Raw genomic sequence first — 55,042 nt, forward strand, 5'->3', positions numbered from 1 at the left:
GTACGTCTCGGTACGGTCGGTCAGCGAGTTGAGCGTCACCGCTTGGTTCCCGTTCGAAAGCGTGCCGGTCATCACGGACGCATCGAACCAAATGGTGGTTGTCTCCTCGGCGGCGACCTTCGAGTTCGTCACGTCGGGTTGGCAGACACGCATACCGCCGTCGCAGTCCCCGTTATCGACAAGCGCGATGCGCCCGTCGAACGATGAGAACACGACGACGCGGCCCGTCCCGTTGTCATAGAACTCGGGCTTCTCGACAATCCACTGCCCGGGGCGAATCTGCCGCCACTTGTCCACGTCCTCGGCGTCCTCGCTTCGCGAGTCGGGCCGCTGGTCGTTCGGTGTGGGCGTGACCGTCGTGGTCCCCCCGGGCGCGCCGAACCAGTCAGGTTTGTCTGCCCCTGATGACCACTCTCGCCACTCAACAACACGGTCTGCCTGCTCGCTAGAAAGCGATGAGAGGTTGAACTCGTACAGCGCATCCTCCTGTTGTTTCGTTAGTTCGTCCGGCGTCTGGTTGAGCCATCCGAGAACGTCCTGTGCGGTCGTATGAGCCGTGAGACACTCCAGATAGCTATCAGACTCTGGATTACACTCCGATAGCTCCGTAGCGTCCTCCTGCGCCACCGCTGGAGAGGTAACACCAACGAGGACGAGAAGGATGGCTATCAGCAATACACGCTTCATACCAAATGTCTGAAAGAATGCTCCTAAAGGAGTATCGCGAAAACGGGGCGGGACGCCGATTCAGAGCGGTTTGAGCGCGCCGATGAGGTTAATCACCACGAGCAGGCCGCCGATGATGACGACGAGACCCACGATGACCAGCACGGCCCCGGAGTCGCCGCCGAGGTCGGGCAGAGTGACGGCGTAGTTGTTGTTCACCGTCTTCGAGATGTTCTGCCGGTTATCGTACGTCTCCGTGACCTGCTCCTGCATATGGTCGGCGTCACGGGTCGCGAAGTCCGAGGACTGGAGCTTAGTCGAGTTGACAGTCTCGTTCTCGCTTACGTCCCGCATCTCGGTGACGGTGAACGTCCCGTTTAGCCGGGAGCGTTCAACACCCGTCCCCGTGCTCTCGTAGAACCAGACGTTTCCGTTGAGGTCAGACGTGTTGTACGTGCCGGTCTCAATGGTATCGTTCGCGAACACTCCACGCTCGGTTGCGAGGGCTCCGGTCAGCGACTGACTCGTGTTCGTCCCGGCGGGCGTATACTGGATGTCGAAATTCGTCTGGGCGTTCGTAGCGTACCCTCGTTCCGCCGCGACGAGGAGCGGGTAGGCCATATCGCCCGTCTCGTCGTAATCCGTAATCGACGTACGGACGAGTTCGGCGGGTGACTTCACTTCTGCCAGCGAAATCTCTCCGGGGTCGTAGTTGGCGTAGATGTCGTCCGCGAGCGGCCCAATCTGGTTGAGCGTAGACTGGCGATTCGACGCGAGGACTTCATAGGACTGTTTGAAGTCGGACCCACTCAGCATGATGGCGGTATCGGTGTCGTTGTACGGCGTGTTGATTTCGAGAGTCTTGTACCGTCCTACGCTCTCGCTGGCTGGAGCAAATTGACCGTCGTAATAGGTGAACGAATGGTACTGCTCGCCGCCAACGTACCCACCACTCGTGTCGAAGTAAGCCGTCTCGATGTGAGTGACGTTGATTTGCTCGCCATCCCATAGAGTGACGTTCGTCGTTTCAAACGAGTACTCGCTACGGCAGTCGTGGCAAGACAGCGGATAGTTCACGAGGATACCGTGCCCGAGGCCGGACGAGTTGTTGATGCCGTGAATGATGGACTCAGCTTGCTTGGCATTCGCGGCCTGCATCGACCAGAGTCCCTTTTGCTGGGTTGCGTAGAACTCGTTCACCCGGTCGTGAGCCGCACGCTTCGCCTCAGCCTTCGAGGAGCCGTTGTTGAGTTCCTTGATGATGGTGTACTTGGCTTCTGCGAGGCCGATACCGTACGACTGATTGCTGTGTGAGGTGGCCTCGATAGTCTGCCGACGCCAGTTATCCTCCATCGCCTCGCCTTGGACGTAGTAATCGTAATGGACCTGTTCAGCGGTGCGGCCAGTCGTATCGATGTATTCGTATCGGACCTCACACCACGGGATAATCCCGAAAATCGCACCACGGTCACAATCCCCGACGAGAACGTTATCTCCGTCCTCTGCCGCCGCTGTCCCGGCGAACAGCGCAGGAGCGATGGCCGACGTGAGGACCATCGCGATAATCGATACTGCCACGAGTCTGCTGTTGCTACTCATCAATCATCAAATAAATAATAGGTTCTAAAGGAGTTCCGTCGCCCCTACTCGAATACCATCGCCGCGAATGCCATGAGCAGGGTGGCGAGGAGGATGGCGAGCGCGCCGCCGATAATCTGTCCGAGGGACAGGTCGTCGAGGAAGCTGGAGCCGCCGTCGTCGATGATGACGACGCCGCCCTCCTCGTCCGCGAAGTCAACGGAGACGGTCTTGTCGCTCCCATCAACGACGAACTCGCCGGACTTGTCCGACTGACCGTCAGCGGAGACAGTGAACGAGTAGTTGCCGTCCTCCAGCGTCGCGACCGCGCTCCCGTTAGCGTCGGTCGAGAGGTTCGCGACCTCCGTATCGTTCTCGTCTGTGACGACGACCGAGGCGTCCGCGACCGACGTGCTGTTGTTCGAGACGTTGAACGTCACGTCGAACGCCGCCGGTTCCTCGGTCGTGGTCGTCGTGTTGTCCGAGCCGTCGGTCGGCGTCGAAGTCGTCTGTTCCTCGACCGTCACGGTCGCAGTATCCGTGTCACTCGCGCCGTGCTCGTCGGTCACCGTGAGCGAGACTGTGTAGGTGCCTGCCGTATCGTACGTGTGCTCGGGCTGGCTCCTCGTGGAGTCCACGGTCCCGTCACCGTCGAGGTCCCACTCGTAGGAGAGCGAGTCGCCATCGGGGTCGTCGGAGCCACTGGCAGACCGCATGAGGTCTGTCCCCACGGAGACAGTCGAGTCCGACCCAGCGTCAGCGACTGGTGGTGTGTTGCTGGTGAGGAGGTCAACCGAGTGGACGGTAATAGACGTGGACGAGGATGGACTCTCGTAGCTGGTGAGTCCTACGGCATTACCATTCGATGTGACGGGAGAGGACAGCTCCACGGTCACAGTCCCACTTGACGAGTTACCCATGTCACTCTGAGTGATGTTGTGCGTCTCAGCGAGAGATTCGCTATCAAATACATCGATGGCCAGCGTCTCGTCTGAATCTAATCCACTAACGTTAACGCGAACAGCCGTCAGCGACTGCTCTTGGGATAACGTAGCGTTCGTAATCTCAGTGGCCGCATCGACCCCCAGTAAGAGGTCTCCAGAAGCGGTGACTGACGAGTTCCCGTGCGTCAGAACGTCGGCTCTATCAAAGTCGTCGATAGAGAGAATAGTCGCAAAAGCTCCCGATGCTCCGGCAGTACCGACGATGAGCATCAGAATCAGGCTGATAGATGCGAGTTTCTCTATGGTAATTCCCTTCATCGGAATCACCGTTCGTTGACGAGACCGTAGGCGATGAACATCGGGACGGCGAACACCGCTCCGACGAGCGGTTCACCGAGGACAAACTCCTGAACCGGCGAGACGAAAAACGTCCCAAACGGAACGAGCGAGAAGAGTCCGAGACCCACCTTATCGAGCCTGTCTAGACGCTTGCGCGACCGGACGAAGATGTACCCCGCACCGAACGAAGAGTACGTCCCGAGCATCGCGATGGGGAGGCCGGGAACCTCCTTGATAGTCCCACCGAGACTAATATCACCGATGAGGAGAGTTACGGCGAAGACGCCGAACGATACGAGCACTGAGAGGACATATGCTCCCGTAATGAAGGGAAGGTAGTCCTTCGGTCGGAATTGTGCCATTACATCATATATCTGATAAATATGGTGCTAAAGGTGTTCTGCGAATCCACTTATCGCGACCGGATTGCGTCCTCGGCCACGTCGCGCCACTCGTCCACGCCCTCGCCCCACGCGAACAACTCGTCCACGTCGTCTTCGAGGTCGTCGATGCGACCTCCGTCTCTCCGGAGAAGTTCTTCGAGGACGTTCACCCGCTCGCGGAGTTCGTCGCGCTCCTTCTGGGCGGCGCGCAACTCAGTTTCGTGGTCTCGGATTTCCTCCGGTGTCCGGTCAACGTCGATGTCGCGCAGGAGACCACGCTCGATTTCTCGCCGGGCATCGCCCGTCAGGTGGGCGACCTTCGGCGGGTCTCGGTTCCCGTGACCCACGTCCGCCCGGGTGATGTCGATGAGGCCGCACTCTTCGAGCACACCGTATCGAGTGTGCGTCTTCGAGGGGGAGAGCCCCGTCCTCAACCGGATTTCTGAGGTGGTCGCTTCGCCGCCGTAGTAGTCCACCGCCGCGAGGAACCTGCGAGCGTCTCGGTCGAGCCGATTCTCCAGTTCGATTCGATTCATATTTTATATAACTGACACGGTTGCAAAGGAGTGTCGTGCCAGACCATTCTGAGACGGTCTCCGCGCGCCGAGGGTCGCGAGGCGGTCTAATACGGTCGAGAGTGGATTGCCGACACCTCTACGAGAGCCTCGGAGCCATACTGTTGCTCGGACCCAAAATAAGCCCTCCAGTGCGCTCAGACAGCCCGACCTTCTCTCAACAGGTGTGAGTCCCCTCCTCGAAGAGGAGGATGGAAAACAGAGGCGGTTGCGCGCCGATTCTCACTCCGACTCCTCGGGGAGCCGGGGGAGCGGGTCACCACCCGGGCAATTCACGCTGTCATAGGCGTCGGCGTAGTGCCGGACAGCATCCGCGAGATTCTGAGGAGTCCGATACCCAGCTTCGACGGTGCGGATTAGGTTGTTGCCGGAGAGCCACTGGAAGTCACTCCACTCCATCCCGAGCGCCTTGGCGTCTGCCCACGTCCAGACCTCATCCTCGTGAGGAAGCGACCCGGCGAGCGTCCAGACCCGCTTCGTCCGAATCTGGGCCGACGCCGACGGGCTCAGTTGCGTGACGCTCATTCCGAATCCCCCGGGCGCGCCGGAAACTCGAACGGGTCATCGCCGTCTCGGCTACTCTCCCAGTCCTCGTTGGGCCGCGCTGGGAAACACACCGAGTCGTCGTCCCCGAACAGCATCTCGCGCTCCCGCTGGTTGATGCGGAGGATGCGCGCGGCCATCTCGTGCGTCCAGCCTGCCGCCTCAAACGGGCACTCACTCATCGTTCCACCGGGCAACAACCCGCTCCCAGTAGTCAGCCTCGCACGGCCCGGGGCAGACCCACTCGTCACCCGAAACACGGACCAATTCGCACTTGAAGTACTTGCAGGCACACATCGGGCAGATGTGGAAGCCTTCCTCAGCATCAGCCGCTTCCTCGGATGCCCGGCGCGCCCAGATACGGAAGTCGCTATTGAGATTCTCACGAGCGTCCTCGAACTGTGCAGGCGGCCATCGAGACGCCCGAATGAATCCGTTGCCTGCAATCCTGCAGTGGTCGGCGTAGTTGGTCTTCCAATTCATCTTCGTCGAGTTGTCTCCACACGACATATCATATATTTGGTAAGAGCAGTACAAAGGTGCTTCCTCGACCCACTGTTCAGCGCGACGCGAGAACGTCCCGCCAGATGGAAGACTGAATCCACTCCGTCTTCGACGGCTCATCATCCTCGTCAATGATGCCGAACCAAAGATGGGGTCGCCCCGCGACGTTGGTCGGCATCATCCCGAATGATTGCTCCCCGGTCATCAGGTGACACCGTGGTAGTGGAATGTCGTCTGCGAGTCATCATCAGGAGTGAAGTCCCTCGGCGGGTGCTCCTCGCGAAGTTTTTCGAGGTGACGGTCGCACGCCCGGCAAATCGCCTTGACATCCTGCGAGTCCGTCCAGAGGTCGTCCCCACACCAGAAGCACGGGTTATGCCACCTATCCCATGCGAACTCGGAGTATCGCCCCATCATCGGTGGCCACCTTCCTCTCGGACGAGTTTGAGAAGCGGCAGGAGCGTCTCAACGTCACTCAGATGCTCACGCGGGACTCGCGGTCTATCCTCGCGGAAGCCCGTTGCGTGTTCGCGAACAGTCTGCTGATTCGCCCACTTCGTGACTACGAGGTCGTGGCCGTGAGGCGTCTTCTCGGCCTCAACCATCAGGAACAGGTCGGCGTCGGGGTCGTCCACGTCGTCAAACCGGAGAAGCATATCGGGCTCACGAAACGTCCAGAGGCGTCGGAGCTTCACCTCAACGGCGAGTCCTTCGACTTCGAGGTCGTGCGCCTGTTCCTCGTCGTCGTCAACGATTCGCGCATCGAAGCCGAGCGCACGGAAGAACTGTTCGGCGGCGACCTCGGCCCGCACACCCAGAAAGACGTGTGCCCGCCACTCGTCGTCCGTCCGGTCGAGGTCACCGTCGTTCGCATAGCGTTCGGCGGCGACCTCGGCCCGCGCCTTCGCCCGGGCGATTTGCTCGCCCGTCGGCGTGGCTCGGGTTCGGTCGCGGTCTATTCTGCTCCGTCGAGTGGTTCCACACGCACTCATAACAGTTTGTTGTCACTATCTCCGCAAAGGTGCTCGGTCGAATCGACGGAACCCCTATGGGACGATTCGCGCAAGTAGCAGATAGCCGCGCGCCCGGTGGCAACCTCCACACGCACTTGAAGTCAGTTCTGACCGGGCGCGCGGCGTTTCTCTACTCCTTACTGGGAAGTTTACTTCCAATCAGGTCACGAGCACTCGATGAGTGTGAAGAAAGACGGTCGCGGATTGACCTGTCCTCGTCATCCTCGCGAAGAACATCCAGTGCTCGTTCCTGCTGAGAGGCGAGGCCGTTTGCCTGTGATTTTAACCGCCCTCCGTACTGTGAAACGTCCGACTCCTGCTCAGCAGATTCAAGGGCTTGGGTGATGCTCTCGACTGTTTGCTGGATTTTGTGGATGCGTTTGTAGTACTCGATTATCTCTTCGATGTCCTCAACAGTTAGTCGGCCAATCTTGTCGAGGTTTGCGTCATAAACGTCCGTAGAGAGGTCAATCGTGGAGAGTTCATTCAACGTGTTAGCTGGACCTTGTGCGAACATGTGGGCTCCCCAATCGAGGATGCCATCCATAACCCCGTCTGGTACTGCTTCCAGAGCCCCCTCATCCCCTGCCTGTTGGAACATCCGTTCTACCTCGTCACCGATGACATCTTTACGCTCGTCGCGACCGCCGAGGTCTTGGATTTGTTCAGCTAACCTCTCTATCACGCGCACATCCATCGAATCCACCTCGGCAATCAACGCCTGTCGAAGGCGGCGCTCCTCTCCCTCAACCTGCTTGTTGTGGAGCCAGTACGTACTGGCGATACTGGCCGTCGCCCCAATCACGGCACCAAAGAGAGTCGCTATCGCAGGCCAGAGTGAGGAGTTCTCAGGCAACATCAAGTATCACTGAACCAGCTAGCCAAGATTCCGCTCACCACGTATAAGTACCTCATTTGGTTCGTTCTGGGAGCCGTCGGTTGTAGCTATTTCAATCTGGGCAGGTTAACACACGACGTACACACGATTAGACTGACTACTCCGTCCAATCCATTGTGCGAACAGAGGCGAGTGCCGCGTTTAGTGGTTCCGGAGCGTCGGTCCATCGCCGGTCCGTTGTCGGTGCGTCGACGCTCGATATCGCCTCACCGGCCGACGCTCCGACCATCGCCCACGACGGTCTCGCTCGCACTACCGTCTCCAGATTACGACGATGCGTGCGCTTATACCGAGCTTCGAACACCACTCTCACGGTGAACTCGCGTGGCGAGATTTCTGGTGTGTTACGGAACCGGTGAGGGACAGACCGCGAAGGTCGCAGACAGAATCGTGGAACGTCTCGACGAACGAGGACACGACGCGAGAGCGGTGAACGCCGGAAAGAGCCCCGGTGACCTCTCGGTGGCGACGTTCGACGCGGTTCTGGTCGGCGCGTCGATACACGTCGGCAAACACCAACCAGCTATCTCCGAGTTCGTCGAGACGAACCGCGACGTGCTGGCGACGAAACCGACAGGGTTCTTTCAACTGTCGCTGGCCTCGGCCGACGAAACGGGTGAATCAGAGGCCGCAGGGTACGTCGAATCGTTCATCTCCGAGACCGACTGGCATCCCGACCGAATCGGCCTGTTCGGCGGCGCGCTCCGGTACTCGAAGTACGGGTTTCTCAAGCGGATACTGATGAAGCAGATAGCCAAACGTAGACTTCCGGGCGTCGACACCTCACACGACGTGGAGTTCACCGACTGGGCGGAAGTCGACGCGTTCACCGCCGACTTTGCGGCGTTCGCCGAGGGGCGACTCGGCGTCGTCCCGCCGACTTCCGGTGTCGGCGACGCGGAGGACGCAGACGCCGTGGACGCGACTGCCGATACCGACGCCGACCGGGAGACGCCCAGCGAGTGACCGAACCCGAGCAGTACCGACGCCGACCGCAGCGGACGGACCGCTTTTGCATCTCCCTGCCGTATGCACACATATGGCAAGTTCCCGGTCGGTCGAGATGAGCGACGAAGCGCGCGACGAGTTCCTCGGCAACGGGGGAACGGGAGTCGTGTCGTTCAACGCCGTCGAGGCGAACGGCCCACCATACTCCAGACCCGTCTCGTACGGGTACGATGCGACGGACGCGACGTTTTTCTTCAGACTGGCGTTCGCTCCCGAGAGCGAGAAACACGACGTCGTCGGGTCGAGTGCGCCCGTCACGTTCGTCGTCCACAGCCACGCCGACGAGGGGTGGCAAAGCGTCATCGCCTCCGGTCGACTGGAGAAAGTGACGGAGGCGGCTATCGACTCCGATGTCGTGCAGGCGATTCGCCGCGTCCACATCCCGCTGGTCGACGTGTTCGAGCGACACCCGCGCGAACTGGAGTTCGAGTTCTATCGCCTCGTCACGGACTCGGTGAGCGCCAGAAAAGAAGCACAGACGGAGGACTGAACGACCGACGCCGGTGAGTTATCGGCCCCCACGCTCGTCTCCCGCGTCTCGGCTGTCGGGGTCGTCGCTGGCGGCGTTGTCGTCGTCTCCTCTCGTCATCGTCTCTCCGTTGGCCGTCGTGTCGCTGTCGTCACCGTCGTCGCCTTCGCCGCGTTTCCGAGCCACGATGTCGGTGATGCGGGTCCCGTCGACCGATTCGACGGTCAGCGTGTAGCCGTCGACGACCACTTGGTCACCGTGCTTCGGCGCGCGGCCGAGTTCGCTCAACACCAGTCCGCCGATGGTGTCGAACTCGTCGCTCTCGAAGTGGGTGCCGAGCGTCTCGTTGACCTCGTCGATAGTGACGCGTCCGTCGAGGGCGTAGCCGTCGCCGTCGCCGTTGGGTTCGATGGCCGCCTCGGGCGCTTTCGGGTCGAACTCGTCGCGGATGTCGCCGACGAGTTCCTCGATGACGTCCTCGATGGTGACGATGCCCTCGAAACTCCCCCACTCGTCGATGACGACGGCCATCTGGACCTTTCGGGTTCGGAACTCCGCGAGTATGTCGTCGATATCGCGGTCTTCGGGGACGACGACCACGTCACGGGCGATGTCGCGGGCGCGAAGTCGGTCGACCTCCGCCGCGCCGCCTTCGACCGCTCGGAACACGTCTTTGACGTGGACGAAGCCGACGACCTGTCCGGGGTCGTCGTCCTCGACGACGGGGTAGCGGGTGTAACGCTCGTTGGCTACCGTCGAACGGAGTTCGTTCAGCGGCGTCCCCGCACGCAGGGTCAACACGTCCGGACGCGGTGTCATAATCTCGCGTGCGACGGTGTCGCCGAGGTCGAACACCGCCTCTATCATCTCGACTTCGTCCATCTCCACGTCGCCGTGTCTGCCCGACTGCGTGACGATGGTCAGAATCTCCTCTTCGCTGTGGGTCTCGTCGTGCTCCGACGCCGGCGAGACGCCGGCGAGTCGGGTGAAGAAGTTCGCCGTCCCGTTGAAGACGATGATGCCGGGGACGAACAGGTAGTAGAACAGTTTCATCGGCGCGGCGACGAGCAGTGCGATTCGTTCGGCTTCTTGAATCCCGAGCGTCTTCGGGGCGAGTTCGCCGAAGACGACGTGCAGGAACGTGATGATACCGAACCCGACACCGAACGTGACGAGATGAAGCGTTCCCGCCGGGAGAATCGGTTCCAACACCGGGTCGAGAAGCGCCGCGACCGCCGGTTCGCCAATCCACCCGAGTCCCAGCGAGGCGATGGTGATGCCGAGCTGGCTGACCGCGAGGTAGTCGTCGAGGTTGTCGGTGGCCTCTTGGACGATGGTCGCCGACCGGCCGCCCCGTTCGACGAGGGCGTCGACCTGCGTCGAGCGTATCTTCACGAAGGCGAACTCGGCGGCGACGAAGAAGCCGTTGAGCACCACCAGAAACAGCGCCAGCAGAACTCGTCCGAGCGAGAGAACGACGTCTACCATCGTTTCCCTCGGGATGTGAGTCGGTAGGCCGCAGCGGAGGGCGTCCGACGTACCTGCTCGAAACCGGTGACCGGTCCGACGGGTTCGGCGAAGTCAGACATACCAAATGATACCGTATCACAAACGAAAACAGTGCCGCTTGGCCCAGTAGCGCCTCGCTCCCGTCGTCGTCGCGGACACGAATCGCGCGACCGACCGACGGGTACGGCCGTTTCCGCCACCCAAATCGTTTACCCAGCGCCTTTCAAATCGCCTGCTACGAAAATGACGAATCTCGCGTTCGACTCGCCGCGGCCGGACGTCTGCCGCCGATGACCGGCGAAGCACGCCACGCCGAAACCGACACCGGCCCGCTCGACGGTGTGACCGTTCTCGACGCCTCCCGGGTGCTCGTCGGGCCGTTCTGCACGATGCAGTTGGGAGACCTCGGCGCGGACGTCATCAAGATAGAGCGCCCCGGAAGCGGCGACCAGACGCGCGGGTGGCACCCGCCGACGTACGGCGACTCCGAGGAGAGCGCCTACTACCTGAGCGTCAACCGCAACAAACGCTCGCTGACACTCGACCTCGGGAGCGAGGAGGGTCGCGACGTGTTCCGAACCCTCGCCGGCGAAGCGGACGTCGTCGTCTCGAACTTCCGTGTCGGGAAGATGGCCGACTGGGGTCTCGACTACCAAACCCTGAGAGAAGAGAACCCCGGCCTCGTCTACTGCGCGCTCTCGGGCTACGGCGAGTGGGGTCCCGACCGCGACCGCCCAGCGTACGACCTCATCATGCAGGCGGAGGGTGGCCTCATGAGCATCACCGGCGAGGAAGACGGCGCGCCCGTACGCGTCGGCGTCGCCATCGCCGACATCGGCGCGGGGATGTACGCGACGCAGGCGATTCTCGCCGCGTTGTTCGAGCGCGAACTCGGCGACGGCACCGGCCAGAAAGTGGACATCTCGCTGCTCGACGGTCAGGTAGCCTGGATGAGCTACATGGCCTCGTACTACTTCGCGACGGACGTCCCGCCGGGGCGGATGGGGAGCAAACACCCGACCATCGCCCCGTACCAGGCGTTTCCCACCGACGACGGCTACGTCGTCGTCGCGGTTCCCTCACCCAATCTCTGGGCGACGTTCTGTGCGGCTATCGACCGCGAGGACCTCGTCGACGACGAGCGCTTCGCCGACAACGCCGCACGGGTCGACCACCGCGACGAACTCGACGCGATACTCGAAGCGGAGTTCGAGGCGTACAGTACCGAGGAACTGCTCGCGCTGTTCGACGAGTTCGGCGTCCCCGCCAGCGACGTAAAGAACATCGAAGACGTCTTCGAGAACCCGCAAGTTCGCGCACGGGGGATGCGACAGTCGGTCACGCATCCGACCGCCGGTGAGGTGGATATGGCCGGCAGTCCGATGCACCTCTCGAAAACGCCCGCGTCCATCCGTCAGCACCCGCCGTTGCTCGGCGAACACACCGTGGAGGTTCTCCGCGAGTTCGGCTACTCCGACGAGGAGATACTCCGGTTCGACGACGACGGCGTCGTCTGAGAACGCTGTCGGTCGGTCGCGAGATTGCGGGTCGAACCACCTGCCGTGTCACTGGCTCACGCACTGTGGCAACCCTTTTTCGCATACCGTGTGACGACCGACCATGTTTCCCGAGACGGTCGAAACCGAGCGCCTCCGACTGGAGCGACTCGGTCCCGACAGCGTCGGCGTACACGAGTTCTACGAGGTCATGTCGTCGGTGGAGATGGACGAGGTGACGCGTCACCACACACAGACGCGCCACGAGACGCCGAAAGAGAGCGCCGACTATCTGAGCGAAAAAGCCGAACAGTGGCGAAATGGCGATGCCGCGCAGTACGTCGTCCGGCCCCGTGAAGGCGAAGACGGCGCAGGCGAGTTCGCCGGCGTCACCGGCCTCCAGTTTCAGTGGGACAGACGGACCGCCATCATGGGTCTGTGGCTCCGTCCGCAGTTCTGGGGTCGTGGGTACTCCGGCGAGCGTGCGGCGGCACTGCTGCACGTCGCGTTCGAGCAACTGGACCTCGAACTCGCCTCGCCGGCGCACACGCCGGAGAACGAACAGTCCAAGCGCGCCATCGAGAAGTACGTCGAGAGATTCGGCGGCCGCTACGAAGGTGTTCTCAGAAACTGGGTACCCGCGGAGATGACGACGACAGGCGAGGTGTGGGACCTCCACCGCTACACCATCTCTCAGGAGGAGTGGCGCGCGGCCGTCGACGACGAGAGCGTCGAGACGCCGGAGGTGCGCGTCGGCGATGCGTAGTGACCTCTTTCCGACGCGAATCGAGACGGAGCGTCTCCGACTCGAACCCCGGACACCGGAGTACGTCGACGTACACGAACTGTACCGAATCTGCTCGTCGTCGTCACCGGAGATGGACGAAGTCACTCGGTATCTGCCGTGGTCGCCACACGAGACGCCTAAGGAGACGTACGACTTCCTGCGCCGAGGCGTGGCCCATCGTGAGAACCACGACACCGCTGGCTACGTCGTCCGCCCGCGCGAGAACGAAGACGGCGCGGGCGACATCGCCGGGTTCGGCGGCCTGAACCTCCAGTGGGACAGACGGAGTGCCGGACTCGGCTTCTGGCTCCGGCCTCGGTTTTGGGGTCGCGGCTACTCCGGCGAGCGGGCGGCGGCGTTGCTCGAACTCGCCTTCGAGCATCTGGACCTCGAACTCGTTCGCGTCGCCCACGACCCGGAGAACGGGAAGTCGAAGCGCGCCATCGAAAAGTACGTCGAGAGATTCGGCGGCCAGTGCGACGGCACGTTCCGCAACGCAGCGGCCGGGATGGACGGCAGCGTCGTCGACCAGACGCACTACACGATAACCCAAGAACAGTGGCGAGAGGCGACCGACGGGGAGCGAACGGCGAGGATACGGTGGGCCGACGAGTAGTCCGAGTTCCCCGAATAGCCCCGATTACTCCGCCCGCGGCAACGACCCGGCGACGACGTTGCCGCCTTTCAGCACTGCCTCGGGGTTGTTGAGCAACGTTACGTCTTCGGTGGGGTCGCCGTCGACGACCAACAGGTCGGCGTAGGTTCCGGGTTCGAGCGTTCCCGACCCCTCAAGTCCGACGGCGGCGGCGGCCGTCTCGGTCATCGCCCGAATCGCCTCGGCTTCGGTCATGCCGTACTCGGCCATAAACGAGATTTCCGCGGCGTTTGCGCCGTGGGCGTTGAACGGCGTTCCGGCGTCGGTGCCGCCGGCGATTCGAACTCCCGCTTCGGCGGCCCGGCGGAACGACTCGATGTGACGCTCGTACACGTCGCGCGTCTTCCTCGCGCTCTCCTCGGTCGCTATCTCGGTGTTGCGGATGATGTGGTACGGTGCGGAGAGCGTCGGCACGAGCGTTACGTCCGCTTCGACGAGCATCTCGACGGCCTCGTCGTCCAGAAACGTCCCGTGTTCGACGGTGTCGACGCCCGCTTCGACGGCGGCCTTTACCCCTTCTCCGCCGTGGGCGTGCGTCGCCGTGTGGACGCCGCGGCGGTGTGCTTCGTCGACGAGAGCGTGCAGTTCCTCGTCGGTCATCGCCACGGCGTTGGGGTCGCTGCCGGGCGTCGTCACCCCGCCGGTGGTCATGAACTTGATGAACTCCGCACCTTGCTTGACCTGCTCGCGGACCGCCTTTCGCGCGTCGTCGGGGCCGTCGATTTCCCTGCCGAGATGGTGGCCGTGGCCGCCGGTGATTGTGATGGAGCGACAGTTGGCGACCATCCGCGGACCCGGTATATCGCCCTGTTCGACGGCGCGCTTTACCGCCGGGTCGACGTCACGCGCGCCCATCACACGAACGGCGGTCACCCCCGATTCGAGCGTTTCGCGGGCGTTTCGCGCCTCCACCAACGCGAGTTCCGCGTCGCTCATCCCGACGACGTCCTCGACGCTCCGTTCGCCCGACAGCGAGAAGTGGACGTGGGCGTCGACGAGGCCCGGAAGGACCGTGCGACCCGGCAGTGAGACGACCGGTTCGTCGCTCTCGGCGTCCTCGACGTCGTCCGCAACGTCGCCGACAGCGAGTATTTCGCCCGTCTCCTCGTCGACGCGAATCGACCCCGAACGGGTCTCTCCGCGGTCGAACAACAGCACGTCTCGAAGAATCATCGTCACACCGTTGCGTCGGCGACGGCTTGAACGTGTCTTTCTGCGGTGTGTGTCCGCATTCGACATATTTTGGCGGGATATCAGGTGGCCAGAAAACATTTTTTGGACGCCCAGTTTCGGGAGGATATGACAGAAACGAACAGCGGCCGGGTCGGTGCGCTGACCGCCGCCGGGGGCGCGTTCCTCGGAGCCGTCGCCTACGTCTTCGGCTACGCGACGACGTACGCGCTCACGAGTTCCGAGATTCAGAACTCCGGCGCACAGCAACTTCTGGAACTGTTCACCGGTGAGTCGGCGACGTGGAAAGCCGTCGGCTGGGTGTTCTACAACGCCCACTTCGTCGACACCGAGATTCCCGGTCTGTTCGGCGCGTCGCGCGCAATCAACTTCGTCGCGGAAGTCGAGGCGTTCCCCACGCTGCTGTACGTGCTGCCGCCGGTGATTCTGCTCGTGTCCGGTGTCGTCGTCGCGCGGTCGGCCGGTGTCACGGACGCGATGGACGGCGCGAAGGCCGGCGCGTCGGTGCTTCTCGGCTACTCCCTCCTCGCCGTTGCTGGCACCACGATGTTCTCGATTCCCGTCGGACAGTCGGCGACGGCCGAACCGGACTTCGTCGCCGCCGTTCTCGTCGCCGGTGTCGTCTACCCGGCCGTCTTCGGGACGCTCGGTGGGGTCGCCGCCAGTCTCGTTCAGAGTTCTCGGGCGACCATCTCCCCCCAGTGAGTGAAGCCGTATCGTTCGTAGAACGCCTGTGCGCGGTCGTTCTCCCGGTCGACGTCGAGCACCATCCGGTCGAGCGGGAGCTCCTGCGCTCGCGCGGCGTCGAGTGCCGCCTCCAGTAGGTCGTCGGCGACACCGCTGCCGCGGTGGTCGGGCGCGAGGTACAACTCGTTGAGCACTGCGGCGTCCCAAATCATCGACAGCGACGCCGGGAGGACGAACGCGTAGCCGACGAGTTCTCCCTCGTCGTTCTCGGCGACCTGAACCGTTCGCTCGTCCTCGTCGACGCAGCGGCCGACCCACTCTCGGTACTGCTCACGGTACGTGTCGGTGAGTTTCGCCTCGTACGTCTCTCGTTTGTCGTCGCCGCCCGTTCCGTCGCCGATACCGAGTTCGAAAGCGCGTTTCAACGTCCACAGGTCGTCGTACTCGTCTGTCGCGTAGGGTCGTATCTCCATGCCGCCGAATCGACCGGCGGTGGTATCAGTGGTTCGGAGGCGGCGGATTCGTCCCTTTAGCGCTCCCGCGTGTTCTCACGCAGGCGCGCACCCACCACGATGACGCTCACGAGGACCAACATCAACTGCGTACCCGAGGAGACGACCGGAAACACGCGTTCGACGTTCTCGGGTTCGGACCCGGCCGAGGGGTCGACGCCGGTCCGGTAGTGACGCGTCTCCGTCGTCGCCCGCGGTTCTTCGGGCGCGAACTCCACGAACGTCTGGACGATTCCACGCTGGTTCGAGAGGTTGAGGTAGCCGTTTACCGAGTAGAAGCCGTCGTACAGCGGGTAGAAGGCGTTGACGCCGTTCGTAAAGAGGTCCGGAAAGATACCCCCGAAGGTGAGCGAGGCCAGCGCGGCCCACCCGAGACGGACGCCGCGAGCGCCGAACCGCTCGCGGAGGCGAGAGCGACCGACGCGAGTGTCGTAGAGCAGTACTGCACCCACAGCAGTCGGAAGCAAGAGCGTGTGAAGCAGCGAGCGGTGCGCCCCGGTGAGAACGAACCCGAAGAACGTGTCCACGTCGGGTATCGCGGCAGCGACGAGGACGATTGCGAGCGCCCGACGGTCGAACTCGTCGCCGAGGAGGGCGACGCCGACGAGCGCACCGACGGCGAGGTGGACGACAGTCGATGGCACGTCCGGAGGTAGCAGAGCGAGCGTATGTACGTTACGCCGCCGCAGTCGGCGCTTCACGCGCCGGAGAGATTCGCCGCGTCGTTCGACATCGTCATTCGTCGAACCCTCCTTTCGATACTCTTTTGCCCGGCGGCCGACCCACACCGCGTATGTGGCAGTCCGTCCGCGGAGGGCTTCGCCGATGACCGAGACGCCTAGAGAGGACCTCGCACGACGCATCGCCGGCGAGGTGACGCTCAGCGACGAACCGGGGGCGACGCTCCGGAAGTGGCGCACCGACTTCGACGTCTCCCAAACTGAGCTGGCGGCGCAACTTGAGGTGTCCTCGTCGGTCATCTCCGACTACGAGAGCGGCCGCCGCGAGAGTCCGGGTATCGGCGTCATCCGGCGGATGGTCGACTCGCTTCTCGACATCGACGAACAGCGCGGCGGCGGCCGGATTCGACAGTACGCCCGCGTGCTCTCGGCGGGGTTCGAAAGTGACATCGTCCACGACCTCCGCGAGTACTCGACGACGATTCCGCTGGACCGCCTCTACGAGGCGATGGACGCGACGGAACTCGTCCGCGGCGACGAGGACACCGTCAGCGGTCACACCGTCATCGACAGCATCCAAGCCATCACACGCCTCTCGTCGGACGAGTTCTACCGACTCTACGGGCAGAGCACGAACCGGGCGCTCGTCTTCACCGGCGTGACGCGCGGGGAGTCGCCGCTGGTGGCGATGCGCGTCGTGAATCCGACGCCGAACGCCGTCGTCCTCCACGGCGTCGAAAAGGAGGACCTCTGGGAACACGCCCCCGCACTGGCGCGCATCGACGGCTTCTCGCTGGCCGTCTCGAATCGAGAGTTGGACGAGATGCTCGACGACCTCCGCGAGTTGCCGTAACCGGTCTGTCTCCCGCTCGCGGTTTCCCTGAATACCTACCTTCGAGGCGTCGTCTCCGCCGAACTGGTGTCGATGTGATGAACAGCCTCCGGTGAGAGCAAGCGACCGCTCGGGAGTTCGACCCAGCCGTTTGCGAGCACGCGAATCCGACCCTCGTACAGCATCTTCTCCTGTTCGAAGTCGCCGTAGACGACGGCGTCTTGGTACTCTCGCTCGAACAGGTCGGAGAACATCTCCCACAGCGAAGCGGTCGGGACCATACAGCGATGTCACGCTGACTGACAAAAAGCGTAGTGTCGGCAACCGCGTTCGCAGCCCAAACCCGGCCAGTTACTCAGCGGAAATCGATTTCTCGGTGTGTTCCTCGACGAATCCGAGTATCGCGTCGGTTCCTTGGAACCCTTCGGCGAGTCGCCCGACGAGTTCGCCGTCCTCGAACAGTAGGAGCGTCGGAACGCTCCGGATATTGAATCGCTCGACGAGGTCCAAGTCGTCGCGGGGATTCAACATCGCCACCGTCACGTCGGTGGCGCGGGCGACGTTGCCGACGACGGGTTTGATGGACTGACAGAGCGTACAGCCTTTCGTGTAGAAATCGACGAGGACGAGGTCGTCTGTGGCGACCAAGTCGTCGAGTTCCTCACCCGAGGAGAGGCGAATCGGTTTACGTCGCTGCGCGTCGGTGTCGGTGTCGGCGGCGTCGGCGGTCACGACTCTCGGTACTGGGTCCGAACTAAAAGCGGTTGCGCGGTTCGGTCGACGGGTCGCACGAATGGAGTCCATTCACCCGAACAGCGACTTGTTCCGGGCGTTCTGAATCGCGTATGCCGTTCCGAGAACCACCACCCCGAAGAACACCTCAGTGTACCCCGGCGGCGTCGGGTTCGGCAGCAACGACCAGACGAAGATACCGAAACTGAGCACGACGATGAGCCACACGCGCCACTGGCGGAGGAGTTGCTGTCCGAAGCTGTCGTCTCCGGACTCCTCCTCCAACAGCCCCGTTCCCGCCTCGGAGTCGCTGTCGGTGTCTGTCTCCGTCTCCCCCGTCTCCGTGTCTGCGACGTTGCGAACTGGCATCTGCTCCCACCACGTGAGACAATGCTATCGACTCACATAGGCGCAGAGCAGGAATACAAAAGCCGTTGAAGCCGGGGTGGAGACGGTACCCGGCTTACTCGACGTACTCGTATTTGCGCTCGTTCATCCGACCCCAGCCGGTGAAGACGAACTCGTCTTCCGGTGCGGTGAACTCCTCGACTTCCGTCTCCTTCTCGTGGTTGTGCGCGTCGTGGACCTGCTCGTACTCGTCGTAGCTGAGGTCGTAGCGCCGGTCCAGTTGCGCGTCGATGTTGAGTGCGTCGATTTCGTCGAGCCAGCCGTCTTGTACCGTCTCGGCGTGAATCTCGGCCTGCGCGCCGGAGCCGTACGAGCCGACGAGCATCCGGTCGCCCGACAGCGAGCGACCCGCCTCGGCGGCGTTTTTCAGTGCGCTGATGCGTGCGATGTGGACCGACCCGGTGTACCAGTTGCCGACCTGCTCGGAGATGGCGAGCGTCGGTTCGATGGCACGAGCGTACCAGTCACGGTAGCTCTCGGTTTTCTTCAGCGCGTCCATGTAGTCGCGGATGGCCGCCTCGAACTCGTCCCACGACCCGAAGTCGGCTTCGCGCGGTTGGCGGCCGATTTCGTCGGCCATCGCGGCTTCGACGTCGGTGTCGCGGGTCATGTGTCGATACCCCAGAAGCGCCGCCTTTCGGACCATCCCGGGGAACGGCGTGTGGAACGGGATGTACTCGAAGTCGTCGGGGTGGGTGTCGCCCGCGACGCTCTCGTAATCTTCGAGCGCTTCGCGCATCCGTGCGAGGTACACTTGCACCGAGCGTTTGCCGTCGACGCTCGGGAACTGCTGGTTCGGCTTGAGGAAGTCCGTCTCGTCGGCCGACCCGTAGCCCTGTTCGGTCGAGAGTTCGACGAGGTCAGGGTCCTCGGAGATGAGCATCGCCACCGCGCCCGCACCCTGCGTCGCTTCACCGGGGTCGCCGCGTTCGTACAGCGCGGTGTCGGTGGCGATGACGAGCGCCGACCGGCCGCGGTTGCGCCCCGCTTTAATCCAGTTGTACGCGTCGTCGAGGCTCTGGGTTCCCGCGATGCAGGCGAACTTTCGCTCGCCTTTGTTCGCGTGGTGGAAGTCCTCCTCGTACAGCTGTTCGAGGCAACCGGCGATGTACGTCGAAACGGGCTTGGAGTTGTCGAAGGAACTCTCCGTCGCCACGTCGATGCGACCGATGTCGTCGGGCGTGAGGCCGCGGCGTTCCATCAGTCGCTTGGCCGCGTTTGCGCCCATCGTGACGATGTCCTCGTACACGTCGGGGAACGAGGAGGCTTCGAGACCGATTCCCTTCGTGTACTTCTCGGGCTCTTCGCCTTTCACCGGGGCGAACGTGCCGGGAAGGTCGAGAACGAGCTTTCCCGTCCAGATTTCGACGGCGTCGATACCGACTGCGGTCATGGATGAGGGATAATGAACGTCAGTATATGGGTTTGTCGATGGGGAGTTCGTCAGGTGTCGAAACGCTCGGGCTACGGGTCCTCGCCGTCGGCGGTGTCGGTGACGAAGGCCGTGTCGACGACAGCACCGTCGTCGCCGTAAACGAGAACGCCGATTCGGTACTCCGCACCGGTCCCGAACCCGGCGGAGTATCGGACGTTGTTTCCACGTGGGTTGTTCAGCGTCTCCGTCGCTGTGGGCGCGTTGGACGACTGGCTCACCCACGCGACTTCGGCCTTACTGAAGTCGGCGTTGCCGCGCGCGTTGTAGTCGACGCGGTAGTCGACTCTGTTGTTCTGCGTGTTGCTCCGGTCTTCGACCGATATCGAGAGGTCACCGCCCTGCCCCGACCGCGACAGGTCGGCGTTCTTCTCCGTCGGTGACCGACCGTCGGCCGTATCGGTGAACGTCCGCACGGAACCGACGACGTCGTCGCCGCCTGTCCGGTAAATCGTCCGCACAGTGATGGTGAACTCTTCGTCCGTTCCGTAGCCGGGTTCGTACCGGACGCTCCCCCGAGGACTATCTTTTCTGAACGCAGTCGTACTCGGGTTTCCGTCAGCGGCGGCGATGTCGATTTCGACGCGCTCGAACGAGTCGTTGACCTCGCCGACGTCGTAGGAGACGACCAAACGCGGTTCGTTGCCGTTCAGTCCCGTCAGGTCGTCGACGCGTAGCTTCGTGTTCTGACCTGGCAGACCCGACCCGCCGTTGCCGCCGGTGTCACTACCAGTTCCGTCGCCGTTCGCCAGCGTCAGGTCGAACGTCGCGTACTCTGCGGCTTCGTCGCCGTACCCGACTTGGACCTCCACCTCGTTCTGTGACGACTGGTTCGGTGCCTCGTAGACGACACGGACCTGCCCTTCGCTGTCTGTCGTCGTCCCCTCGGGGAAACTCACACTACCCTCACCGCTGGTCACCTCGGCGGTCACGTCCTCGCCGACGACCGGGTTTCCGAACTCGTCGCGTACCTCGGCGACGAGCGTCTGCGTCGTCCCTGTTTGAACCGTCGCGTCGTCGCCTTCCACGTCGGTGACGTACGCGGCTTCCGTCTCGCCGACGTTCGACCCGACGCCGACTTTCGACATCCGAAGCGAGTAGCTCTCGTCCTCTTTGAGCGTAATCGTCAGGACGCCTTCCTCGACGCTCACGTCGGTCACGTACTCCTCGTCTGCGAGCAGTTCCTCCCACTGGTCTTCGGAGAGTCCCGTCGCCAGCGAGAGTTCGATTGGTTCGCCCTCGCTCGTCACCGTCGTCGTCCGCGTCGACGCGCTCACCGGATGGACGTCGAGCGATTCGCTCCCGATTCGCTCAGCGGACAACTCACCGTCGAGGGCGACCAGCGAGAGTCGCTTGCCGTTGACGAGTGTCTGCCCGCTCTGCGGAAGCGACGCTTCGTTGTCGAAGCGGTTGTACACGACAGACTGTTCGTACACCGTCGTCGGCGGACTCTGGTACTGCGTGTAGTCGGGCGTGTATTCGAGCGACCGAGTCTCGAACTCCCTCGCGTCCGTTCCCGTCCAGTAGTCGGCTGACTCGGCGTCGACGGCTCTCGCATTCTCGATTGTGATGCCGTCGGCGACGGGTTCGGTCGTCGAGAGGCGTCCGCTCGCCGGCGGCGGATTGACGAAGAACACCCGGTTCGGATAGCGTGCCCCGAGAGAGACCGAAACCGGCTGCATCGTCGCGGTGCTCGCGCTCCGCAGAATCGCGTTTCGCGTGTCCACCATATCCTGCTGGACGCGCTGGTTGTGGTCGAACTCGACCTGCTCGTTGTCCGCCGGAACGACCTGCACCTGATACATCGACAGTGAGAGTATCAGCACCCCGAACAGGAGGATGAATCCCACCTGTACGGTGACCGCACGTTGGTCGTCCCGAAAGTTCATGGACGGGACAAGTCGTGGAGGCAGTAAAAGTTACTGCTCCAGAGACAGTCTCCTTTTTCAGAAGGTTATTCGTCGTCTTCGACGACTTCGGGGTCGCTCATCGCGCTTTGGAGACTGTCGAGACCGTTGACCCACTCGGAAACGAGACCGTACTCCAGTTCCTCGGCGACCGACATGTCGAGTTCCGAACCGTCGATGATGTGCGTGCCCGCTTGGACGAGATAGCCCAGTGCGGCGTCGAGGTCGTCCTCCGCTTCGGCGTCGGCGGCAGCGAGGACGTACTCGTCGACGGGCGCGTCGCCGACAGTGCCGCTGTTGACGTACTCTTCGGCGGCGTAGAACACGCAGACGAGACTCGTCTGGACGCCGTCGATGAGCATGAGTTTCTCCTCGTCTTCGAGCGAGGGTTCCGAGAGGACGATTTCACGAATCTGTTCGAGTTCGTCGAGCGCACGCTCCTCGTCGAGCGTGTCGTCCTCGTACGCGGAGACGATTTTGGCGACGGCGATGGCCGCGTCGTCCTGCAGGTTCAACAGTAGACGCGCGGAGTCCTCGTTTTCGGGGTCCAGTTCCTCTTCTTCGACGCGGGTCAGCCAGTTTTGCCACCGTTCCTCCGTGTAGAACGTTTCCTCGGGGTCAACCATATCTCACCCGAACGCTGCAGTACTCAAATGCCTTTCTTCTCACCGGACACAACGTGTGAACGCCTCACTCGGTGGCGACTGGCGACCGAATCTCGCCGACTGAATGGTGTCTGACGCAACGCTCTCGGTGAAGAAAATTAAATACAGTGACAGTTCTCGGCGAACACAGTCAGCGTGGCCGTCGGAGTCCTTCGTCGTCGACTCCTCCGACAGCACTCAGTCGCCGAGCGTCGCCTCGGTGTCGATACCGTAGACACGCTTCGGCGTCTCCACGTGCGCGTTCCGCATCGCATCTTCGTAGCCTTCGTCGAGCAACCAGCGCACGCGACGCGGCACCGTCTTCGGACCCAACACGGCTCCCGGCCGGTCGGGGTCGTCGACGAAATCCGTCTCCATCAAAAAGGGTTCACCGGCCTCGACGGCGACACGCAGGCGGTCTTTCTCGCTCATCACGCTCGGCGTCGGTCCGCGGAGCGTCCCGGCCGCGTAGTGTTTGACCACGTTTTCGGCGGGGAGGCCGCGCGCTTCGGCCCAGTCGGCGATGTCGGTCAACTCCTCGCTGGCCTCGGTGTGCAGTTGCACCGCGCAGTCGTGTTCCGCACCGAGCGAGAGCGCGTGTTTCAGCACGTCGTTCGAGGCGTCCCAAACGGCCTCGGACACCTCGTAGTGGGGCCGACCGGATTTCAGCGCCAGCGCGCGTCCCTCGTCGACGAACTCGGCGGCGGTGTCGAGTCCGGCGCACATGAGGTCACGGGCGTCCTCGGGCGAGAATCCACGCTCGTCAGTGAGACGAGTGACGAGGCCGGGGTGGACGCCGAGTACCGGCCACGCGCGGCCTCTGAGCACCTCGTTCGCTTCTGCCACTGCTCCGAGCGTCTCCTCGAAAACGGCACGAAAGTCTTCGCCCGTCTCGGCTTCGACGCCGAGATGCCACGACGGTTTGTTGACGACGAGCAGGTGCGTGCCGCCGAGGCGCGCGAAATCTTCGACTGCGTCGACGCCGCGGGCGTGTCGCGGGTCGAGGTGGAGGTGGTTGTCCAACACCGGAATCCCGAGTTCGTCCATGGTCGTCGTCGGAGCGAGAGAGAGAAAAAGCTGGCCGAGTCGCGCGCAGAAGCGGTCTCCAGTCGTGATTACTCGTCGAGGGTGATGCTCTCGGTTGCGGAGTTCCGGAGCGCGTCCGAACGGCCGTGGCTCCCCGGCGCGATGGCGAGCGTTCGCATCCCGCGGGCGTTCGCCATCTCCAAGACGGGTTTGAAATCCGTGTCGCGCGAGGCGACGGCGAGCGTCCCGGCGCTGTCTTCGACGACGAAGCGCGTCGCGTCGACGGCGAGTTTGACGTCGACGTCGCCGCTGGTGACGACTACCTCGAATCCGCGGGCTTCGGCGGCCTGAATCAACCCCGGCGTCGCGTGTTCGTCGAGATACAGTCGCGTCGTGACGAGTCGTCCCGCCGCTTCCGCTGCGTCCCGTATGTCGTCTAAGTCGACGTCGAACTCGTCGCGCAGAATGTTTGGCCCGTCGACGAACAGCGCGACGCCTCTATCGCGTCCCGTGTCGTCCGTGAGGCGTCCGAGCAACTCCATACTCCCGAATTTTTCCCGGAAACTATAGGCGTGCTGATTCGCCAAAAGACGTTAGTTCTACAACATGAACTCCGAATGTTTTGGGGATGGTTTCTAAGATATAGTCCGAATACTATGAAAATAATTATATATGGCGTGTGTGAAAGTCAGGCGCAGCTATGTCAGACAAAGACACTCCCTCGTGGAAGCGTCGTGGATTCCTGAAGACGACCGGTGCGCTCGGTCTCATCGGCTTGAGTGGTGTAACGTCGGCGACCCCGGGTCGGAGTCCGGGTGCGAAAGAGGACGAGATTCTCGTCGGTGTCTCGAAGACAGCGGACGACCCGAAGATGGAAGTCGAGAAGGCTGTGCCGGGCAACGCCCGTGTCGTCCACGAAAACAAGCAACTCGGCTACGTTGCGGTGAAGTTCCCGTCACAAGCGCCGGAGGTCGCCCGAAACAACTTCATCGAGGCGATTACGAAGAAGGACAACGTCAAATACGCCGAGAAGAACGAGACGCTCGAAGCGCAGTATCTACCGTCGGACCCACGGTACTCCGACCAGTACGCGGCGCAGATGGTCAACGCCGACGAGGCGTGGGACACGACGCTCGGCAGTTCCGATGTCACCATCGCCGTCATCGACGCCGGTGTCAAGTACGACCACCCGGACCTCGCAGACCAGTTCGGCAGCAACAAAGGCTACGACTTCGTCGACAACGACTCTGACCCGTACCCGGACGTACTCGCCGACGAGTACCACGGCACCCACGTCGCCGGCATCGCCGCCGGGACGACTGACAACAACGAGGGTGTCTCCGGCATCAGCAATTCCTCGTTGCTGTCGGGCCGCGCACTTTCCGAGGAAGGCACCGGTTCGACCGCCGACATCGCCGACGCGGTCCAGTGGGCCGCAGACCAAGGCGCGGACGTCATCAACCTCTCGCTCGGTGGCGGCGGTGCGACGAGCACGATGCAGAACGCCGTCTCGTACGCCTACAACGCGGGGTCGCTCATCGTCGCCGCGGCGGGTAACGACTACGGTCAGCCAGTCTCCTACCCGGCGGCGTACAGCGAGTGTCTCGCCGTCTCCGCGCTCGACTCCGACGCGTCGCTTGCGAACTACTCGAACGTCGGCAACGAAATCGAACTCGCCGCACCCGGTACGAACGTGCTCTCGACGTGGACGACGAGTACGGAGTACGAGAGCATCTCCGGTACGTCGATGGCGACGCCGGTCGTCTCCGGCGTCGCGGGTCTCGCACTCGCCGCTCACGACCTGACGAACGAGGAACTCCGCACGCACCTCAAGAACACGGCCGTCGACATCGGCCTCGCCAGCAGCGAGCAGGGTAGCGGCCGTGTCGACGCCGGCAACGCCGTCACGACCCAACCCGGCAGCGGCGGTGGCGACGGCGGCGACGGCGGCGACGACGGTGGCGACGGTGGCAGCGGCGACTCCACGTCGGCCTCCGTCGACGGGTCGCTCAGCGGCTACTGGGACTCGAAATGCTGGAACTACGGCTTCTCCTACAGCAGTCCCTCGAAAGTCGTCGTCGAACTCTCCGGCCCGTCGAACGCCGACTTCGACCTCTACGCCAGCGACGGCACCGGGTCGTGCCCGTCGACGAGCAACTACGACTACCGCTCGTGGACGACCGACAGCCAAGAGACCATCGTCGTCGACAACCCCGACGATTCGACGGACCTGACGGTTCTCGTCGACTCCTACAGCGGCAGCGGCGGTTACACGCTCACCATCACCGAGTACCAGTAACTCGGCTTCACCGACTCGTCAGCCATCACACGCGTCCGGTCCCTTCTCTTCTGTCGGGTCGAGATTGGTTTCATCACCGAATTTCACCGCTTCGAGAGGCAACCAAACAACCCTTTGACACCGCTCGAACACCGCTTTCCGAGACGCTCTCGCCGTTCACAATTTCTACAATTTGTACAATGCGTGAGTTCATACGCCTCGCTCCCGTGTACGTGTTATGCGCCTTCGGTACGACCACGGGACCGTCCGAATCGAGGGGTCACAGGAGACACTCGACGAGGTGGCCTTTCCGTTCGTCCTCGACGGCGAGAGTGTCGGCGCGCTTCAGTACGGGGCGCTCCGCGACTCGCTTCGAGCGGCGGGCGTCGAGTTCGATGACGAGGTTCTCGACCCGGTTTCTGGTCCGCGACTCTCCTGTTCGCTCTCGCTTCGGCCCTACCAGTCAGAGGCGCTCCGTCGCTGGCGCAGCGACGAACGCGGCGTCGTCGTCCTCCCCACGGGCGCGGGCAAGACGTACGTCGGCATGGCCGCCATCGACACCGTGGGCGGGCCGACGCTCGTCGTCGTGCCCACGCTGGACCTCGTCGACCAGTGGCGCGACGAACTCGCGCGGTTCGAGGTGCCTGTCGGCGAGTTTTCCGGACGCACAAAGGACCTCTCGTCCATCACGGTGGCGACGTACGACTCGGCGTACACGCACGCGACGACGCTCGGCAATCGCTTCGAGTTCGTGCTGTTCGACGAGGTTCACCATCTCGCCGCCGAGAGCTATCGACGCATCGCCGAGCGGATGGCCGCGCCCGCACGGATGGGACTGACCGCGACGTACGAACGCGACGACGGGGCACACGAGCGACTCGTACATCTACTGGGCGGGAAGGTGTACGAAATCGGCACCGACGACCTGACCGGCGAGTACCTCTCGACGTACACCGTCGAGCGAATCACGGTCGAACTCACCTCCGAAGAACGGGAGGCGTACGACGAACACGCGGCGGTGTTCAGAAACTACGTCGCGTTCAGCAACGTCTCGCTCGACGGTCCCGACGGCTATCGGAACTTGGTCGTCAGAAGCGGCAACGACCCGCGGGCGTGGCGCGCGATTCGCGCCAAGGAGACCTCGCGGAAAATCGCGTTCAACGCCGAGTCGAAACTCGACGAACTCGCCTCGCTTCTTCGGGAGTGCCGCGAGAACGACGACCGAATCATCGTCTTCACTCGCTACAACGACCTCGTTCACGTCGTCGCCGACCGTTTCCTGATTCCTTCGATAACGTACAAGACGCCGACCGACGAGCGCCGTTCGACCCTCTCTGGGTTCAAAGCCGGTCGCTACGACGCCATCGTCAGTTCGCAGGTGCTCGACGAGGGCGTCGACGTCCCTGACGCCAACGTCGGCATCATCCTCAGCGGCACCGGCAGCGAACGCGAGTACCGCCAGCGACTCGGCCGCATTCTCCGTCCCTCCGAGAAACCCGCCCGACTGTACGAACTCGTCTCCGCCGACACCGGCGAGACCCGCACCGCCGACCGCCGCCGCGCCTGATTTCCCACCGATGCTCACGAAGAAACTGCTCGAAACCCGACAGCGCAACCCCAAGATATGGCCCGTCTACCGACCGCCCGAGGAGTACCGAAACACCGCGGCCGCGGTTCTCGACGCCTACCGGCCCGGCGTGACGAAAGCCCAACTCGACGAGACGCTGCGTGACGCCGAAACCCACGAGACGTACACGCTCGTCCGCGGTCTCAGAAAACTACTCGACCGAAGGCTCACCTTCGACTGCGACCCGCCCGTCGACCCCGAAGAACTCCGCGAAGCGGCGTTCGAGCGCGGGTTCGTCACCGAGGCCCGCGAACGACGCGCGGTGATGGACGCTGTCGGCGACCTGTTCGGTATCTCCGGCACGGAAGTCTCCGACTCGCTGTGGGCCGACAGCGAGCGCGAACAGCGCCTCCGCGACGCGCCCGCCGTCGCCCCCGCGGACCTCCTTCGACAGTACAACCTCGCACTCACGGGGACGTTTCTCTGTGACGCCGTCTCGCTGACCGTCCAAAGTCGGACCGACCTCGACCGACTCGCTATCAGTGCGAGCGAACTCGGTGTGATGGTCGAGTACCGGGACGGGATGAACGCGCTCCACGTCGTCGGCCCAGCGGCCGTCGACAGAAAGTACCGAACCTATCGAAAGCGAGTCGCCGAGTGGGTCGGCCACGTCGTCGCCGCTTCGGAGTGGACGCTCCGCGCACGTGTCGAAGTCGAGGTGCGCGGCGAAACGCGACTGTACGAGTTCGCGGTCGATTCGACGAGAAGCGACCTGTTCCCGCTCTCGCCGTGGTCGTGTACGCCCGACGACGACCGGCGGGCGCGCTTTACCGACCGAATCGAGTCGCGCCTTCCGCGGTGGCGACTCCGCCCGGGGCCGACCGTGGTTCGCGGAGTCGGCGAAGCGAGAGGCGACACTGGAGAGAGCGATGCTACGACGGCCGTCGTCGACTTCATTTTCGAGCGCCCATACAGCGGGCGCGAGTGTTATCTCGCCGTCTTCGACTGCTGGACGCCCGAGTTTCTCGAAAATCGTTTGACTGCGCTCCGGTCGGCGGCGGGCGATAGGCCCGTCGTCGCCGCCGTCAACGAGCGACGCTGTTGTGCTTCGGGCATCGACAAGGAAGCGTTGCGAGACGGCCTCGCCTCGAAACTCGTCGCAGAGCGGGCGACGGCCGCCGACGCTGTCGTCTGGTTTCCGAACGCCTTTCCAGTGGAAGCTGTGGCCGCCGAACTCGACGAGTTCGAACAAGAGTTCGTTCGAGCGGACCGCGAGTATCTGTTCCCAGTCGACCTCGATGCACAATCCGACGCACTGGAGGTCGACGCCTTCGCCTACGACCGGCAGGTCGAACCGGAGGCAGTTCGGCGTCACGCGCTCGACACCGGCTACGGGGTGTTGTCGAACGGAACGTACCTCCCCGAGCGACTCGCCTCGGAACTCAGAACCGAAATCGACGCGCTCGACCGGCAAACGGTCGACGCGGTGCGACCGCTTCTCGGCAGCTACGATGTCGGAACCGATGCACTCGCCGCGCTGGGATACGTCGTCGAGGAAGCGACCGCGGAGCGAGCAACCGTTCGTCGGCAGGAAGCCGACTGAACCGCCGCCGAGTCGGTACCGGTCGACGCGCTCACAACGATGTCGTCTCCAACTCGAACGGCGGCGGTTGCGTTCCGTCCGTGTCGGTGAAGTCGTACTCGCGCGCGAGCGCACCCGTGAGGAGCACCTGTCCCGACTTCTCCATCACGTCGGGGTCCGCTGCGAGCGCTGCGACCGCGCGGCCGACGTACTCCGGCGAGTGCGTCTCTTCTGGTACGCCCTCGCCCGCGTCCTCGAACGCTCGAACGACGCGTTCGGTTCTGACGAACCCCGGATACAACGAGACGGCCGCGACGTCGTGGTCGCGGAGTTCGTGCGCCATCGCCTTCGCCATCCGGTCGACGGCCGTCTTGGCGACGTCGTACATCACGCTTCCTCGGTATCTGTCGCCGTCTCCCGAGGAGACGTTGACGACCAGTCCATCTTCTTTGTCGACCATCCGCCGAGCGGCGAGTCGACTCGCCGTGTAGTGCGCGCGAACGCCGGCGTCGAACATCCCCGACCAGCGGTCCATCGGTTGCGTCCAAAACGGGTCGTCGAACGTCTCGTCGTAGCCCTCGTAGCCACCCCAGACGTTGTTGACGAGCAGGTCGAGATGAGTCTGCTCGTCGTCGATTCTCGCAAAAAGCGCCCCCACGTCGGCGTCGACGGTGTGGTCGCAGCGGACCGCGACTCCTTGGCCGCCGCGCTCTGTGACCATCTTGGCCGTCTCCGTGACGGTTCCCGGCAGGTTGTCGGTCGTGTCGCCGGCGACGCTGCGGCCCGTCACGTACACTGTCGCGCCCGCGTCGCCGAGCGAGAGCGCGATGCCGCGGCCGACGCCTCTGCTCGCGCCGGTGACGACGGCGACGGTGTCGAAGAGATTCGGCATGGTGGCGAAAAAAGACGGGTCGGCTTACCGCTCGTTGACTTCGAGCACCTTGCCCGCGGCGATCGTCTGACCCATGTCGCGGATGGCGAAGCTCCCGAGTTCGGGAATCTCGCTCGACGGCTCGATGCTGAGCGGTTTCTGCGGGCGCAGCGTCACGATGGCCGCGTCGCCGGCTTTGATGAAGTCGGGGTTCTCTTCGGCGACTTCGCCCGACGCCGGGTCGAGTTTCTGGTCGATGGATTCGACGGTGCAGGCGACCTGTGCGGTGTGTGCGTGAATGACCGGCGTGTAGCCCGCGGTGACGACCGAGGGGTGCTGCATCACGACGATTTGCGCTTGGAACGTCTCGGCGACTTTCGGCGGGTCGTCGGCGGGGCCACAGACGTCGCCGCGGCGGATGTCGTCCTTGCCGACGCCGCGGACGTTGAAGCCGACGTTGTCGCCGGGTTCGGCGCGGTCGACCTCCTCGTGGTGCATCTCGATGGTTTTGACCTCACCCGAGACGTCCGAGGGCTGGAACGAGACGCTCGCACCCTTTTCGAGGATACCGGTCTCGACGCGGCCGACAGGGACGGTGCCGATACCCGAAATCGTGTAGACGTCCTGAATCGGGAGTCGCAGCGGTGCGTCCGTCGGTGGCGACATCTCCGGGAGGTTGTTCAGCGCCTCCAAGATGGTGGGACCGTCGAACCACGACATGTTCTCGGAGTGTTCGGCGATGTTGTCGCCTTCGAACGCCGAGATGGGGATGAAGCGCGCGTCGTCGGTGTCGAAGCGGACCTGCGTGAGCAGTTTCTTCACGGCGTCGACGACTTCGCGGTAGCGGTCCTCCTCGTAGTTGACCGTGTCCATCTTGTTGACGGCGACGATGAGCGTCTCGATACCGAGCGTCCGTGAGAGGAACACGTGTTCGCGCGTCTGCGGCGCGACACCGTCGTCGGCGGCGACGACCAACACGGCGTGGTCGGCCTGCGACGCCCCGGTAATCATGTTCTTCACGAAGTCGCGGTGACCGGGGGTGTCCACGATGGTGAAGTAGTACTTGTCCGTGTCGAAGCGCTGGTGGGCGATGTCGATGGTGACGCCGCGCTCTCGCTCCTCGGCGAGGTTGTCCATCACGTAGGCGAACTCGAAACCGCCTTTACCTTTCTCGGCGGCCTCCTCTCGGTGCTGTTCGATGACGTGTTCGGGTACGGAGCCCGTCTCGAACAAGAGACGCCCGACGAGCGTACTCTTGCCGTGGTCGACGTGGCCGATAATTGCTAAGTTCTGGTGTGGTTTGTCTTGTGCCATGGTACCGTCAGGCGTCGTGCGCCTGTCAGAGGGTTTATGCTGTACGAGAGCAAAACGATTGTCTCCGGTACGTTAGTTGAACTCACTTATCTTTGATATTATCTGGTGTGAGCGATTCTCGGCGGTGACGGAGAGTCGTCGAAAAAGACCGATTTCGGGTGCGTCGGTGCGTCTGCTGCCGGGTTGTGACGAAACGGGCGTGCCGATGTCTCGGGCGCGTCGTCTACGCCGAGTAGCCCGGCGACTGCGACTCGATGACGTCGGCGATGCTCGTCATCTCCTCACCGACGGTGGCGACGACGTCGTCGAGGGTGACGATGCCAACGAGTGTGCCGTCGTCGTCGACGACGGGGAGTCGGCGTACTTTGGCCTCGCCGAGTTTCTTCGCCACGGCGAAGCCGTCTTCGTCGTGATGGATGGTTTCGGGGTTCTCGGACATGATATCTTGAGCAGTCATCTCCGAGATGTCGTCGTGTTCTCCGATAGCGAGCGCGATTTCTCTGTCGGTGACGATGCCGCGCGGTTCGTCGCTCTCGACGACGACGACGGACCCGACACCTTCCGAGGAGAACGTCTGGGCTATCTCTCTGATGTTCGTGTCCGGGTCGACTGTGACGACGTCTTCGTTTGCGAGGTCTCCAACTGGCATAGCGTGGGCTAGCCCAACCGTGAACGTGGTAATCGTATGGCCTGTATTTGCGCGGGCGTCGATGCGTGCCCGTTCAGTGGTCGAAACGGGACTCGTGTGGAGGGCCGAAACGGGGCAGATTCGGAGGGCCGAAGCGGTGGAAGGCCGACGCCGAGCGACACAATTTTTGGACAGTTCACACAGTGTAGACGGTGTCAAATTGGCCGATAGCGTCCGCGGTGGGACTGCGTACCGACTCTCGACGTAGACCGTCCGTTCACTTGGTCGCTTCGATGGCCTCCTCGTACCAGTCGGGTCGTTCGACGGTCGTTTCACCGACACCGCGGAACTCGTGTGTCGTCGTGGTGAACTGCCGGCCGGCGTCGTGGGACGCCTGATACGACGTTCGTATCTCCTCGAAGCGTCCGCCGGCGCGGACGACGCCGACACTTCGCGTCTGCGTGAGTCCGCGGTCGAACTGCGTGCGAATCTCCGGCGGTGCCGTCCACGTGAGCCACGACAGTGTCGTGTCGTCGTACGGTTCGGTTCCCCGAAGGCCCGCGCTGGCAAGTTCGCTCTCGATGCGTGATTTACCGCTGTGTGCGGCTACTTGGACGAATCCTTGCCCGCCGGTCTCCGCAGACATATCGATACGCCGGTACTCGGGACCGTTTTCGGTCTCTTCGCGCTGGAGTGCGGTTTCGTCGTCTGCCCACCACTCGATACGGTTTCCCGTGGGCCGCTGTGACCAGAACGTCGTCTCCGGACCCGGCCGGTAGACGGCGTGCAACCGCTCACCGCCGGCGCTGACGCGGCCGGTCCACACCGATTCGCCTCGCTCCACGACTCGATTCTCGTCGTCGTACACTCGGCGGAGGTTGGTCTGTTCGCTGGTGAACGACGCCGCTTCGAGCGCGTCGTGGTGCGCGACAGCCAACTCCCACGCGTCCTCGACGCCGTCTTCGGAGACACCCGGCGGTAGGTCGGCCGTCGATGCGGGCGTGGAGGTCTCCGCTGGCGGTGTCTCCGTCGGCGCGTCCGTCGAGGACGACCCTTCGACGACGCTGTTTCCGGGTTCTGTCCCACTCTGGAGGGCGCTGCACCCGGCGAGTCCGAGTGAGAGGGCGGTTCCACCGGCGACGCGAAGGTAGCGGCGTCGGTTCATGTTTCTCTCTTGAACGAATAGATGTATAAACTTTTGCAAAATAGCGATTATAAATAGTAGGGTTCAAAAAATAGAATCCAGAACCGTGCTATCGGCAGGATTTTGTCCAAATTCTCAGAAGCACATCCGATTTTCGATTCGGGTCTGTGAGGTGACGGTCGCTCTCGTGGTCGACACCAGCAGGTGACCAACACCGGTTCGACTGCCGACACCACGAGTTAGAAGCAGTTCCGCTCAGTTCGACGACGACAGATACCGCTCCAAAAGACGCTCGTAGACGCGGGCGGTCACGAGCAGGTCGGAGACGGCAACGGACTCGTCGACGGTGTGGGCGTCGTCTTCGATGGTGCCCGGTCCGAACAGCACCGCCGGGATGCCGCGCGGGACGAGAAATCGGGTGTCGCTGCCGGCGTTGAACCCGACGATATGGCTGTCGATGCCGACGTCGTGAGCAGCGTCGACCGTTCGTCGAACCAGCGGATGCTCGGCGTCGAGGGCGACGCCGTCGACGGTCATCGTTCGCTGGAGGTCGAACTCGACCGGTGGCGCGTCTGCGAGACCGGATTCGACGGCCGCTCGCATCCGCTCGTCGTAATCGTCCGGTTCCGGCCCCTCCGGGAGCGTCCGCCACGAGATGGTCGCTCGGGCCTCCCCGGGGACGACGTGCGGAGCGGACCCGCCTTCGATTTCGGTGACCGAGATGGTCGGCCCGGGTTCGAGAATCGGATGATTCTCGGCGGCGACTTCATCGGCGAGTTCGGCGACGCCGTTGAGCGCGCAGCGAATCCCGTCGATGGCGTTGATGCCGCGGTCCGGTCGGCCGGAGTGGCTCTCGCGGCCGGAGACGGTCAGCGTCCAGTCGAGCGCTCCGTACTGCGCGATGGCGACGTGCAGGTCGGTCGGTTCGCCGATGACCGCGGCGTCGATGTCGCCGACTGTCTCGGCGATTCGTTCGGTGCCCGGTCCGCCGCGTTCCTCGTCGATGGCGAAACCGAGAACGACCTCGCCGGTGGTGTTTGCGTCGCTGGAGTCGCCGTGATTCGTCAAGAACGCCTCCGCGGCGACGACTTTCGCCGCGAGTGCGCCCTTCATGTCCGCGACGCCGCGGCCGACGAGGCGGTCGCCGTCGGGTCCACCGTCTTCGCGCCGGAGTTCGTACGGGTCGCCCGTCCAGTCGTCGGCGTTGGCAGGCACCACGTCGGTGTGGCCGGTCAGGAGCAGTCGGCCGTGTTCGGGGTTGCCAGCGCGTGCGACGAGGTTCGGTCGCCCCGGTTCGAGTTCCTCGCGTTCGAGCGTCCACTCGACGGGACCCTCGCGGAGTCGGTCGACCAACGCGTCGACGACGGGTGCCTCGCCGCCCGGCGGGTTCGGACTGGGGCACTGGACGAGCGTCCGGGTCAACTCGACGACTGCGGATTCGGTGACCTTCATCGACCATCGAACCACGGGTGGGCGTATAGTCGCGTCGTCGCCGGAAATCCCCGTGGTCGAAAAATCTCGGTGGTGGAAACGCTTGCGGTGTCTGTTTCCGCCGACGACGGCGTTAAGCGACCCGCCGACGAGGCTCACCCGATGACAGAACCCCTCGTCACACTGGCCGATATCGAAGCGGCCGCCGGCCGTCTCGACGGCGTGGTCAAACGGACGCCAGTCGACAGTTCGCGCACGTTCGCCGAGCGCTGCGGTGCCGACAGCGTCCACCTCAAACTCGAATCGCTCCAACGAACCGGTTCGTTCAAGATTCGCGGCGCGTCGAACCGCATCGCGCAGTTGAGCGAGGAAGAACTCGACAACGGCATCGTCGCCGCCAGCGGCGGTAACCACGCCCAAGGCGTTGCCTCGGCGGCCACCGCCCACGGCGCGGACGCGACCATCGTCATGCCCGAGGTGACGCCGATGGCGAAGATAGAGGCGACGCGAGGCTACGGTGCGGAGGTCGTCGTCCACGGCGAGGTGTACCAGCAGTCCTACGGGCGGGCGATGGACATCGCCGAGGAGAAGGGGGCGACGTTCGTCCACCCGTTCAACGACCGCGCGGTCATCGCCGGACAGGGAACCGTAGGTCTGGAGATGGTCGAAGCCGTCCCCGACGTCGACACTGTCGTCGTCGCCATCGGCGGCGGGGGACTCGTCTCGGGTATCGCAACCGCGGTGAAAGCACAGACCGACGCCCGCGTCGTCGGCGTCCAGACGGAAGGCTGTGCGCACATGAGCGAGTCGCTCGAACGCGACGAGGTGTACGAACGCCACTCCATCGACACCATCACCGAGGGAATCGCCGCCAGTAAGACGGAAGAGTACACGTTCAGACACGTCAGCGAGCGGGTCGACGACGTGGTGAACGTCACCGACGCCGAGGTGACGGCGGCGATGGCGCTTCTCGCCGAACGCTCGAAACTCGTCACCGAATCCGCCGGGGCCGTCGCGCTCGCGGCGCTTCTCGGCGACTATCTCGACGTGACAGACGAGACGGTGGCGGTGCCGGTTTGTGGGGCGAACATCGACCTCACGCAGTTCACCGACTACGTCAAGGCGGGACTCGCGGAACTCGGTCGCTATCGGAGCGTTCGCGTCGTCGTCGACGATTGGCCGAAATCGGCGGGAACGGTTGCTGAAACCGTCGAAAACGCCGGGGCGACAGTCGACGAGCTATCACGATTGCCACCGCGTTCGGGCGTCGACCCGGGGAAAACCGAACTCGCCGTCACCGTCGAAGGGAGTGGTTCCGACCACCTCGACCGGGTGGTCGGAGCGCTAGACGACGCTCCCGGTGTCGTCGTGAGCGACTGAGTGCGTTCGGTACTACTCGCACTCACACCGGTTTCGTCTACGGTCCGCTAGCCAGTCCCGCTCGCACGTCGGGTTTCAGAGTCGAACTAGTACGACCGTCGGCAGTGAGGTGAGTTCCGCAACCAACTTGTCGGCACTGCACCGAGCGCGTACATCACCCCGACTCCTCCACGGCTCACGACCGAAACGCCTTCCACCACCAGACGGCGCGTGCTGGGCGCACTGGGCGCGGGGACCGCCGGCGTGCTCGCCGGTTGTCTCGGCGGGTTCGAGCGACAGTCCGCTTGGCGCGACCCGCCGCTCGTAGAAAATCGGCCTGCGGCGGTGTACGTCCCCGCAGTCGAAGAGGGAATGAAGATGTACGGGACGACGACCGCCGGACCGTACGGCGTCGCGCTCAGTTACTCGTATCCACACCGGTTCTGGACCGTCTCGGGAACCAAGCGCAACAAGACACCCGTGACCGCGGACGACTCGATTCATCTGATGGTCTCCATCTGGGACGAGGCGACCGAGCGGACGATACCGCTGGACTCCGGCGTCGGCATCGAACTCACCCGCGACGGGTCGCTCGTCTCCGAAGAAGTCGCGTATCCGATGCTCTCCCAGCAGATGGGACTGCACTACGGGGCCAACTACGCGCTCGACGGCGCGGGCACGTACTCCGCGACGGTCACGATTGGCGGCCTGTCGGTCCGGCGTACCGGAGCGTTCGAGGAACGGTTCGAGACGCCACAGACGGCCACCTTCGAGTTCGAGTTCGACACCGACGACCTGTACGACATCGACATCCGCGAGTTTCCCGACCGACAGGGAAGCCGGGACGCTGTCGCACCGATGGAGATGATGCATCCGCTCGGACGGGTCCGAGACACCGAATCGCTCCCGGGTACGCTGCTCGGTACCGCCGAAGCCGACGCCGTCTTTCGCGCGTATCTCGTCGACGACGGGTCACGGTTCGGCGTCGACGGGGCGTATCTCTACGTCGTGGCCGCGACGCCGTACAACGGGTTCGTCCTCCCGATGATGGGACTACGCGCGACGCTCACCAGCGACGGAGACACGTCCCTCGATGGGCCGCTCACGCGGAGTATCGAACCGACTATCGGCTATCACTACGGAACCGGCGTCGAGGGCGCAGTCGAGACCGGTGACCTTCGTCTCACCGTCGAGGTACCGCCACAGGTGAGTCGACACGACGGATACGAAACCGCCTTCTTCGACGTGGATACTGTCGAGGTCGGGTGGTGACGGTGAGCGAAACCAACCACACCAACGAGGCCAGCGACGCCAGTGAGACCCGCGAGGCCAGCAACACCGCCGCCGACGCCGACGATGCCGCCGACGCCGGCGAGTTCCGGCCCATCGACGACACCAGCGCCACCGAACCGGCGCTCGCGGACGGTTCCGAGACGGGCGGGTCCGGACCGAACGGCTATCGCTGTCGAGTCTGTGGTCGGTCGTTTCCGGCCGCACACCTGTTGGTGCTCCACGGTGGAGTCCGTCACCCGAGCGAGTTGACCGAGCGCGAGAGCGCCGAGTTCAGAGCGGAGTACGAACGGGAGGAAAGACAGATACGGTCGTTCCGAATCCGGGCACTCGGTACGCTCGTGGTTCTGTACTTCGGGTTTCTCTTCATGTACGCCATCTATGCGAGTTGAGCTGACTCCACGAGTCGTAAAGCGCTGGACGCTACGGCTCTGTCGACGGCTCGCCGCGTTCGGGCGTGCGGTCCCACTGGGTGTCGTCGTGCTCGCGCTGTTCGTCGGACACGTCGGAGCCAGTAACGCCGCCGTCGGCCTCCAGAGCGCGTCGAAAGAGGCGTTGAGCGTCCCACAGTGGCTCTACATGTCGACCGGTGGCGCAGCGATTGGCGCGTCGGCGGTTCTCGCCAGCCTCGTCACGGACCGACAGTACATCCGAGAGACTCATCGATGGGGCCGCAACCTCGTCGACGCCGAGCGACTACGGCACGTCTTCGCACCGCTCGCGGCCGTGCTCGGAGCGGTACTGCTCGGTCTCACGCTGTACCGAGGGTTCGTCGGGCCACAGCTACCGACGGTGAACTTCGCCGTTCTCTTCGTCTTCGTCGGCCTCCGGGCAGGGCTCACGATGACGACGTATCTCTTCGGCAACGTGTGGCCCGCGCTCGACCCGACGCGGACCGTTGCGACGCGCCTCCCGAACGGCTATCTCGACTATCCGCGGCGACTCGGTCGTTGGCCTGCGGTCGTGGGGCTACTGACGCTGGTGTGGGCCGAGACGACGACGGGCGTCACCGAAGAGCCGACCGCTCTCGCAACCGCGGTGCTCGTCTACACGGCGCTCACGACGCTCGGAGCGGTGGCGTTCGGGCCCGACCAGTGGTACCGGAACGTCGACCCGGTCTCCGTCGTGTTCGAGTTCTACGGGTCGATTGCGCCGTTGACCGTCGAAGACGGGCGACTCCGACTGCGACTACCGGGGATGCGGCCCATCGAGAACCGCTTCGTCACCGGGGTCGACGATATCGCCTTCGCCATCGCGTTGGTCTGGGAACTCACCTTCAGCGGGTTCGTGACCACCGAAGCCGGTGCGAGCGTCGTGCGAGCGATTGCGGCCGTCGGAGTCCCGCCAATCCCGCTGTACGCCGCGCTCTACCTCGGCGGGTTCGCCGCCTTCGTCGGTGCGTATCTCCTCGCTGCTCGCGTCACCGCCGACAGACTCACCACGTCGAGAGGCGCCCGGGAGTTGGCGGTCCGATTCGCGCCGCCGCTGGTCGCCATCGCGGCCGGCTACCATCTCGCGCATTACTTTGCGTTCTTCGTCTCGTTGTCGCCGTCGCTCGCCGGCGTGTTGTTCTCGCCGCTGTCGCCGACGGCCAACCCTATCGTCCTCGCGCTCCCGGCGTGGTTCGGTGGGTCGAACATCGCGTTCGTGCTCGTCGGCCACGTACTCGCGGTCTGGGTGGCACACACCATCGCCTACGAGTTGTTCCCGAGTCGCTTGCAGGCGATTTACAGCCAGTTCGCGTTCGTTCTCGTGATGGTGGGCTACACGGTGGCGAGTCTCTGGCTCATCTCGTTGCCGACGACGTCGCCGGCGTTTCTGTAAGGTGCCTCCGTTTCTGACCCGGGAATCTGGCCCAACGACGACGGGAGCGACGACGACGGGAACGACGAGTCGAGAGAGTGGTGAAAGCGAAGAGGATTGGGAAAGAGAAGGAGAGACGAAAGACGAGCTACCGAAAGTCAGCAGGGAGTACTGCTTAGAACCCGCGCATCGCACGACTCATGTCGGCGAACGTTGCGGTGCGGCGTTCGGTGCGGGTGGTTGCGACGTCGGTCTGAGTCTGCTCAGAAATCTTTGCTACAATCATAGTAAATACTTCTGCACCAGTCAATATAAAGCTTTCCCAGCGTTGAGGGCCACGGAGCGATGTGAACCGAATGATTACTCACGTTCGTGTACACTTATTTTCGCACACCTTGCCAGAGCGCAGGTACGGGCATCCTCTCACAGTATTACTGCACGAACGCGCATATTGCCGCTATCGGCGCGCGACGAGATACCAAAGCATTACTTACCCCAACCCAAGCCACTCATATGGCCCATCGGAAGCCGCCACTGCGGGAGGTCCACGCCGACCGCGGGGCGAAGTTCACCGGGTTCGGCGGATGGGAGATGCCGGTGGAGTTCGACTCCATCCGCACCGAACACAGCGCGGTCCGCGACTCGGCGGGCATTTTCGACGTCTCGCATATGAGCGAGATAACGGTGTCCGGGGCGGACGCGACCGAGTTGATGCAGCGACTGACGACCAACGACGTGACGGCGCTCGACCCGGGCGACTCACAGTACTCCTGTATCACCGACGAGTCCGGCGTCATCCTCGACGACACCGTCGTCTACGCGCTACCCGAGGGGTTAGACGACGCCGACGCGGCGACCCCGACGTACCTGTTCATCCCGAACGCGGGCCACGACGAGCAGATGTACGAACGGTGGACGACTCACCGCGACGAATGGGGACTCGACGCCACCGTCGACGACCAAACCGAGGAGTGGGCGATGTTCGCCGTCCAAGGCCCCGAGGCACCGGGTCTCGTCGCCGACGCGGCGAACGAGGAGATACTCGACCTCTCGCGCTTCGAGGCGACGAACACCGAGATTGCTGAGTCGGAGTGTCTCGTCGCCCGCACGGGCTACACCGGCGAAGACGGCTTCGAGGTGCTCTGCCCGTGGGACGACGCCGAATCCGTCTGGGGCGAATTCGACTGCCAGCCCTGCGGCCTCGGCGCGCGCGACACGCTCCGTATCGAGATGGGCTTTCTCCTCTCGGGCGAGGATTTCGACCCCGAGAACGAGCCACGAAACCCCTACGAGGCGGGTATTTCGTTCACCGTCAAACTCGACACCGAGTTCGTCGGCCGCGACGCGCTGGAGCGAGCAAAAGACGAAGGCGTCGACGAGCGGTTCGTCGGCGTGAAACTCGCCGAACGCGGCATCGCCCGCCACGGCTACGAACTCCGCAGCGACGACGGCGACAGTATCGGCCACGTGACCAGCGGGACGATGAGCCCCACGTTGGGCGAAGCTATCGCGTTGGGCTACGTAGAAACCGACTACGCGGAACCGGAGACGCGCGTCCGGGTCGTCGTCCGCGGCGACGAAAAGCGCGCACGAATCGTGAAAACACCGTTTCTGGAGGACAAATAGATGTTCGAGATACCTGACGACCTGCGGTACATGGAATCGCACGAGTGGACGAGCACCGACGACGTGGCGCGAGTTGGCATCACCGACTTCGCCCAAGACGAACTCGGCGACGTGGTGTTCGTCGAACTCCCCGAGGAGGGCGACGACATCACGAAAAACGAGGAGTTCGGCGTCGTCGAGAGCATCAAAGCGGTGTCGGACCTCTACGCACCCATCTCGGGCACCGTCGTCGGCGTCAACGAGGCGCTGTTCGACCAACCCGAACTCGTCAACGACGACCCCTACGCGGAGGGGTGGATGCTCGAAGTCGAACCAGCGGACGAAGGAGAGTTCGACGAACTGCTGACCGCAGAGGAGTACCGAGAGCAGACCGAATGACGCGAGAACGAGGCAGTCCGTACGCGCCGCACGCAGACGCGGAGGCCGCCGCGATGCTCGACGCTATCGGCGTCGACGACGAGGAGGCGCTGTTCGACATCCCGGAGGGCGTTCGTTTCGACGGGCAGTTCGGCATCGACTCGCGGAGCGAACAGGCGCTCCGCCGGGAACTCTCGGCGCTCTTAGCGAAAAACGACGACCTCACGGAGTTCATGGGACGCGGCCACTACGACCACTACGTCCCCTCTCTCGTCGACAACCTCTCCCAGCGCGCGGAGTTTCTGACGAGCTACACCCAGTACCAACCCGAAATCACGCAAGGGTTCCTGCAGGCGCTGTTCGAGTACCAGTCGATGCTGGTCGACCTCACCGGACTTCCGGTGGCGAACTGCTCGATGTACGACTCGGCGACGGCGCTGGCGGAAGCCGCCCGCCTCGCCGACCGAGTGCGACAGGCCAGCGGCAGCGTGGTGCTCGTCCCCGAGTTCCTGCGCTCGGGTAAACGCGGCGTTCTCGACAACTACCTCGCCGGCACCGAGATGACCGTCGAGACGTACCCGATGGACGACGGCAACGTCGATTTCGAGGCACTCTCCGACCGCGTCGACGACGAGACGGCGATGGTGTACGCCGAGAACCCGACGGTTCGCGGCACCATCGAGGAACACCTCGGCGACATCGGGACACTCGCGTCTGAAAACGATACGCTGTTCTGTCTCGGCACCGACCTCGTCGCGCTCGCCCTCCTCGAAGAACCGGCCAGCGTCGGCGCGGACGTCGTCGTCGGCGAAGCCGGCGTGCTCGGCCTCCCGACGGCGTACGGCATGGGACTCGGTCTCTTTGCGACGCGCGAGGAGTATCTCCGACAGGTTCCCGGCCGCCTCGTCGGTATCAGCGAGGACGCCGACGACAAGCGCGCCTACACGTTGACGCTGCAGACGCGCGAGCAACACATCCGCCGCGAACGCGCGACGAGTAACATCTGCACGAATCAGGCGTGGGTCGCGCTTCGTGCGGCTATCCACCTCGCGTGGCTCGGCCCGTCGGGACTCGTCGACCTCGCCGAAGACTGCGTCCGCGACGCGACCGACCTTGCAGAACGTCTCGACGAACTGGTGGGGCTACAGGCCCCGGTCCACGACCGCCACCACTTCCGCGAGTTCGTCGTCCACACCGACCAACCCGCGGCGGCTATCGCCGGCGACCTCGAAACCGAAGGCTACGCGGTCCACGTCGTCGGCGAACACCTGCTGCAGGTGTGTATCACCGACGCGAACGCCCACGAGGCGGACGCACTCGTCGCGGCGTTCGAGGAGGTACTCTGATGATTTACGACCAAGCGAGATACGTCGAGAACGGCCAGTACGAACCGCTGCTGTCGGAGAAGGAGACGACCGAAGTCGACGTCGGCGGCGACGACTCGCCGCTGCCCGACGACCTGACGCGCGACTCCGTCGAACTGCCGGACCTCTCGGAACCCGAACTCGCGCGGCACTACACGCGGCTCTCGCAGATGAACTGGAGCATCGACAGCGGGCCGTACCCACTCGGCTCCTGTACGATGAAGTACAACCCCAAGTTCACCGAGGCCGTCGCCGCCGACCCCAACGGCTCGGTCCACCCGGACCGCTCCGACGAGAGTATCCAAGGAAATCTCGAACTCCTCTACGGCTTGCAGGAGTATCTCGCCGAAATCGGCGGCATGGACGCCGTCACGCTCCAGCCGCCGGCCGGTGCTGCCGGCGAGTTCGCGGGCATCCTCGTCGCCAAAGCGTATCACGAGGCCAACGGCGAAGACCGAAACGAGGTCATCATCCCCGCCAGCGCCCACGGAACCAACTTCGCCAGCGCGGCGATGGCGGGTTACGACGTGGTCGAACTCCCGTCGGCCGAAGACGGCCGCGTCGACGTCGAGGCGCTCGAAGCCGCCGTCGGCGACGACACGGCCGCCTTGATGCTGACGAACCCCAACACTGTGGGCCTGTTCGAGCGTGATATCGAACACATCGCCGAGACGGTTCACGACGCGGGTGGCCTGCTGTACTACGACGGCGCGAACCTCAACGCCCTGTTGGGCCGCGCGCGCCCCGGCGACATGGGCTTCGACATCATGCACTACAACGTCCACAAGACGTTCGCTACGCCTCACGGCGGCGGTGGGCCGGGTGCTGGGCCGGTCGGCGTCGTCGACGAACTCGCCGAGTATCTGCCGTCGCCGCGCGTCCGCGAACGCTCGTCGGGTTCCGGCTACGAACTGTTCGACCCCGAGCAGTCGGTCGGAAAGGTCCACGGCTTCCAAGGTAACTGGCTGGTGCTGGTCAAAGCCTACGCCTACATCGCCCGCCTCGGCGACGAGGGTCTGCTCGACGCTAGCGCGAAAGCCGTGCTGAACGCGAACTACCTCGGTTCACAGGTCGAGTTCGACATCCCGTACGGACCGTATCACCACGAGTTCGCGGCCACCTCGGGTGAAAAAGACGCCGCCGACGTGGCGAAACGGATGCTCGACTACGGCGTCCACCCGCCGACGACGAAGTGGCCCGAGATGGTACCGGAGGCGATGCTGACCGAACCGACCGAAATCGAGAGCAAAAAATCGCTCGACGACCTTGCGGCGGCGTTCAACAACGCTGCCGCGGACGACGAGGAGACGTTGGCCGACGCGCCGACGCGAACGACCGCCCGGCGCATCGACCAAGTGAGCGCCGCGCGCAACCCGCGACTCTCGTGGCGGGCGCTCGGCGACGACGAGTAACTCCCTTACTCCTCGTCGAGAACGACGCCATCGTCTTTGACGTTCGGCGCACCGACGACGAGGGCGGTTCCGGCCTCGACGGCGGTCAACTGCCGTTTCGCTTCCGGACTGACGACCACGTAGTCGTCGGCTTCGAGTTCGAGCGTCTCGTCTTCGATGTCGAGTTCGAAACGGCCATCGAGAACGACGTACAGTTCCTCTTGTTCTTCCTGATAGTGATACGGCGTCGACTCTCCGGCGTCGAACGTCCAGACGTTCGGTCGCATCTCCGACGGACGGAGATGGTAGCCGACGGGTTTCACTCGGGCATCGCTTCGCTCGGAATCGACTGCATCGACGTCAGCGAGATTGATTCGTGAGTACACGTCGGACAGTTCGTTCCGGAACACCAAATCGATTCGTCGGAAACGCTATCTGTAATCTGGATTTCGGGCACGCGGCGGTGCGACGGCGTATCGACGTTTCGGTACGCGATAGCTGGAAGTTGAGGCTACAGAGGGTTTAGCAGGGCTGTGATGCGTGAATCTGACCGATTCGGTCAGCGGCTATCGCCCCAGATGGCTCTCCAAGCGGCTATCGTTGTCACACACCCAACTATATGGACACGTTTTCGAGACTTTCAGCAGCGTAGCCACTCACGCACGCAGCAGTTGGCTCATTCCGTAGCGTATCGGCCCAGTATACCGGTCGTGTGGCGTGAACCCGACGGAGGCCAGAGGCAAGTGACAGACGGACCCGTCGACAGACCTGTGGGCGTCGTGCTCGAACCAAACTCCCGCGACGGTCCGGACATCCTGTTGGAGTCCACCCAGCGACTCGCGGTCGTAAAACGGAGTAGAGTCGTACGCGGGCCACTCAAACGTTCGCCGCCGAGCGATTCGTCGAAACACATCTCGTCGAGATTGTAGAGTAGATGCCGTTACGGCTGACGATGTCCGGCCTCGTTGTCGGTCTCCCGTCTCACGGCCATCCGTCGGGGAGTTCGTCTTGGTGATTGTCCATCAGGCGAAGCAACGGCGCGATCTCCTCGAAGTTCGGCCCCCGGCGAATGGTGTGGGTATCTTCATCCCACTCGATGTACCCCGCATCGGCGAGCTTCGGGAGATGGACGTGGTACAGTTCGGTCGTCAGGAGTTCGAGGTCGTCGTTCTCAGTGGCGAGGTCCTCGACATTGAACTCGTTTTCGTCCCGTGGGTTGTCCTCGCTGACAAGCATCAGGATGCGACGCCGATACGGATGTTTGAGTGCGTCGAACATCTGGTCCAGTCGTGAGTAGTGGTCCTGTCGTGAGGACCCGCCGCCGTCCGTCCTGATGTCTGCCGGAGGGGGTTCCAGCGCGTTGGGCCTCCGTAGCACCGTTGCGATTCCTTGCCGAATCTCTTCAGACGGTTGAACGTCTGGTCGATTCAATTCGGTGGAGAGGTCAACGAGGGTTGTCTCTCGCGGTACCGCGAAGTCTCTCCGCTCCAACGCAAGACGTAGCGTTTCTCGCTCGTTGGTGGTCAGCAGGCATTGGTCGGATTCGTCCACCGGCGAATTTTTTTCGGTCATTTGATAGTTACCTTGCCGCGGAGTGCGTCACTCTTTGGGTTCCACTAAACCAGAGATGACCGACCAACATTACCCTGATTTTTGGGTATACAACCCTTATTTACCTCGTGAGACGTCACCGTCCAAGGTGGTGAGTGTCTGCCCGAGAATCTGGCGAATACCACGCCGGAGGCGGGAAGCGACCGCCTGTTGTGAGATTCCGAGTTCATCTCCCAGTTCGGCCATCGTCACGTCGCGCGGCGAGTTGAAGTAGCCACGTTCGTAGGCTAGCACCAGCGCCTCCAGTTGGGAATCGGTGAGTGCGGCCTCGGTGGTGGTCTCGACCGGCGTCAGCGCGTGCAGGGCCGCTAGCGTCACCGGAATGTCGCGTTCTCGGCACCGCTGCTGAAACGCGGCGATATCGCTTCGCTGGTCTGCGCGGACCTCGAAAGTCCACTGGTCGTTCGTGCCGATCGCCGTGATGAGCGGAACCTCCGTCTCGCCGAGCGTGCTGAGTATTCCCTCGTACTCCGGGTCCCACTCGACGCGCAGGAGGTATTCGTCATCGACGGAGTCTATCGATTGAATAGCCTTCACGCCGGGATGGGTTGAAAAGGCTGCCTCCACGTTGTCGATATCGACGCCCCGGACCCAAAAGTACGGGATGATCACGCCCTTGCGTGGGACGATGCGCTCCAATTCGACCGTCACGCCCGGCACAGACGCGAAGATTGACCCCAAGGGGAACTCGTTGGGTGGAACTGTAAACGTCGCCTCGGTAGCCATGGTCGAACAATTGGTCCGCGTCGAAATAGTCCTACGTACCGCTGTGGACTCGTTCCGGGGAGGAGTCTCTACCAGAAAGCGCGTGTACCCAATCGCACAGTCACATCCTCAGTTGTGACTCTGGCGCGTGGCTGTCTGGGAACCATGCGCGTCAGAAGAAGCAGAGAGCGCTGACTTCCTTGCCCAGTTCGATGCTACTCGAACTGAGCTGCTCAACGGGGGCGTCGAGCGACGATTCGACGAGTTCTCTGAGCCTCCGAGTGTAAGCTCGGTCGATTATCATGTATCGAGTTCGTGCATTGGGAACTGGAGTCTCAACTGCTGGCGATAGCGGTTCAGTATCGCAGCTGATGGTGTATGCGTCGTGGGACGGGTTCGGACGACGGCCCCGCCGGGAGAACGTAGAGGTGGTCCGAACCGGTCGAAAGCGTCGCTGGCGACCTTCGGCTATCCGTTCGAGCGAACGGGAGAAACTCGGCGGTGTTACTGCGTGCTGTCGATACCGTCGATGAGGACCAGTCCGTAGTCGCACTCGGTGCAGCGCCACTTCGTTTTCTCGCCGAGGTGGACGTTCGTGCTCGCCGAGCGGTAGAACTCTTGGCTCCCGCCGCAACTCGGGCAGTCGTGTTCCATTTCGAGGCTCATGGCGACTACTCGCGCGTGCGATGTGTTGAAGATGTTGGTTCGGCAGTGGCCGCCACTCCCTCGGTCGATACCGGAAGCGAGCGAGGTGATGCACGTCACCGGGCTGTAACCGGGGTGAGGGCGCGACGACGCACTGTCGCACAGCGCGTACACTACATGTGACGATACCGAGTTCCGATTTATCGGCTCTGAGCGCCTACTGCTCGCATGACTGAGAAGCGAATCGGTATCCTCGGTAGCGGCGACGTGGGAAAAGCGCTCGCTCGTGGCTTCGCTCGCCACGGATGGGACGTGCAGGTCGGAACGCGGAGTCCGGAGAAACTGGACGCGTGGCTCGACGAGACAGACGAGTCGGTGTCGGTCGGGTCGTTCGGTGACGCGGCGACCCGCGGTGAACTCGTCGTTCTCGCGGTTCGCGGTGGGGCAGTCGACGACGTACTCGACCTCGTCGACGACGACGCTTTTCGAGGAAAACTGCTGCTCGACGCAACGAACCCGCTGGAGTTCTCCGACGGCGAACCACAGTTGCTGTTCGGGGGCACGGAGTCGCTCGGCGAGCGGGTTCAGACGAGACTACCCGACACGCACGTCGTGAAATGCTTCAACACCGTCTCGAACGCTCAGATGGTCGACCCGACGTTCGAGGCGGAAACCCCACCGATGTTCGTCTGTGGGAACGACGCCGCGGCCAAGAAAGAGACCGACGCACTGCTCGTCGAACTCGGGTGGCCCGGAACGACGGACGCCGGTGATATCACGAGCGCACGGTATCTGGAGGCACTCGTCCCGCTGTGGGTTCGTGTCGGCCAGCAGTTGGGAACGTACGACCACGCGTTCACCGTCGTCCGGTGATGAGACCCGAATAGCAGCGGGTTTCGAGTATTCTACGGCTGAGAGCCACGAAGTCGGCCCTTCTGCGAACGACAGAAATACTCTGCTCGCCTATAGAGAGGTATACTCCTTCGTTTCGAGACGTCCACGCCATCTCCAGTGAGAGGTTCGTACGTGGTGTTCGAGCGCCGCAGGCGCGAAGAGACGACGCGTGACGACGGAGGTGAAATCAGATGCCCACGAAAGTAGACGAACTGCGAGAGCTGTTCGCACGACTCAGTTCACAGACCACGTTCACCGAACGTCAACAGTCCAGCCACCACCCGACACCGACAGAGCGTACTCTCCACGAGGCACTTCGGCGTACCGTCGGCGAGATGAGAGCCGAGTACGGCTTCGTCACGTCACTCGACGACGCCGGACTCGCGTCGCTCGTCCGCGGGTTCTACGCCGGACAGTCCGACGCCGAACTCGCCGCTACGCTCGGCGTCTCCCGCGGAGTCGTCAGACGCGCACGCATTCACCTCCAACTCCTCCGCGAGAGCGACTTCGCGGGACCGGTCGACTACCGCGCGCTGGCGAGACTGGTCGACGGTGGAGCGTCGGTCGGCGAGTGTACGGCCGCCCTCGGTGTGAGCGAACGGGCGGTTCGGAGAGCGACGCGGATTCTCACTGCGCGCCGAAACGCCCAAAAGAACGGTCATCGCTATCAGTTGGAGTTCGAAACGTTGCTCCAAGAAGCGGGGCTGAACGACGAGATGGTGGCGACACGGCAGGCCGACCGCGCCGTGTTCGCCGACGTGCTGGATTGAGTGGGTTCGCTCTTCGACATCGTTTCCGGAGCTCCACAGGCGAACCTCTTTGACGTGTGCGGACTAACCACGGCGTATGTCCATCGAACTCTACGCGCTGGATGGCTGTCCGTTCTGTGTGAAAGTCCACGATGCACTGCAGGACAACGATATCGAGTACGAAACCCACTGGACGGAGGCGATGCACTCCGACCGCAACGAAGTCAAACGCGTGAGCGGTCAGCGCGGCGTTCCGGTTCTCGTCGACACCGACCACGGAGTGACGATGAGCGAGAGCGAGAACATTCTCCAATACATCGAGAAGACGCTGGCGCAATGAAGATATACACTGGTCGCGGCGACGAGGGAATGACCGACCTCCGGAACATGTCGCGGGTCTCGAAGACGAGCCGCCGAATCGAAGCCTACGGCACCGTCGACGAAGCCAACGCGCTCATCGGCACGCTTCGACCCACCGGCTACGACGACGTCGACGAGATACTCGAACGCATTCAGAACCATCTGCACATCGTTCAGGCCGACTTCGCCAACCCCGACCCCGACGAGGACGACCCGCAGCTGCGCGAGGAACACGTCGATAAGTTGGAACAGTGGATTGACGAGATGGACGAGGAACTCGAACCGTTACAGTCGTTCATCCTTCCCGGCGGCAGCGAGTCGGGAGCGGCGCTGCACCACGCCCGAGCGGTCGTTCGTCGCGCCGAGCGTCGCGCCGTCGGCCTCGCAACCGACGAACCGGTGAACGAACACGCGGTGACGTATCTGAATCGTTTGTCGGACGCGTTGTTCGTCTTCGGCCGGGCGGTCAACGCCCGCGACGGCGAGAAAGAAGAGTCTCCGACGTACTAGGTTTCGACGACCGATAACATCGACACACCCGTCGCTTCTCGATGTCGGACTGAGAGAACCCGGCGAGTCCGAGTTGATGCCCACGGACGCCGGGGTTGGGACAGATGCGGTGTCTGACGGGACCGGGACAGGTACGGTCACAACACCGTGTTTTAGGGTAGCCTAAGATTAGCAAAAAGCGTTACGGTTTAGGTTAGCCTAAAGCAGTTGGCGGAACTGAACACCGGTCGAACTGACTGGAGGCGGTGGATTCGCTCGGGCCGCGGTCGGACAAGAAAATCCTTAAGTCCTACCCGCGGATACGACAGAGTGCTGGGTTGGTGATCTAGTCTGGTTATGATACCTCCTTCACACGGAGGAAGTCGGCAGTTCAAATCTGCCCCAACCCATTTTCTGACTTCTCACAATCGAGAGCGAAGTTCGGTCACGCAGTGATATCACCGCCATCAGGTGACCAGACGCAAGCGGACGTTGGCCTCACACCAGCGGTTCTTCTCACAACCCTAAACAGTCGGAATCCGCCGAGCAACTCGGCGCTCTTGTCGATGCCATTCTGCTTCGTACCGCCGTAATCCAAGCGACACGCTACCATACCAGCACTCTCGTCCCATTGCGAAACAGTTTAACTGACCGGCCGGTTAGTACCGTTTAGACCTGACCGACCAGTCAGTCGACAGCCACAGATGCCCGAGGAAACCACCGACGAACTGATGCACGCCACTTACCGCGCGCTCTGCAAACACGGCTACGCGTCGTTGACGATGCGCGACATCGCCGACGAGTCCTCGAAGTGCAAAGCGACCCTTCACTACCACTTCGACGGGAAGCGTGACCTGCTGGTTTCGTTTCTGGAGTTTCTCAACGAGCGGTTCACTCGTAAGATAGCGGCCATCGACGCCGACGACCCGACGACACGATTGTTCGCGCTACTCGACGTCGCCTGTCCGGACGACGAAGCCGACGACTCCGACATGTTCCAGACGGCGATGCTCGAACTGACGGCACAAGCCCCGTACGAGACGGGCTACCGCGACAGACTACGCGAGTTCGAGACGTACCTGACCGGGGAGTTCGAGTCCGTGCTCCGCACGGGTATCGACGCCGGTGTGTTCGACGACGGCGTCGACCCGGAGCGAACCGCCGAGTTCCTCTTGACGACTATCAACGGAACGCAGACGCGACGGGCGGCGGTCGGTCACGACGCGGCAGAGATGAGACAGATGATATACGACTACGTAGAGACGACTGTGGTTTCGGACGAATCGCCCAGACGAACCGAGGTGCACGCCGAGTGAGCCTGCTCGACCGTATCGATAGCGTGTTCAAAGGCCCCGAGGACGTCGACCTCACCTCCGGCGGCATCGTGAGGCCGCTGTTCTACCTCTCGCTGCCCATCGTGCTGACGAACCTGATGCAGACGGCGTACAACCTCGCCGACACCTTCTGGTTGGGTCAGTTCGACACGAACGCGCTCGCAGCAATCAGTTTCGCGTTCCCGATGGTGTTCTTACTCATCTCTATCGGGACGGGCTTCTCCGTCGCAGGCAGCGTTCTCGTCGCCCAACACACCGGCGCGAACGACGAGGAAAAAGCAGAGTACGCCGCCTCCCAGACGGTGACGTTCTCGCTTCTCGCCGCACTCGTTCTCGGCCTCGTCGGCTTCGTGTTCGTCGAGCAACTGCTGAGCGTCTTCGGCGCGTCTCCCGACGTGTTGCCGTTGGCGACGAGTTACATGCAGGTCATCTCGCTCGGCCTGATGTTCATGTTCGGCTTCTTCGTTTTCGTCGCACTGATGCGCGGCTACGGCGACACCGTGACGCCGATGCTCGTCATGTTCGGCTCGGTCGTGCTCAACATCTTCCTCGACCCGTTTCTCATCTTCGGGTTCGACAACAATCCCCTCTTCACGATGCTTGGACTGGAGGGTCTGCAGACGACGCTGTTTGCGATGACCGGCTACACCGGGTCGGGCATCACCGGTGCGGCCGTCGCCACCATCTTCTCGCGTGCGCTGGCGCTCGTCGTCGGGTTGGCTATCATGTTCAACGGCACGCGGGGCGTGCAGATTCACCTCCGTGATATGGTCCCGAACTTCGGCTACGCGCGGAAACTCCTCGCCATCGGTCTTCCGGCCTCTGTGGAAGGCTCGGGTCGCGCTATCTCCATCAACCTGCTGCTCATCGTCGTCGGGTTGTTCTCGACGAACGTCGTCGCCGCCTACGGTGTCGGGACGCGCGTGCTGTCGGTTATCTTCCTGCCGGCGCTGGCCGTCTCCCGCGGCGTGGAGACGATGACCGGACAGAACATCGGCGCGGACAAACCCGACCGGGCCGAGAAGGCCGCCAACAGCGCGGCGTTGACGATGTTCGTCGTGCTCTCGATTTTGGGAGTCCTCACGTGGTTCACCGCCCGGCCCATCGTCGGCATCTTCACCGACAACCAGGAAGTCATCACCATCGGCGCGGAGTTCCTCCGCTACGTCGCGCCGACGTTCGGCTTCATCGGCATCGTCCAGTCGTTTATCGGAAGCTTCCGCGGGGCGGGCAAGACGCTCGTCGCCGCGGTCATCTCGGTGTCGATGCTCGGCCTCATCCGTCTCCCAGTGGCGTTCTTCGGGGCGACGGAGTTCGGGTTCGGCCTCGGGTCGTCGGGTATCTGGCTGGGCTTCGCCGTCTCGAACGTCATCGGTGGAATCGTCGCGTTCCTGTGGTATCGCCGGGGGACGTGGCGCGACAAAGACCTCTCGTCGGACCGCAGTTTCGGTAACGTCGACGCGGAACCGACCGACGACTGAGACGCGACATCGACTCTCCTTTCGTTCGACTGTCCGAACTCCGACTAGCCGGGCCTCGATTATCCCGACTTCGACCACCCGGACGTCGACTACTCGGTCCCAGTCGACGCCTCCGCGTTCTCGGCCGATGGATGGTCATCCCGACGGAACGGTCTTCTCAGCCTGCGAAACCATCAATATCCGGCGTTCGCTATCGTCGTTTCGGATGGAACTGCTGTTTCGACTGCTCGTCGCCGGGTTCGTCATCGTCGCACCGTCGGCGCTGTTTCTCGGTCTCTGGCACGGCCTCCACAAACTCCGAGACGACCGACTCATCGAACGAATGCTCGACGAGACCGACGACGAGTTCGGTCACCGGAGCAGGTTCATGTTGACACCGACAGCACAGCGGAGCAGACGGTCCAGTGCAATCGCCTGCCGTGCGTGCGGAACGCCGAATCCACGCAACGTCAGGTTCTGCCACGACTGTCTGTCGAAACTCGATAGCGCGTAGAGAGATAAAAGAGAGATTCGTCGACGGTGTGTGAACGACCGTCGATTCGTCGAGTCGGGTTCAGGCGCGACGGAGAACGACCGCAACCGCACCGAAGAGGCCGACGAGGGCGACGACGATGCCGAACCCGGGACCGGTGGTGCTGGTCTCGCCGCCTTCGGTCGTCTCGCTGGATTCAGTCGTTTCAGCGGCTTCCTCGCCTTCGGTGGTCGTCTCTTCGGCGGACTCACCGCTCTCGGTGGTCGTCTCCTCGGACGTCGACGTCGTGGTCTGCTCGCTCATGCCGTTTCCGGTCACGTACGCCGTACTGCTGATGGGTGCGCCGCCCTCCTGATAGGCGGCGTCGGCGGATTCGTTGAACATCTCGTTACCGTCGTCGGTGTAGGCGGTTGCGATGGTCACCTGGTCGCCGGTGAACGACTCGTTGAGCGACACCGTGAGGTTCGTCTGTTCGCCCGATTCGAGGTAGTCGGTGTGGCCAATGAGGTTGCCGCCCTCGTCGAAGATGGCGACGTAGCCGCCGTTCGAGAGGTTCGCTTCCTCGACGACGACGCTTTGGTTCTCGAGCGTCTGGTCGTTGTAGTCGAGGCTCGCGGTTCCGTTCGCGGAGTCGTTGGCGGCGCCGTCAGACTGTGCAGCGACCGTCCCCACCGTTGCCGGTGCGAGGAGGGCCATCGTCGCAGCGAGTACGGTGAACGCCACGACGGCGGTCAGCGCAGTGCGTCGGATTGTAGAGTTCGTCATTGTTGTCTCTGGTTCCGGCGTGCTCCGGTTGTCACGGTTCGTTTGCGTCCGGTGTACACCTGGAACTCGGACTACACGTTCACAACCTGTGGTAAATTGTCTTGGGAAACCGAACGTCCCATCCTCTCACGGCCCACGATACACCAGACCATGGCGTGGTGAGACACGGCGTTTATCTGTCGTGGTCGTTAGTGACGAACATATCAGATTCTCGAAAAACTCATAAGTGAGTAAATACTCAGTGCAACTGTGCACTGGAAACACCGCCGAAACGTTCCGACCGCAGAGCGAAAGAAGAAAGAAACCGACGCCGGCACTCGCTGGTCGTTCATCGCGGCCGCGACGATTGCCGCGTAAGCATCGTTCGAAGACTACACTCGCTGACGCTCAGTAGATGACCCTTCTTCGTGTCGGCGGCGTCCTCCCGGGCGTCGCCGACGACGATACATCGGACCGATAACACGGACCGATAACGCGATATCACCGTTCGACAGATATCTCTCACCAACGGACAGAACCTTCGCCGATTGACATTTATCGGAGTGTAACGTACGTGACCTATGAGCCACATCGCCGAGTTCGAACTCTCGAGTCCGGACCTCGCACTGATGTCTGTACTGGCTTCGGTGCCGTCGATGCAAATCCGTGTCGAGGAGGTGTTTTCGGCGGACGACTCCGCGCCGCTGTACCTGCTGTTTTGGGCGTCGGGTGGCGACTTCGAGGCGTTCGAGTCCGAACTCAACGCCGACGAAACCGTACTCTCGGTCGACGTTCTCGACACGTACGAGACACAGAAACTCTACCGCGTACAGGTCGACCCGGAGGTGACGCTGTACCCCTTGTCGGCACTCGTCGGCGCGTCCCGACTCGAGGTGACTGCGACTCACGAGGGCCTCGACGTCCGGATGCGGTTTCCCGACCGAGACGCTCTCGCAACGTTCCGTCACCGTCTCCGCGACCACGACGTGTCGTTCACGCTGAAACGACTGTACACACCCGACAGTCCCGACACGACCGAACAGTACGGCCTGTCCGAAAAGCAGCGTACCGCCCTCCGGTCGGCGGTACGAATCGGCTACTTCGACGTGCCGCGGCGCGCGAGTCTCGACGAACTCGCCGAGGAGTTGGGAATCTCCGGACAGGCGGCGTCAGAACGCTTGCGTCGCGGAACGACGGCGCTCGTCCGCAACACTATCGGCGTCGAACCGTAACGAACGAAGAAAGACTCGGCCGAGTCGCCCGATTAGAGGAACGACTCGATGTTGTCGGCGACTTCCTCGGGAGTGTCGCCGACGGGGACGCCCGCGTCGTTGAGGGCGCTGATTTTGCTCTCTGCGGTGCCGGTGCCGCTGCCGGAGACGATGGCACCCGCGTGGCCCATGCGCTTGCCCGGCGGCGCGGTCCGGCCGGCGATGAAGCCAGCGACGGGCGTGTCCATGTTCTCGTCGATGAACGCGGCCGCTTCCTCCTCGTCCTCGCCACCGATTTCACCGCACATGACGACGGCGTCGGTTTCGTCGTCCTCCTCGAACAGCGAGAGGGCGTCGACGAAGTCCGTGCCGATGATGGGGTCGCCGCCGATGCCGATGGCGGTGGTCTGGCCGATACCGCGGGCGGTGAGGTTGTCGACGACCTGGTACGTCAGCGTCCCCGAACGGGAGACGAGACCGACGTTACCGTCGGAGAAGATGTTTCCGGGGAGGATGCCGAGTTTCGCTTCGCCGGGGGTGATGATGCCCGGGCAGTTCGGACCGAGCAGACGGGTGTCGGTCTCGGAGAGACGCTTGTTCACCTTCGCCATGTCCTGAGTCGGAATACCCTCCGTGATGGCGACGGCGAGGTCGAGGTCCGTGTCGAGCGCCTCGAAGATGGCGTCGGCGGCGAACGCCGGCGGGACGAAGATGACCGACGCGTCGGCGTTCTCCTCGCGGACGGCCTCGTCGACGGTGTCGTAGACGGGGATGCCGTCGACTTCCTGACCGCCCTTACCGGGCACCGCGCCCGCGACGACGTTCGTGCCGTAGGCTTCCATCTGGCCGGTGTGGAACTTGCCCTCGCCACCGGTGATGCCCTGTACCACTACGCGAGTGTCGTCGTCGACTAAGATGCTCATT

63 protein-coding genes and 1 tRNA gene (1 of these 64 cut by a window edge) are annotated in these 55,042 nt (G+C 63.1%); 28 read left to right on the forward strand and 36 right to left on the reverse strand.

From position 1 onward, the window contains the following. From AUR64_RS14745 to AUR64_RS14795, 11 genes are all read right to left on the reverse strand, one after another. Positions 1-687 (reverse strand): hypothetical protein (locus tag AUR64_RS14745; RefSeq protein ID WP_155120621.1); only part of this gene is annotated, 687 nt, incomplete at its 3' end. A gap of 60 nt (positions 688-747) precedes the next feature. Further along, a complete protein-coding gene (locus AUR64_RS14750; RefSeq protein ID WP_155120622.1) occupies positions 748-2,265 on the reverse strand; it encodes a hypothetical protein in 1,518 nt (505 codons plus the stop codon). A gap of 44 nt (positions 2,266-2,309) precedes the next feature. Next, positions 2,310-3,506, reverse strand: a complete 1,197-nt coding sequence (locus tag AUR64_RS20150; RefSeq protein WP_155120623.1) for a PKD domain-containing protein — start codon at positions 3,504-3,506, stop codon at positions 2,310-2,312. A gap of 5 nt (positions 3,507-3,511) precedes the next feature. After that, positions 3,512-3,889, reverse strand: a complete 378-nt coding sequence (locus AUR64_RS14760) for a hypothetical protein (RefSeq protein ID WP_155120624.1) — start codon at positions 3,887-3,889, stop codon at positions 3,512-3,514. A 50-nt stretch (positions 3,890-3,939) separates the two neighbouring features. Beyond that, positions 3,940-4,446 carry a hypothetical protein gene (locus tag AUR64_RS14765; protein ID WP_058582740.1) on the reverse strand — a complete coding sequence of 169 codons (507 nt, stop codon included), beginning with the start codon at positions 4,444-4,446 and terminating at the stop codon, positions 3,940-3,942. A 261-nt stretch (positions 4,447-4,707) separates the two neighbouring features. Next, positions 4,708-5,010 carry a hypothetical protein gene (locus AUR64_RS14770; protein WP_058582741.1) on the reverse strand — a complete coding sequence of 101 codons (303 nt, stop codon included), beginning with the start codon at positions 5,008-5,010 and terminating at the stop codon, positions 4,708-4,710. Then, the gene (locus tag AUR64_RS14775) at positions 5,007-5,210 is read right to left on the reverse strand and encodes a hypothetical protein (protein ID WP_058582742.1); all 204 of its coding nucleotides are present in this window, start codon (positions 5,208-5,210) and stop codon (positions 5,007-5,009) included. The genes AUR64_RS14770 and AUR64_RS14775 overlap by 4 nt, the downstream gene beginning before the upstream one ends. Beyond that, positions 5,203-5,511 (reverse strand): hypothetical protein, encoded by a 309-nt coding sequence (locus AUR64_RS14780; RefSeq protein ID WP_155120625.1) that lies wholly within the window; start codon positions 5,509-5,511, stop codon positions 5,203-5,205. Before AUR64_RS14780 ends, AUR64_RS14775 begins: the two co-directional genes overlap by 8 nt. Positions 5,512-5,587: 76 nt before the next feature. Then, complete coding sequence (locus AUR64_RS20585) at positions 5,588-5,737, reverse strand: hypothetical protein (protein WP_155120626.1); 150 nt, start codon at positions 5,735-5,737, stop codon at positions 5,588-5,590. A 208-nt stretch (positions 5,738-5,945) separates the two neighbouring features. Continuing rightward, a complete protein-coding gene (locus tag AUR64_RS14790) occupies positions 5,946-6,524 on the reverse strand; it encodes a hypothetical protein (RefSeq protein WP_058582745.1) in 579 nt (192 codons plus the stop codon). 151 nt (positions 6,525-6,675) lie between these two features. Then, positions 6,676-7,404: a hypothetical protein gene (locus AUR64_RS14795; RefSeq protein WP_058582746.1), complete on the reverse strand. Its 729-nt coding sequence runs from the start codon at positions 7,402-7,404 to the stop codon at positions 6,676-6,678. A 363-nt stretch (positions 7,405-7,767) separates the two neighbouring features. Between AUR64_RS14795 and AUR64_RS14800 the strand changes: the two genes are divergently transcribed. Continuing rightward, on the forward strand, positions 7,768-8,409 hold the full coding sequence (locus AUR64_RS14800; protein WP_058582747.1) for a flavodoxin domain-containing protein: 642 nt from the start codon (positions 7,768-7,770) through the stop codon (positions 8,407-8,409). A gap of 73 nt (positions 8,410-8,482) precedes the next feature. After that, positions 8,483-8,941, forward strand: coding sequence for a pyridoxamine 5'-phosphate oxidase family protein (locus AUR64_RS14805; protein ID WP_058582748.1), 459 nt, complete (start codon positions 8,483-8,485; stop codon positions 8,939-8,941). 18 nt (positions 8,942-8,959) lie between these two features. Here AUR64_RS14805 and AUR64_RS14810 read toward each other — a convergent pair whose 3' ends face one another. Then, positions 8,960-10,408, reverse strand: coding sequence for a hemolysin family protein (locus AUR64_RS14810; protein ID WP_058582749.1), 1,449 nt, complete (start codon positions 10,406-10,408; stop codon positions 8,960-8,962). Positions 10,409-10,719: 311 nt separating this feature from the next. Between AUR64_RS14810 and AUR64_RS14815 the strand changes: the two genes are divergently transcribed. The 3 genes from AUR64_RS14815 (at position 10,720) to AUR64_RS14825 (ending at position 13,328) form a co-directional block, all read left to right on the forward strand. After that, positions 10,720-11,946, forward strand: a complete 1,227-nt coding sequence (locus tag AUR64_RS14815; protein WP_058582750.1) for a CaiB/BaiF CoA transferase family protein — start codon at positions 10,720-10,722, stop codon at positions 11,944-11,946. 103 nt (positions 11,947-12,049) lie between these two features. Continuing rightward, positions 12,050-12,691, forward strand: a complete 642-nt coding sequence (locus AUR64_RS14820) for a GNAT family N-acetyltransferase (protein ID WP_058582751.1) — start codon at positions 12,050-12,052, stop codon at positions 12,689-12,691. After that, positions 12,684-13,328 (forward strand): GNAT family N-acetyltransferase, encoded by a 645-nt coding sequence (locus tag AUR64_RS14825; protein ID WP_058582752.1) that lies wholly within the window; start codon positions 12,684-12,686, stop codon positions 13,326-13,328. The genes AUR64_RS14820 and AUR64_RS14825 overlap by 8 nt, the downstream gene beginning before the upstream one ends. Before the next feature lie 24 nt (positions 13,329-13,352). On the opposite strand, the gene AUR64_RS14830 is transcribed toward AUR64_RS14825, so the two are convergent. Next, positions 13,353-14,540, reverse strand: a complete 1,188-nt coding sequence (locus AUR64_RS14830; protein ID WP_058582753.1) for a metal-dependent hydrolase family protein — start codon at positions 14,538-14,540, stop codon at positions 13,353-13,355. Positions 14,541-14,666: 126 nt separating this feature from the next. On the opposite strand from AUR64_RS14830, the gene AUR64_RS14835 reads away from it, so the two are divergent. Further along, entirely contained in the window at positions 14,667-15,263 is a 597-nt protein-coding gene (locus AUR64_RS14835; protein ID WP_058582754.1) for a hypothetical protein, read from the forward strand. Here the strand turns inward: AUR64_RS14835 and AUR64_RS14840 are convergent. Further along, complete coding sequence (locus tag AUR64_RS14840) at positions 15,230-15,718, reverse strand: GNAT family N-acetyltransferase (protein WP_058582755.1); 489 nt, start codon at positions 15,716-15,718, stop codon at positions 15,230-15,232. The genes AUR64_RS14835 and AUR64_RS14840 overlap by 34 nt on opposite strands. A gap of 56 nt (positions 15,719-15,774) precedes the next feature. Continuing rightward, entirely contained in the window at positions 15,775-16,401 is a 627-nt protein-coding gene (locus AUR64_RS14845; RefSeq protein WP_058582756.1) for a metal-dependent hydrolase, read from the reverse strand. Between the two features lie 24 nt (positions 16,402-16,425). On the opposite strand from AUR64_RS14845, the gene AUR64_RS20590 reads away from it, so the two are divergent. Together AUR64_RS20590 and AUR64_RS14850 are read left to right on the forward strand one after the other, a co-directional pair. Further along, a complete protein-coding gene (locus AUR64_RS20590; RefSeq protein WP_155120627.1) occupies positions 16,426-16,599 on the forward strand; it encodes a hypothetical protein in 174 nt (57 codons plus the stop codon). Next, positions 16,583-17,290, forward strand: a complete 708-nt coding sequence (locus AUR64_RS14850) for a helix-turn-helix domain-containing protein (protein WP_058582757.1) — start codon at positions 16,583-16,585, stop codon at positions 17,288-17,290. Before AUR64_RS20590 ends, AUR64_RS14850 begins: the two co-directional genes overlap by 17 nt. 35 nt (positions 17,291-17,325) lie before the next feature. On the opposite strand, the gene AUR64_RS14855 is transcribed toward AUR64_RS14850, so the two are convergent. The 8 genes from AUR64_RS14855 to AUR64_RS14890 all read right to left on the reverse strand — a co-directional run bounded on the left by AUR64_RS14855 (position 17,326) and on the right by AUR64_RS14890 (position 23,960). Continuing rightward, positions 17,326-17,550: a hypothetical protein gene (locus AUR64_RS14855; protein WP_058582758.1), complete on the reverse strand. Its 225-nt coding sequence runs from the start codon at positions 17,548-17,550 to the stop codon at positions 17,326-17,328. 70 nt (positions 17,551-17,620) lie between these two features. Next, the gene (locus AUR64_RS14860) at positions 17,621-18,001 is read right to left on the reverse strand and encodes a thioredoxin family protein (RefSeq protein WP_058582759.1); all 381 of its coding nucleotides are present in this window, start codon (positions 17,999-18,001) and stop codon (positions 17,621-17,623) included. A gap of 72 nt (positions 18,002-18,073) precedes the next feature. Continuing rightward, complete coding sequence (locus AUR64_RS14865) at positions 18,074-18,370, reverse strand: hypothetical protein (RefSeq protein ID WP_058582760.1); 297 nt, start codon at positions 18,368-18,370, stop codon at positions 18,074-18,076. Positions 18,371-18,464: 94 nt separating this feature from the next. After that, positions 18,465-19,802, reverse strand: coding sequence for a hydroxymethylglutaryl-CoA synthase (hmgB, locus tag AUR64_RS14870; RefSeq protein ID WP_058582761.1), 1,338 nt, complete (start codon positions 19,800-19,802; stop codon positions 18,465-18,467). Between the two features lie 71 nt (positions 19,803-19,873). Then, positions 19,874-21,730: a hypothetical protein gene (locus AUR64_RS14875; protein WP_058582762.1), complete on the reverse strand. Its 1,857-nt coding sequence runs from the start codon at positions 21,728-21,730 to the stop codon at positions 19,874-19,876. 65 nt (positions 21,731-21,795) lie between these two features. Further along, complete coding sequence (locus AUR64_RS14880) at positions 21,796-22,374, reverse strand: DUF2150 family protein (protein WP_058582763.1); 579 nt, start codon at positions 22,372-22,374, stop codon at positions 21,796-21,798. A gap of 216 nt (positions 22,375-22,590) precedes the next feature. After that, the gene (locus AUR64_RS14885) at positions 22,591-23,439 is read right to left on the reverse strand and encodes a TatD family hydrolase (protein ID WP_058582764.1); all 849 of its coding nucleotides are present in this window, start codon (positions 23,437-23,439) and stop codon (positions 22,591-22,593) included. Positions 23,440-23,507: 68 nt separating this feature from the next. Next, the gene (locus AUR64_RS14890) at positions 23,508-23,960 is read right to left on the reverse strand and encodes an NYN domain-containing protein (protein ID WP_058582765.1); all 453 of its coding nucleotides are present in this window, start codon (positions 23,958-23,960) and stop codon (positions 23,508-23,510) included. Between the two features lie 158 nt (positions 23,961-24,118). On the opposite strand from AUR64_RS14890, the gene AUR64_RS14895 reads away from it, so the two are divergent. The 3 genes from AUR64_RS14895 (at position 24,119) to AUR64_RS14905 (ending at position 28,866) form a co-directional block, all read left to right on the forward strand. Then, on the forward strand, positions 24,119-25,717 hold the full coding sequence (locus AUR64_RS14895; RefSeq protein ID WP_058582766.1) for a S8 family serine peptidase: 1,599 nt from the start codon (positions 24,119-24,121) through the stop codon (positions 25,715-25,717). Positions 25,718-25,934: 217 nt separating this feature from the next. Continuing rightward, entirely contained in the window at positions 25,935-27,263 is a 1,329-nt protein-coding gene (locus AUR64_RS14900; protein ID WP_058582767.1) for a DEAD/DEAH box helicase family protein, read from the forward strand. A 10-nt stretch (positions 27,264-27,273) separates the two neighbouring features. After that, positions 27,274-28,866 carry a DUF790 family protein gene (locus AUR64_RS14905; protein WP_058582768.1) on the forward strand — a complete coding sequence of 531 codons (1,593 nt, stop codon included), beginning with the start codon at positions 27,274-27,276 and terminating at the stop codon, positions 28,864-28,866. A 31-nt stretch (positions 28,867-28,897) separates the two neighbouring features. Here the strand turns inward: AUR64_RS14905 and AUR64_RS14910 are convergent, their stop codons facing one another. From AUR64_RS14910 to AUR64_RS14930, 5 genes are all read right to left on the reverse strand, one after another. Beyond that, on the reverse strand, positions 28,898-29,737 hold the full coding sequence (locus tag AUR64_RS14910) for an SDR family NAD(P)-dependent oxidoreductase (RefSeq protein WP_058582769.1): 840 nt from the start codon (positions 29,735-29,737) through the stop codon (positions 28,898-28,900). A gap of 24 nt (positions 29,738-29,761) precedes the next feature. Continuing rightward, positions 29,762-31,030: a translation elongation factor EF-1 subunit alpha gene (gene tuf, locus AUR64_RS14915; RefSeq protein ID WP_058582770.1), complete on the reverse strand. Its 1,269-nt coding sequence runs from the start codon at positions 31,028-31,030 to the stop codon at positions 29,762-29,764. A gap of 223 nt (positions 31,031-31,253) precedes the next feature. Next, entirely contained in the window at positions 31,254-31,679 is a 426-nt protein-coding gene (locus AUR64_RS14920) for a CBS domain-containing protein (RefSeq protein WP_058582771.1), read from the reverse strand. Positions 31,680-31,935: 256 nt separating this feature from the next. Continuing rightward, the gene (locus AUR64_RS14925) at positions 31,936-32,823 is read right to left on the reverse strand and encodes a hypothetical protein (RefSeq protein WP_058582772.1); all 888 of its coding nucleotides are present in this window, start codon (positions 32,821-32,823) and stop codon (positions 31,936-31,938) included. A gap of 234 nt (positions 32,824-33,057) precedes the next feature. Next, on the reverse strand, positions 33,058-34,254 hold the full coding sequence (locus tag AUR64_RS14930; RefSeq protein ID WP_155120628.1) for a M20 family metallopeptidase: 1,197 nt from the start codon (positions 34,252-34,254) through the stop codon (positions 33,058-33,060). 141 nt (positions 34,255-34,395) lie between these two features. Here AUR64_RS14930 and ilvA point away from each other — a divergent pair, with 141 nt between their 5' ends. The 8 genes from ilvA to gcvPB all read left to right on the forward strand — a co-directional run bounded on the left by ilvA (position 34,396) and on the right by gcvPB (position 43,444). After that, on the forward strand, positions 34,396-35,613 hold the full coding sequence (ilvA, locus tag AUR64_RS14935) for a threonine ammonia-lyase (protein ID WP_058582774.1): 1,218 nt from the start codon (positions 34,396-34,398) through the stop codon (positions 35,611-35,613). A 210-nt stretch (positions 35,614-35,823) separates the two neighbouring features. Next, on the forward strand, positions 35,824-36,864 hold the full coding sequence (locus AUR64_RS14940) for a DUF7350 domain-containing protein (protein ID WP_058582775.1): 1,041 nt from the start codon (positions 35,824-35,826) through the stop codon (positions 36,862-36,864). A gap of 2 nt (positions 36,865-36,866) precedes the next feature. Beyond that, positions 36,867-37,274, forward strand: a complete 408-nt coding sequence (locus AUR64_RS21170; RefSeq protein WP_240479621.1) for a hypothetical protein — start codon at positions 36,867-36,869, stop codon at positions 37,272-37,274. Continuing rightward, positions 37,264-38,706: a hypothetical protein gene (locus AUR64_RS14950; RefSeq protein WP_240479622.1), complete on the forward strand. Its 1,443-nt coding sequence runs from the start codon at positions 37,264-37,266 to the stop codon at positions 38,704-38,706. Before AUR64_RS21170 ends, AUR64_RS14950 begins: the two co-directional genes overlap by 11 nt. A 492-nt stretch (positions 38,707-39,198) precedes the next feature. Next, positions 39,199-40,311 (forward strand): glycine cleavage system aminomethyltransferase GcvT, encoded by a 1,113-nt coding sequence (gene gcvT, locus AUR64_RS14955; RefSeq protein ID WP_058582776.1) that lies wholly within the window; start codon positions 39,199-39,201, stop codon positions 40,309-40,311. Then, positions 40,312-40,689, forward strand: a complete 378-nt coding sequence (gene gcvH / locus AUR64_RS14960) for a glycine cleavage system protein GcvH (protein ID WP_058582777.1) — start codon at positions 40,312-40,314, stop codon at positions 40,687-40,689. Beyond that, the gene (gene gcvPA, locus AUR64_RS14965; protein ID WP_058582778.1) at positions 40,686-42,014 is read left to right on the forward strand and encodes an aminomethyl-transferring glycine dehydrogenase subunit GcvPA; all 1,329 of its coding nucleotides are present in this window, start codon (positions 40,686-40,688) and stop codon (positions 42,012-42,014) included. Before gcvH ends, gcvPA begins: the two co-directional genes overlap by 4 nt. Beyond that, complete coding sequence (gcvPB, locus tag AUR64_RS14970; protein ID WP_058582779.1) at positions 42,014-43,444, forward strand: aminomethyl-transferring glycine dehydrogenase subunit GcvPB; 1,431 nt, start codon at positions 42,014-42,016, stop codon at positions 43,442-43,444. The genes gcvPA and gcvPB overlap by 1 nt, the downstream gene beginning before the upstream one ends. A gap of 5 nt (positions 43,445-43,449) precedes the next feature. Here gcvPB and AUR64_RS14975 read toward each other — a convergent pair whose 3' ends face one another. The 5 genes from AUR64_RS14975 to AUR64_RS20960 form a co-directional block, all read right to left on the reverse strand. Then, positions 43,450-43,809 carry a cupin domain-containing protein gene (locus AUR64_RS14975; RefSeq protein ID WP_058582997.1) on the reverse strand — a complete coding sequence of 120 codons (360 nt, stop codon included), beginning with the start codon at positions 43,807-43,809 and terminating at the stop codon, positions 43,450-43,452. A gap of 595 nt (positions 43,810-44,404) precedes the next feature. After that, positions 44,405-44,701: a DUF7344 domain-containing protein gene (locus tag AUR64_RS14980; RefSeq protein WP_058582780.1), complete on the reverse strand. Its 297-nt coding sequence runs from the start codon at positions 44,699-44,701 to the stop codon at positions 44,405-44,407. A 390-nt stretch (positions 44,702-45,091) separates the two neighbouring features. Further along, positions 45,092-45,760 (reverse strand): helix-turn-helix domain-containing protein, encoded by a 669-nt coding sequence (locus tag AUR64_RS14985; RefSeq protein ID WP_058582781.1) that lies wholly within the window; start codon positions 45,758-45,760, stop codon positions 45,092-45,094. 151 nt (positions 45,761-45,911) lie between these two features. After that, positions 45,912-46,043 carry a hypothetical protein gene (locus AUR64_RS21270; protein ID WP_276203542.1) on the reverse strand — a complete coding sequence of 44 codons (132 nt, stop codon included), beginning with the start codon at positions 46,041-46,043 and terminating at the stop codon, positions 45,912-45,914. A gap of 200 nt (positions 46,044-46,243) precedes the next feature. Next, the gene (locus tag AUR64_RS20960; RefSeq protein WP_169794670.1) at positions 46,244-46,405 is read right to left on the reverse strand and encodes a DUF7838 family putative zinc beta-ribbon protein; all 162 of its coding nucleotides are present in this window, start codon (positions 46,403-46,405) and stop codon (positions 46,244-46,246) included. A 207-nt stretch (positions 46,406-46,612) separates the two neighbouring features. Here AUR64_RS20960 and AUR64_RS14990 point away from each other — a divergent pair, with 207 nt between their 5' ends. From AUR64_RS14990 to AUR64_RS15025, 8 genes are all read left to right on the forward strand, one after another. Next, positions 46,613-47,257 carry an NADPH-dependent F420 reductase gene (locus AUR64_RS14990; RefSeq protein WP_058582782.1) on the forward strand — a complete coding sequence of 215 codons (645 nt, stop codon included), beginning with the start codon at positions 46,613-46,615 and terminating at the stop codon, positions 47,255-47,257. Between the two features lie 212 nt (positions 47,258-47,469). Beyond that, the gene (locus AUR64_RS14995; protein WP_058582783.1) at positions 47,470-48,048 is read left to right on the forward strand and encodes a hypothetical protein; all 579 of its coding nucleotides are present in this window, start codon (positions 47,470-47,472) and stop codon (positions 48,046-48,048) included. 76 nt (positions 48,049-48,124) lie between these two features. Beyond that, the gene (locus tag AUR64_RS15000; RefSeq protein WP_058582784.1) at positions 48,125-48,367 is read left to right on the forward strand and encodes a glutaredoxin family protein; all 243 of its coding nucleotides are present in this window, start codon (positions 48,125-48,127) and stop codon (positions 48,365-48,367) included. Beyond that, a complete protein-coding gene (locus AUR64_RS15005; RefSeq protein ID WP_058582785.1) occupies positions 48,364-48,897 on the forward strand; it encodes a cob(I)yrinic acid a,c-diamide adenosyltransferase in 534 nt (177 codons plus the stop codon). Before AUR64_RS15000 ends, AUR64_RS15005 begins: the two co-directional genes overlap by 4 nt. A gap of 314 nt (positions 48,898-49,211) precedes the next feature. Then, a tRNA-Val gene (locus tag AUR64_RS15010) sits at positions 49,212-49,286 on the forward strand. 294 nt (positions 49,287-49,580) lie between these two features. After that, the gene (locus tag AUR64_RS15015; RefSeq protein WP_058582786.1) at positions 49,581-50,192 is read left to right on the forward strand and encodes a TetR/AcrR family transcriptional regulator; all 612 of its coding nucleotides are present in this window, start codon (positions 49,581-49,583) and stop codon (positions 50,190-50,192) included. After that, positions 50,189-51,691 (forward strand): MATE family efflux transporter, encoded by a 1,503-nt coding sequence (locus tag AUR64_RS15020; protein WP_058582787.1) that lies wholly within the window; start codon positions 50,189-50,191, stop codon positions 51,689-51,691. Before AUR64_RS15015 ends, AUR64_RS15020 begins: the two co-directional genes overlap by 4 nt. Positions 51,692-51,896: 205 nt before the next feature. Next, complete coding sequence (locus tag AUR64_RS15025; RefSeq protein WP_058582788.1) at positions 51,897-52,184, forward strand: DUF7577 domain-containing protein; 288 nt, start codon at positions 51,897-51,899, stop codon at positions 52,182-52,184. Between the two features lie 60 nt (positions 52,185-52,244). On the opposite strand, the gene AUR64_RS15030 is transcribed toward AUR64_RS15025, so the two are convergent. Further along, complete coding sequence (locus tag AUR64_RS15030) at positions 52,245-52,928, reverse strand: DUF7282 domain-containing protein (protein ID WP_058582789.1); 684 nt, start codon at positions 52,926-52,928, stop codon at positions 52,245-52,247. Positions 52,929-53,488: 560 nt separating this feature from the next. Between AUR64_RS15030 and AUR64_RS15035 the strand changes: the two genes are divergently transcribed. Further along, the gene (locus AUR64_RS15035) at positions 53,489-54,139 is read left to right on the forward strand and encodes a helix-turn-helix domain-containing protein (RefSeq protein ID WP_058582790.1); all 651 of its coding nucleotides are present in this window, start codon (positions 53,489-53,491) and stop codon (positions 54,137-54,139) included. Between the two features lie 32 nt (positions 54,140-54,171). Here the strand turns inward: AUR64_RS15035 and sucD are convergent, their stop codons facing one another. Together sucD and sucC are read right to left on the reverse strand one after the other, a co-directional pair. Then, positions 54,172-55,041 (reverse strand): succinate--CoA ligase subunit alpha, encoded by an 870-nt coding sequence (gene sucD / locus AUR64_RS15040; protein WP_058582791.1) that lies wholly within the window; start codon positions 55,039-55,041, stop codon positions 54,172-54,174. After that, a protein-coding gene (sucC, locus tag AUR64_RS15045; protein WP_058582792.1) for an ADP-forming succinate--CoA ligase subunit beta crosses the window boundary here: on the reverse strand, positions 55,038-55,042 show its 3' portion. The gene runs 1,141 nt beyond the window's last position; 5 of the gene's 1,146 nt are visible here — the last part of the coding sequence; the start codon falls outside the window, past its right edge; its stop codon occupies positions 55,038-55,040. Before sucC ends, sucD begins: the two co-directional genes overlap by 4 nt.

Origin of the sequence: Haloprofundus marisrubri, assembly GCF_001469955.1 — an archaeon.
Lineage (GTDB): Archaea > Halobacteriota > Halobacteria > Halobacteriales > Haloferacaceae > Haloprofundus > Haloprofundus marisrubri.

Coding starts and splice junctions, on each gene's coding strand:
- AUR64_RS14750 (WP_155120622.1), bottom strand. CDS start 2,265: ATGAGTAGCAACAGCAGACTCGTGGCAGTATCGATTATCGCGATGGTC.
- AUR64_RS20150 (WP_155120623.1), bottom strand. CDS start 3,506: ATGAAGGGAATTACCATAGAGAAACTCGCATCTATCAGCCTGATTCTG.
- AUR64_RS14760 (WP_155120624.1), bottom strand. CDS start 3,889: ATGGCACAATTCCGACCGAAGGACTACCTTCCCTTCATTACGGGAGCA.
- AUR64_RS14765 (WP_058582740.1), bottom strand. CDS start 4,446: ATGAATCGAATCGAACTGGAGAATCGGCTCGACCGAGACGCTCGCAGG.
- AUR64_RS14770 (WP_058582741.1), bottom strand. CDS start 5,010: ATGAGCGTCACGCAACTGAGCCCGTCGGCGTCGGCCCAGATTCGGACG.
- AUR64_RS14775 (WP_058582742.1), bottom strand. CDS start 5,210: ATGAGTGAGTGCCCGTTTGAGGCGGCAGGCTGGACGCACGAGATGGCC.
- AUR64_RS14780 (WP_155120625.1), bottom strand. CDS start 5,511: ATGAATTGGAAGACCAACTACGCCGACCACTGCAGGATTGCAGGCAAC.
- AUR64_RS20585 (WP_155120626.1), bottom strand. CDS start 5,737: ATGACCGGGGAGCAATCATTCGGGATGATGCCGACCAACGTCGCGGGG.
- AUR64_RS14790 (WP_058582745.1), bottom strand. CDS start 6,524: ATGAGTGCGTGTGGAACCACTCGACGGAGCAGAATAGACCGCGACCGA.
- AUR64_RS14795 (WP_058582746.1), bottom strand. CDS start 7,404: ATGTTGCCTGAGAACTCCTCACTCTGGCCTGCGATAGCGACTCTCTTT.
- AUR64_RS14805 (WP_058582748.1), top strand. CDS start 8,483: ATGGCAAGTTCCCGGTCGGTCGAGATGAGCGACGAAGCGCGCGACGAG.
- AUR64_RS14810 (WP_058582749.1), bottom strand. CDS start 10,408: ATGGTAGACGTCGTTCTCTCGCTCGGACGAGTTCTGCTGGCGCTGTTT.
- AUR64_RS14815 (WP_058582750.1), top strand. CDS start 10,720: ATGACCGGCGAAGCACGCCACGCCGAAACCGACACCGGCCCGCTCGAC.
- AUR64_RS14820 (WP_058582751.1), top strand. CDS start 12,050: ATGTTTCCCGAGACGGTCGAAACCGAGCGCCTCCGACTGGAGCGACTC.
- AUR64_RS14825 (WP_058582752.1), top strand. CDS start 12,684: ATGCGTAGTGACCTCTTTCCGACGCGAATCGAGACGGAGCGTCTCCGA.
- AUR64_RS14830 (WP_058582753.1), bottom strand. CDS start 14,540: ATGATTCTTCGAGACGTGCTGTTGTTCGACCGCGGAGAGACCCGTTCG.
- AUR64_RS14835 (WP_058582754.1), top strand. CDS start 14,667: ATGACAGAAACGAACAGCGGCCGGGTCGGTGCGCTGACCGCCGCCGGG.
- AUR64_RS14840 (WP_058582755.1), bottom strand. CDS start 15,718: ATGGAGATACGACCCTACGCGACAGACGAGTACGACGACCTGTGGACG.
- AUR64_RS20590 (WP_155120627.1), top strand. CDS start 16,426: ATGTACGTTACGCCGCCGCAGTCGGCGCTTCACGCGCCGGAGAGATTC.
- AUR64_RS14850 (WP_058582757.1), top strand. CDS start 16,583: ATGACCGAGACGCCTAGAGAGGACCTCGCACGACGCATCGCCGGCGAG.
- AUR64_RS14855 (WP_058582758.1), bottom strand. CDS start 17,550: ATGGTCCCGACCGCTTCGCTGTGGGAGATGTTCTCCGACCTGTTCGAG.
- AUR64_RS14865 (WP_058582760.1), bottom strand. CDS start 18,370: ATGCCAGTTCGCAACGTCGCAGACACGGAGACGGGGGAGACGGAGACA.
- hmgB (WP_058582761.1), bottom strand. CDS start 19,802: ATGACCGCAGTCGGTATCGACGCCGTCGAAATCTGGACGGGAAAGCTC.
- AUR64_RS14875 (WP_058582762.1), bottom strand. CDS start 21,730: ATGAACTTTCGGGACGACCAACGTGCGGTCACCGTACAGGTGGGATTC.
- AUR64_RS14880 (WP_058582763.1), bottom strand. CDS start 22,374: ATGGTTGACCCCGAGGAAACGTTCTACACGGAGGAACGGTGGCAAAAC.
- AUR64_RS14885 (WP_058582764.1), bottom strand. CDS start 23,439: ATGGACGAACTCGGGATTCCGGTGTTGGACAACCACCTCCACCTCGAC.
- AUR64_RS14890 (WP_058582765.1), bottom strand. CDS start 23,960: ATGGAGTTGCTCGGACGCCTCACGGACGACACGGGACGCGATAGAGGC.
- AUR64_RS14895 (WP_058582766.1), top strand. CDS start 24,119: ATGTCAGACAAAGACACTCCCTCGTGGAAGCGTCGTGGATTCCTGAAG.
- AUR64_RS14900 (WP_058582767.1), top strand. CDS start 25,935: ATGCGCCTTCGGTACGACCACGGGACCGTCCGAATCGAGGGGTCACAG.
- AUR64_RS14905 (WP_058582768.1), top strand. CDS start 27,274: ATGCTCACGAAGAAACTGCTCGAAACCCGACAGCGCAACCCCAAGATA.
- AUR64_RS14910 (WP_058582769.1), bottom strand. CDS start 29,737: ATGCCGAATCTCTTCGACACCGTCGCCGTCGTCACCGGCGCGAGCAGA.
- tuf (WP_058582770.1), bottom strand. CDS start 31,030: ATGGCACAAGACAAACCACACCAGAACTTAGCAATTATCGGCCACGTC.
- AUR64_RS14920 (WP_058582771.1), bottom strand. CDS start 31,679: ATGCCAGTTGGAGACCTCGCAAACGAAGACGTCGTCACAGTCGACCCG.
- AUR64_RS14925 (WP_058582772.1), bottom strand. CDS start 32,823: ATGAACCGACGCCGCTACCTTCGCGTCGCCGGTGGAACCGCCCTCTCA.
- AUR64_RS14930 (WP_155120628.1), bottom strand. CDS start 34,254: ATGAAGGTCACCGAATCCGCAGTCGTCGAGTTGACCCGGACGCTCGTC.
- ilvA (WP_058582774.1), top strand. CDS start 34,396: ATGACAGAACCCCTCGTCACACTGGCCGATATCGAAGCGGCCGCCGGC.
- AUR64_RS14950 (WP_240479622.1), top strand. CDS start 37,264: ATGCGAGTTGAGCTGACTCCACGAGTCGTAAAGCGCTGGACGCTACGG.
- gcvT (WP_058582776.1), top strand. CDS start 39,199: ATGGCCCATCGGAAGCCGCCACTGCGGGAGGTCCACGCCGACCGCGGG.
- gcvH (WP_058582777.1), top strand. CDS start 40,312: ATGTTCGAGATACCTGACGACCTGCGGTACATGGAATCGCACGAGTGG.
- gcvPA (WP_058582778.1), top strand. CDS start 40,686: ATGACGCGAGAACGAGGCAGTCCGTACGCGCCGCACGCAGACGCGGAG.
- gcvPB (WP_058582779.1), top strand. CDS start 42,014: ATGATTTACGACCAAGCGAGATACGTCGAGAACGGCCAGTACGAACCG.
- AUR64_RS14980 (WP_058582780.1), bottom strand. CDS start 44,701: ATGTTCGACGCACTCAAACATCCGTATCGGCGTCGCATCCTGATGCTT.
- AUR64_RS14985 (WP_058582781.1), bottom strand. CDS start 45,760: ATGGCTACCGAGGCGACGTTTACAGTTCCACCCAACGAGTTCCCCTTG.
- AUR64_RS21270 (WP_276203542.1), bottom strand. CDS start 46,043: ATGATAATCGACCGAGCTTACACTCGGAGGCTCAGAGAACTCGTCGAA.
- AUR64_RS20960 (WP_169794670.1), bottom strand. CDS start 46,405: ATGAGCCTCGAAATGGAACACGACTGCCCGAGTTGCGGCGGGAGCCAA.
- AUR64_RS14990 (WP_058582782.1), top strand. CDS start 46,613: ATGACTGAGAAGCGAATCGGTATCCTCGGTAGCGGCGACGTGGGAAAA.
- AUR64_RS14995 (WP_058582783.1), top strand. CDS start 47,470: ATGCCCACGAAAGTAGACGAACTGCGAGAGCTGTTCGCACGACTCAGT.
- AUR64_RS15000 (WP_058582784.1), top strand. CDS start 48,125: ATGTCCATCGAACTCTACGCGCTGGATGGCTGTCCGTTCTGTGTGAAA.
- AUR64_RS15005 (WP_058582785.1), top strand. CDS start 48,364: ATGAAGATATACACTGGTCGCGGCGACGAGGGAATGACCGACCTCCGG.
- AUR64_RS15015 (WP_058582786.1), top strand. CDS start 49,581: ATGCCCGAGGAAACCACCGACGAACTGATGCACGCCACTTACCGCGCG.
- AUR64_RS15025 (WP_058582788.1), top strand. CDS start 51,897: ATGGAACTGCTGTTTCGACTGCTCGTCGCCGGGTTCGTCATCGTCGCA.
- AUR64_RS15030 (WP_058582789.1), bottom strand. CDS start 52,928: ATGACGAACTCTACAATCCGACGCACTGCGCTGACCGCCGTCGTGGCG.
- AUR64_RS15035 (WP_058582790.1), top strand. CDS start 53,489: ATGAGCCACATCGCCGAGTTCGAACTCTCGAGTCCGGACCTCGCACTG.
- sucD (WP_058582791.1), bottom strand. CDS start 55,041: ATGAGCATCTTAGTCGACGACGACACTCGCGTAGTGGTACAGGGCATC.